We start from the raw sequence: 57671 nt of genomic DNA, 5'->3' as shown, positions 1-57671 counted from the left end.
CTACGGGCGTCTTCCAACGCGACCTCCGGCGCGCGGCCCGACTCAGAGGTGGTTGCCACCGCCCAGCGCCGACAATTTACCAGCAGCGACAAGCGCCGCATCCTGGAGGCCGCTGATCGCTGTACCCAGCTGGGTGAGATTGGTGCTTTATTGCGCAAAGAAGGGATTTACTCCTCCCATCTGTCCACTTGGCGTAGGCAGCGTGCTGCCGATGAGCGCGCCGCGTTGGCGCCGCAAAAACGTGGGCGCAAGGCCGACCCGGCTCAGGCCGAGGATCGTCGTGTGCATCAACTTACCCAGGAAAATGAGCGTCTGCGCCGCAGACTGGCTCAGGCCAATGCCATTATTGATGTCCAAAAAAAACTTTGCGTCTTGTTCGGTCTGCCGACGGACGAGACGCCGAGCGAGTCCTGCTGATGCAAGCCCTTAACCAGTTGGCCCCGGAGGTCGGTCTGGCGCCGGCTTGCGCGGCCCTGAATTTGAACCGCAGTTCGGTCTATCGCGAGGATGCCCGCCGGCGCCTCCTGGTGCCCGTGCCGGTAAAGCGGGTACCCCGTCCGTCCGTCCCGCTGGCTTTCTCGCCCCATGAGCGGCAGCAATTGCTGGCGGTGCTTAACAGTGAACGCTTTGCCGACTGCTCGCCGTATTTTGTCTATGCCACCCTGCTGGACGAGGGGCGCTACATCGGCTCGGTGCGCACCTTGTACCGCGCCCTGGAGGCGGATGGCCTGTCAGCGGAGCGCAGGCGCCAACGGATACACCCGGTCTATACCAAACCGGAACTCCTGGCCACCGCGCCCAATCAAGTCTGGAGCTGGGATATCACGAAACTCAAAGGCCCGGCCAAATGGACCTGTTTCCACCTGTATGTGATCCTGGATATTTTCAGCCGCTATGTGGTCGGCTGGATGGTCGCTCCGCGGGAAACCGCCGAACTGGCCGAGCAGCTGATCGCCGAAACAGTGGCCAAGCACAACATCCCGCCGCATACGCTGACGCTGCATGCCGACCGCGGTACCAGCATGCGCAGCAAGCCGGTGGCCGCCTTGCTGGTCGATCTGGAGGTCACCAAGACCCATAGCCGGCCTTATGTCTCAGATGACAATCCCTATTCCGAGGCCCAGTTCAAAACCCTGAAATATAGGCCTGATTTCCCCGCTCGCTTCGGATGCCTTGAAGATGCCCGCAGCCATTGCCAACGCTTCTTCCTGTGGTACAACCAGTCCCATTGCCACTCGGGCATCGGTTACATGACCCCGACCACCGTCCACTTCGACCAAGCAGCTACGGTATACCAAGCACGCGCAAAAACCCTGGAGATTGCCTTCCTCGCCAATCCAAAGCGATTCAAAGGACAGTGTCCCTTGCCGCCCAAGTTACCCCGCACCGTTTGGATCAATCCGCCTACCAACACCAAGGGAGAAACTTGACCCATAAATACACAACAGTTAGACACTAAATAAAACAACTTGGTGTCTCAATGTCATTGACACATTCCGAAGCAGGTCGGCTTGAGTGCCATGTTAGACCGCAATTCTGCGCAGGCAAACATTAAGTTCGTGCCCCACTTCAACAATGAGGGTCGCGAGCCTCAGGAACTCCGGCTCGAGTAGCGACTGGACGGAAATTGCTGGGAAATATCTGGCCTTCCTCTCGAAGCTTTGGAAATGCAATTCTCGGTGATTCGCACGCAGGCCTGTGAGATCTTCATTGAGGCTAGCGCGAACAACACTCCGGTGCTTGCTTAGATTAGTGAGTGCGGCAAGGTGCCGCCAATGCGAACCTGACTGCGCTTTCGTCAAGAGCGGAGCCAGTGAGCAGAAGTTTGTATCCGTCGTCAGTGCACTCACCACAGATGGCAACGCGATCTCGTGCTCAGCAAGGGAGTTGGGCAGAAGATTCCGCCCGCTTGCCAAGTAGATGGCATTTGCCAATATGTCAGGCAGTGCGTGAATGCTCTGTACGGATGCAACCGCATGGGCACTTGCCTTGATTATGTACTGTTCAAAGGCCAGTCGCTTGCGCTCCCCTTGCTGTGTGTAGATTTCGAGGAGGAAACCGTCTTTCAAATGCCTGCGCTCAAAGTCCTTTGTCAGTCGAGATGCTTCTCGAAAGTGATAGCTCGCATAGTGTTCGCGATCAACGAGCGAGCGAATGCTCTCGCGGGCGAGTTTCAACTGCGCAGCACCAAACGCGGTCTCTACCAGTGCGTGTGTTTCGGGAAGTTCCCAGCGAGTCATTGCGGTCTAACGCCGCGTTCACCGATTCGTCCGGTGCAACGCTTGGTTAGCAGCATGCTATCGGTTGGCAAGTAAATCTTGAAGCTTCGTGTTTACACGCTTATAGTCGTCGGTACCAAGTGGGTAAGATGGACTTCTTCGACCTGCTACGCTTCCATCGTAAACCATCTGAATTTTAAAGACTTCATGATTTCCACCATCCCAAATTTCAGTACCAATAGATATTTTGTATTGGGTGTTCTTAGGGTGGGGTGTACTAGCTTCAACAAATACAACTTTGTCTTCGTGTGGAAAGAAAGTTTTAGCCATGTTATTTTTCCGGTGCTTAGATTTAAGGAAAGTATAGCACAACAAAAAAACCAAAGGAAACCTTTAGAATTCCAAAGGAAGATTACAAAGCCACATTGGGTGAGTTTAAACAAACGACACTAAAGTTCCCACTTTCCAATTTTAGCTATCAAAAACTGGCATTTTTTTGGAAATTAAAAAGTGGCTCAAAGCAACGCCAGATGCGGCATTGCAAAAAATCCTATGAAAAAATTCTGACGTTTGTTTAAATTTACCCATATGTGGTTAATTTGTAGCTTCGCTCCCAATGGACCAATCGGGAAATATTCAGTGGAGTTAACTTGAATTTATTCGAGCCTATTATTGAAGAAGCGCGTCGCCACCCGCATTTTAGAGGAATGCTGCATTCTCTCCGAAAGCATGATCGTGAAGAATTCCTGCGTTGGGCTAAAGGATTTCCTGATCGGGATGGCAAGTTAATTGAAGAGTTTCAAATTTCGTTCAATACGGTTTTTTGGGAAATTTATTTATTCGCAGTTTTCAAAACCTATGACTTCAAACTTGATTGGTCAAATCGTTCACCGGATTTTTCTGTCACTTTTGGCAGTAGCCACTTCACCGTCGAAGCCGTAACTGCTAATGCGGCAGCAGAAAAATCAAACGAGTGGGATAAAATTTACAGCCCCTGTGATTTTGCGGATTTCAATATTGATAGGCTGAACAAAGAAGCAATGATACGGCTGTCAAATTCAATACATTCCAAGTATCGTAGATATAAGGCTCATTACGCAACCATGCCTCATGTTAGGCGGAGCCCGTTCGTGTTAGCGGTTGGACCATTCGAGCAGCCTTTTTTCAATCATCAATACAACCGAGGGATTCGGGCAGTGCTTTACGATCAATATGTCGATGAACCGGCTTTTACTGCGAATCCTGAAAAATATCCAAACGGTCCACCTCACGTCAAATTAAACTTTGTACGCAAAGATAATGGTTCGGATATAGAGCTTGGTGTATTCAATGACGATAGAATGCAAGAGATTAGCGCCATAATTTTTAGCTGCACCGCCACTTGGGGAAAAGTTAATGCTCTAGCTCCTGAGTCTCCAGATCAACTTACAACAATAATGTCAGCTTGGTACACTGAACCATTTGGTGATCTAATCTCAAAGAATGGAACTCAGTCTAAAGTTGGTGAGACGATTACAGATGGATTGCAGGTATACCATAATCCAAATGCGCTACATCCACTTCCGCCGAACATTTTCAGGAGAAAAGGTGTTGTTCAGGAATATTTCGACTTCGAATGTAATAAGTGGATTCATGAAGAGGCTAAAAGCCACCTAGTCTTCCGTATGGTTATGAATGGCAGGTGTTCTGACGAAGAAATATGATAAAATCAATCTGTTTGACCATAAGGTGCGTTAGGCTTATAGGGTGCTGCCGTCAGGCGCACCGTTTGCGATCGTTGCGCCTCGCATGGCTCGGCACAACCTATAAGCCTAACGCACATTTTGGGATTATGGCTGACGGCTGTAGGTCAATCAACAGACGTTCATCAGAAAAACCATCCGTCCGCAAATGGCCGATAGGGTGAGGTCGCCAATGACTGCTTTGGAGAAGTCCGACTGGCAAAAATGGGTCGCTTTTTTGCTCCCACTGTAAGATCTAGTAAAACTCTGTTTCCCTCATTGTGATATCGAATTTAGACTTTTACATATCAGCACTAACAATCCGTTATTTCTAAAGAAGGCCGAAGGAACAAATTAAATCAATGGTTTATACGTTGTCGTCATTTCATCTTAAGCGCTCCCTAGACTAGGAGCTACAAGCTCTATTGATTCTTGCAACTTCTGATTATTTTCGGCATCAGTGTCAGACAACTTAGGTGTCCATATCCGTTTTTCAACTAAGTTTGCGACATGTTCTATCGCACCCATTGGTTCGATACCCATCGCGGTTAGTCGCTCTATTAACTCCCCAACCACTTCATCTTTGCGAAGAGACCATGTTGAAGCAAAACAACGCCAAAAAATCCAGCCAGCACGCTCTAAGACACGTTGCCTGTTCATGTCATGTTGCCATCTATCAGGACCATGAAACTCATCACCATCCAATTCAATGGCTAAACGATTGTCTCCTGCACCTTCGACAACCATATCAATTCGATATGCTCCAGTCTTTACCTGAGGGATAACTCTATAACCTCGAGAAGTAAGAATTAAAAATACCTCACGCTCAAATCCAGATTCACATTGATCGATAAGTACGTTTGTTTCTTCCTTATCAGTAATCATGGGTTTATTAAAATGACTGAGTAAACTGACACGTAAATCTTTTTCTGAAAGATCGTTTTCTGTCACTGAGCGCACTAAATACATTCTATCCCGAGCCCTGCTGGTGGCAACATTGAATCGTTGATCAAAAGTATTTCCTGAAAGGGCTTTGCAATTATTACGGTCCACCACCATCGATAGGAACATAATATCGCGTTCGCTACCTTGAAATGTTCTTGCGTCGCCGCATTTAAACTCGCGATGTAATAATTCTGCTGAATCACAGCGTTCCCGAACGACAGCGTCTATATGCTTGGCTTGATCCATTCCTAGAAGCGAAACCACACCAATTTTGCGACCAATAAAAGCATTATTTTCTAAGATGGCTGCAATTTCTTCAGCGATAAATTCCGCTTCATATTTATTGTGATCATGCTTATCGCGATAACCATCAGGTACATAAACATCAACAAGAGGAGGGGCAATTCTCTCGCTGGCTTTGGGGATTCGTAATGGCTGAATACCGCCTTTGTAAAATATCCGGTTTGAATAGGCGATAATAGGAGGAACACAACGAAAGTGTTCACGCAACATAACTTGTTCAGCGGCAAAGACCCGAGCAGCTAAATCATAAAGTGATTTTTCTGGGGTCATTTCGACCCCAAATGGTTGAGCAGAAAGGAAGCGAACCTTCAACTCTAGAATGCGCTGACTGGCAATAAAGCCGCCATCGGGTGAAACTTGTTTATCATCACCTACCACCAGTATTTTTTTTCCGCGCAAAATAGCAGGAAGCGCCCAAAGATCAGATTGACTCGCTTCGTCAACGATTACAAGATCAAAAGTCCCAATGTCGGCAGGCATGGCTTCAGATATGCGTGTATGATTCATAATCCAGCAAGGAACTGCATTTGCTGCATCTAACATCGCTTCTCTAGCATCTCTTCGATAGCGTGTGGCATTTGGGCCTGTACCCTGACCAATGCGCCGAATTGCAGTTGCATAGCCTGCAAGTGCCTGGAGAATTTTAGGTGTGGCATTTTGCTTGGTAGCCAACCATGCTGCTTTCGACACCATGTCTTGATAAAGCCTAGATAATCCACTTTCTAAATCTCTACGTCTGGCCGCGAGGGAAAGTAATTCATTTCTGGCCTCGATACTTTCCAAATGGGTTCGCATCCGTGCCCAGTTCCATGCGTTTCGCCAAGTTACTGGCAAAACTAAATCTTCACCAAAACTATCAACCGGATTGGCTCGAATGCGAGAAGCGAATTTTGGAGCCCCTGCCTGTTCGATACGTTTTGATAGTTCATAGATACGCTCAAAATCAACCGAAAGTGATGCGATACGGCGGAGTTCAGCCAGTAATTCTGTATATTTAGCAGTTACACGTTCGGAAGGTATTTCAGGATTTCCTAATTGATATTCGACAAAATCTTTTAAGGCAATTGAGACAGGCCCAGTCTTACCAGCGAGTTTTTCATGAATGACCCCAAGCATGGCAGTCGCTTTCGCTAACTCTGCTTTTGTTAGATTGCGTTGAAGCTGACTTTTGATGAGCTTCAGTTCAGACGAACCACCCAATAATGACTCAATAGGCGCTGAGGAAAAGACAGAATCTGCTTTTTTGGGTAATTGATTATCTATCTCTGTAGCAAGTTGATGTGTTTTTTTCACCAACGTAGTTATGATCTCCATCTGGCGTAAAGCGGTGACGCCACCTTCCAAAAAAGGGAGTGAAAGATAGTTGCCAAAATGATTCCAACGACTTGTCAACGATAATAGTTGCTCATGAAGAATTAAATATCGATATACATGAGCCCAGTCATCTTTGGATACTGGAGATAATCCGGATATTTTGATAGTTGAAACGTGGGCTTTTGCCTCTGTATTTCTAAATGGTAATGCACCAAAAGGTTTACCAGTTTTAACAGCTCGGCAAATTGCTTCTTTAGTCTTTGAGTTTTCTAAGGCCGGATCAGAAATTTGGACTGGTCGCTTTAGGAATGCTGCTCTAGATTCAATAAGCGCATCAATTTCAGTGAAAAGAGATTCAAGGGCTTCTCTTTCTGAAAGAAATGCAGCTTGCCGGCATTTTGATCGTAATTCAAAAGGCCAATCTTCACCAACTGACTCTAGTTCTTCAACAATTAAATTTGCGGATTCAATTAAATCATATAGTTCTTTTGCAGCCTGGATTATGTTTGAGGTCGATGCCTTTAATTGGAAAATTTCACCACGCTCAACTTCCCTTTCAATAAGCCTCATACTCGATAAGGCTTCATGCACTTCTGCAATATCAAATATGGTAGGTAGAGAGTCAGCGGATGGGACATTGGCTTGTACGTACACCAAATCTGGGCCAATTTTTCGTCTTGATTCACGAAGGATCCCCGCTTCTATTTCCGTCAATGGTGGTGAGTGTTCGGGTGAAAGGGTAATCTGATCATCAAACCAACAGTAACTTTCCGCCCCTGAAATAACTAATTCTGCAAGGTTTTGGGCTCTCATGGGAATGCCGTCAACCTCAATTTCTAAGAGCTGTGTTAAGGCTATGTCGTCAATGCGATTATCAATAGACAAAAGTTCATGATGCGCCCGATCAATCCCACTTTCCAATGTTGCAATAGCATGACGTGTCTGTTCTGGGTTTAATTGAGTAACCTGATGTTGGATTGCTTCGATTGATGCTTGGAATTGGCGCACGCCTTCTCGATCACTAGACATTAAAGCTACTGTCAATGCCCGAACCGGTTCAGGAATCTTTGACTGAAGAACTTCAAGTGCTGTTTCCCCTCGGGATGTAACGAGAACACGTCTACCTGTAGCTAAATAATGACAAATCACATTAGCGATGGTGTGCGTTTTACCAGTGCCTGGTGGCCCTTGGACAGCAACCCCAGCCGCTTTTTCCAAACGCTGTATGATAGTGACTTGTTCGTCGTTATATGGTAAAGGGAAATAAAGCTCTTCTTGCTTTCCTTGACCAAGTCCTCTGCTGGATAAGCCTCGAAACTGAATGGCTTCAAATTCGATTGGCGATTCTGAGGGCGGTGTAACCAAAGCTAATGGCCCCATAGGTATCTCGCAACCTTCGGCTAATTTGGCTTTTAATCGCTTCAAATCTTCCGTTAAAAAATTATTTGAGCGTGGACGTGAGAGTAACACCCACAAGTCAGATACGATCAAATTTTTACCCATTGAAGGTAAAACTTCTCCAAGAGACAGTAACTCGTGGAAACTACCATTACTATCAAGGTTAGATGCGGCAAGTTTTAGAACATCAATATAACTTGATGAGTCAAATGGAGTAACCGGGCGATCCTTATGCCGTTGAAGCTGATCCTTGATTGCATGTTCTACATCTGCCGCACCTGGAATAGAGCAAGCTACAAATGCCTCCATTTCCACCCTGGTATCAGTAGCTCTTGGACGAACTTCTAATGCCATACTTTTTTCGTCAATAGAAAGCTCGACAGCCTGCGTAAGAATTGGATATTCAAAATTGACAGTACCTTCTCCAAATGGAATCTGCCAAGTAGATATGCCCACACCCCAAATAAACTCTTGCGGCTTAGCCGTTTCTTCAGCTTCGATTTGATGCTTTAACGCAAAAAGATCCCCATAGAGCGATATACTCTTTCGGCGTGGTCGCTCCGAATTCGCCCAAGCATTCCATTTATCTAGGTATTCAAGAAAAACTAGTTTTTCCTGATTTAGATCTTTTTGGTTGTCTAGAGACTCTTGAATATTTTCAGTTGGAAAGTAATCTTGTTCTTGCTCAATCCAATCTTCTTGACCTGGCTTGGCGACATCTTTGCCAATCGGCAAGACATCTGGGGCATCCGCACGCAGATTGAGGAGGTGAGCTAAATACTGCTCTAATGTTGGAGGTTGTTGGAAAGGGTCGTTTGTAACATTTAAAAATTCCTTCAACTGGTCGGGAATTTTAGGTTGAGGATAAGCTTCTAGTCTCTCAATTCGTAACCAAAGATGATCACCTTCAAGGCGAATGTCGAAATCAACACCCGGCAACCCCGCGAGCTGATGCGATTGCTTAGCGAACCCCGAATGACTGGAAATACGAAAAGCTTTTGGATTGATGTCCTTTGTTTGCTCCTCAATGTATTCGAGTAGGCCTTTAAGTAGGTCGTGAGGGGATTTCATCTTTCCTTGTTGAATTAGTCAACAGCACAAATCAAGGCCTCACATATAGTTCTTTGTTGCTGAGCAGTTGAGGCTGTTTAAATTAGACTAATTGTACTCTTAATTCTTAGTTTTAGTCTTTAAGGTTGAAGCAAATTATATGTAGTGCAATTTGCATCAGCGGACTATCAGGATGCGCAACTTTCAAAAGCTTAAACGCCGAGGTGCCCTTGTATGAGCGCATATTCGTCTACTGCGGAAATAGGCTGAATTGGGCAGCGTTAGAAAACGACGATGTGACAATCTGAAAATTCAAGACCGAACCTCCAAACTACCCGCTCGTTGATCTGCCTTTCAGCTTGGCAATAGATTCTGTGTTTTTACCATTAGCGATCAGTGCTGAAATTTTCCACTAATGCCAATTCCTAAAGCTCGTGATCATCGTAGGTCTCTCCCTTGGGGTTCCTAGAGACCTTGAGGTAATGGGCGTAAATCCCAAAAATCTTCGGAGTACACCATTCCGGCAAAAATCATGTTGGCCTTTGATTCGTAGTTATTTTCTCAGTGGATCAAGTATTGGCTTCAATCCATTGTGGTCAATCTCCTGCATCAATGCCAATAACCGGCCCAGTTCACCATTGGGAAAACCTTCGCGTGCAAACCAATTCAGATAGTGTCCAGGCAAATCGGCAATAACTCGACCTTTGTACTTGCCAAAAGGCATGGCCAACGTCACTAGCGTTTTTAAATCTTCAGGATTCATCAAGCCAGCTCTAAGCCGATGAAGTTTCCATCTGCATCCAAGTTCAAACGCAAGCGCCCGTAGCAAGACTTCTGGTCGCATTGACAGCCGGAACCCTCCATGATGCTTTCGAGAAACGTCACATAAATCAGCAAATGGTCGGAATGCCGTTCGAGGATTTCATAGGCAATCGAATCGCTGATGATCCAGCCATTTTGTGTGCAAAAAGCACTGAGCTGATTACTGGTTTCCAGTAGTTGGGTGATGACTAAGGCTTCAGACATAGATTGCGTCTACTTATTGTCTTTATCCGAAATCACGGTGTATTCAGCAGCGATGCTTTCACCTTTAGCTTGATTGACAGATTGCTGCTGCGCGGTTCTGATCAATCGCCATGCTCTAATTCCAATAATACCCAGTGGAATTAAAAGCAGTGCAAAAAATACAGAAAATACCAGAGTGCCAACGAATGCACCGGCAATTATGGCTGGAATCGTCACGAACTTGGAAATCTTTGAATGACCATTTTCTTCAAATTGATATTCAATCTGCTGCGGGTGCGATATAGAACCAATATGGATGGTTCGTTTGTAGACTTTGAACATGGAGCTCACCAAAAACTAAACGACTAAAAAGCGCTGTCAGAATGACGGCTTAAACACATGAAGCAAAAAAAATGTCGGTGCAACTGTTTGTTAACGCTACAGAAACACCGACATCTTACTATCTCCAAAAATAAGACTTTGATCGTCAGATGAAGTTCCTATTACAGAGTAAAAACATCAACTATTTTTTACCCGCTAAAGCGCATTCTCATCACATGGTATTTAGGCTTCCACTGTCGAAATGCCCCCTTCTGCATCGAATGTTGTTGATGGCCAGCCAATGCATATCGCCAGCATCAAACTGTTACTCGATTTTGTTCATGCCCGCTTCGCACAAAAAAAAGGAAACACCCCATCAGGGTATTTCCCTGATGGAGTGAAAATGACTGGCCCAACTCCGTGATTAGGGTCCCCTCACAACAAGCCGTGCTCGGCAAAGGAATACACGGTTTCACCGACGACGAAATGATCGAGTACGCGGATGTCGACCAAGGCCAAGGCGGCTTTGAGTTTGTCGGTAATCATTTTGTCTGCCTGACTGGGTTCGCTGATACCGGACGGGTGGTTGTGCGCCATGATCAAGGCCGCCGCGTTATGCTGAAGAGCGGCTTTGACCACTTCGCGCGAGTACACACTGGCCCCGTCAATGGTCCCTCTGAATAATTCTTCGCAGGCAATGAGTCGGTGCTGGTTGTCTAAAAACAGACACAGGAACACTTCGTGTTTGAACGGTGCCAGTTTCAATTGGATACAGTCCTTGGCTTTATCCGGACTGGTCAAGGGTTCGCCTTTGCTGAAACAGCGGTTGTATATCTGGATAGCTTCGAAGATCACATCATCTTCATCTGCCACTCGGTACCGATTATTGGCGCCTCGAAGGTATAACATGGATTTTCTCCCGTGATTATGAAAGCCCGAACATCGCCTTTTCCCGTCCGGGAAAAGGCGATGTTCCGGAAGGGTTGTTAAAAAATAATTGAAACATTTACCGCATTTCCCGTAAGAGACGGCTGTGATGGGATCGGGATTAAAAGTCGTCAATGACGATAAATGCAGGATGGCGGGTCTTAGTCAAAGCGGACGAGCGTTTCACGGATAGGCAGAACTCAAGCCACCGGGCCAGTAAAACAGCGTGGCGTTACCGCGCGTTAGGGATTGGTAAAGTTAGCGTGGGTAACTCAGGTGTTTGCAACTGCCGGGCTTTCGTCTCCAGTTGGGTGGCTAAAGAGGGCCTTGGCATTGACGGGACAGCGCTGACTTCAGTCGGCTCTTCCGGAAAAAACTCTTCCACGACGGTCGAACCGTCCTCTTCATTGTCCTCAAACGCACCATTACCCAACCCCACGCGTGCGGCTTGATCCAGAGCCATTTGATCGAAGCCTGAGGCGTGGCGTTGTTCTTCAATCTGTTTAGCGGCGTGGATCGCTTCTTCAATGCTTTGATCCCCGCGTAAGGTAATGTCAACATAATAGATCGCCGAGCCATGGCTTTGCCGGGTGGTTTTACCGCGCAGTTTCAATTCCAGCGGCAGGCACGACAGCCGGTTGCCGGAAAGGGCTTTGAAGTATTGCAAGCGAGCGGTCAAGGTGCGGATACTGTTGAATCCGGTAGTCCGAAAGATGAAACTGCCTAACGGATCGTCGTCGCCGATCAGCACATTTAAACGGCCATAGGGTTTACAGCCGCCGGCTTGTGCCAGGCCGCACCCTTCCGGTGCCGGACACGGCAGAGTGACAATACCCTCATCCGTTTTGCGCCGACAGGTTTCCCCGTTACCGACGCACAATGGCCGACCGGTTTTGCGGTCGAACAAACTGTATTCGGCCCGAAAGTTTAAATCCGGCTCGTTGAACAGCAAGCGAATCGGAATGCTGCGGATTTTTCCGCCTTGCTGGGTGCGCAAAGTGCTGTCAAAGGGGTGCGCTATCCAGCCGTCTCTGCCTTGTAACTGACTGGTGAGGGTAAATTGATCTTCTTTCATTGGCAAGCGCATACCGTCCTTTTCGACGATCTTACCGATGGAAATCCGGCCAAGGACAGGCGGGGAAATGACTAAACCTTTTAACATGATGAACTCCTGTGCGTTTTGACGCTAAAAAGCAAACATACCGCCCTGAACCGGGATCTCTCCCTGTCCAAGGCTGTTGTTGTGTGGTGAGATGGCTTTGGTTCTAATTTTTGTTTGGTTTGGTTTGGGTTGTTGCGTTGACGGCTAGTCGGCGGTTTGCACGAGGAAACGCCGGCTGCCGGTTTTGGTGGTGGCATACTGCTGTAACAGGGTCGGTTGCTCTTTGAGCAGACGGGAGGTATCCAAGACGACGCTGTCCTTGGCTTTCTTCCAGGTCACCGAGCCGGTTTCAAAGGTGGCTTTGCTGGCATCGCCAATGGCTTGCTGCAAGGTTTGCTTGAACAACGCTTCCTGCTGTTCCAATTCCGTCAGGCTTTGCCGGACATTGATTAAATGGGCAAAGGTCGCTGATAGCTGGAGGTCCTGACTGAAATTCAGGGTTGCGCCGCTGTCGTGCGGATACAAACAGCGCAACGCTAGATCTGCCGATTCCGAACCGTCTGCTGGCGGGGGTGTATCGGTTTCCACGTAATTCCAAAAGCGTTGTTCCAGTTGAATCAAGCGCCCGATCAAGGCCTCGTCTCGTTGGATGCGATGGATTTCCAGTGCTTGACCGCCGAGCAAGACCGCGACATCCGCCGTGGCTTTACCGGTGACGGCTAATTGATGCTGAACCTGTAACTGCACGTATTCCGGTACCCCGTCCCGCCATAACCGGGCTCCGTTAATACCGGCAGTTTTACATTCCAGGATGTGTACCTCGTCACAACCTACCACTTCGCGGTCGATATTAGCCAGCATCCAAAACAAGTGGGGATGCGGGTGCTGCAGTACGGCATTAATACGGCGGACCTTGTGTCCGGTTCGTTGCCGGTAATGCGCCGCCACAATCGGTTCTAACAGATTGCCCCAGTAGGTGGGACTGGTTTCATCGTGGGGATCGATTTTCGGTAGATTGTCGTCGCGGCCGGTTTTCTCCAGCCACAGTTCCAGCTGTGATTGGTAAGGATTTAAGCCGACGGCTGCAGCGGCATCGGAACTGCCAATACCGCGTTTTCTGATGGCCAGCCAGTCTTCGCGCGGCATATCTTTGGTTTTGACCAGACGCAAGGCGGGTTTGGCCTTCTGGGTAGGGGGGATTTGTAAAGCGGTTTCGGTCATGGTGACCTCCTCAGTGGTCAAGTAAAATAGCTTGAAAGACAAAATGCACGAACTAACAGACACAAAAACGCCCGGTCGGAAATCCGACCAGGCGTTTTGTCAGGGGTGGGTGTTAAGGCGTGAGCGTTATGTCGTGGTTAAAGCGTTAATCCATCTGGGTTAAGCGGCCAGCTTTAAGGCCGCCTCCAGGGCTTTGTGCTTGATAGTCGCGCCTTGTCCGAACCAGGCGGAATCCATGCGGCTCTCGGTACTGCGCGCCCGTTTTTCATGGTCGACGTATTCGGTGACTGCATTGAGCAAACCCCAGGCGGTGCCTTTGGCCGACTCCAGATCGGCACCGTGGCCCTGACCTTCGTACAGGCTTTGCACTTTTTTGAGTGCCCGTTCGTTACTCAAGGCCACCGGCTCGCCATTCACGGACGGCGATTCGCACAGTACCCGCAGGAAGTAATTCATCGCTTCATGCGATTTTACTTTACGCTCTGCCAGTGTGCGCATCCGGTACATGAAGGACTCCCATTGCGAGACCGCCACGCCCAGTTGCTGTTTAACGGCTTGGGCATCGAACTTGGTGCTGTGTGGCACTTTGATCGCTTGCGTTGCGCCATTGATCGCAATGGTCAGTGTGTTGTTACACACTACCCTAATGGTCGTGGGCGTCGCTGTGGTCGCTAACGTGCCGTCACAGGAGGTGGCCAACAGCAGATAGCCATAGACCTGATCGTTGCCTTTCAGACTGGCGGCTTGTCCGGTCTTGGCTAAAGCCCAAAACTTCTTGCCGCCCTTTAATACGCCGGCGGTTTCCAGTTCGTAACCGGCAATCTCGGTTAAGTCCCTATAAAACTCTAACACCTCGCGGGGTTGCACGACTTGATAGCGTTGGGAAACCACCGACAACGGTTGTTTGGTATCGGACCGGTACAACACCTTTTGGTCCGCAAAAGTGTGGATCGTGCCGAGGTGACCGACCTGATCGGCCATGAAGCGCACTTCGGATTCTTGAATTTGCCAGTCCATACCGGCTTGTTTGGCCCAGACTTCCAGGGGCTGTTTGGGGGCGAGTAGATTGCCCAGGCCATGCCAGGGCGTTTGGCCGACATAGGCCATTTGTTCCAGTAAATGTGCCATGACTCATCGCCTCCCTTCACGCCAACGGTTCATCGACATCGCCGAACTGCAATCCGCAATCCTGGCACACGTAGTTGTGTAACACCTTTTGGTCGATGACCTGGCCCAACTTGGCGCCGGTCACACCCGCCGCAGTGGCTCCGATCAAAGCCCCCATCAAAGCGCCGCCAACTGATCCGGCAGCGGCACCGACCGGACCGCCCAACAAACCCACTGTCGCGCCAAGCTCGGCACCCATAGCGGCACCGGAACTGGAGGCCACCCAACCGCTCATTGCGCCGCCGACGGCACCGACCGCGCCACCCATTCGCTTGGCGCGGTCTAACGTGATCACCTGATGTGATCGACAAATCGGACATTGCTTACCCATCGCTAATACTCCTAAACAAAAATGCCGGACAGCAGCCCAGGATAGCGGCACGCAACAGCGTACCGAACAACTCAAGACCACAAGACGGCAGAAAAAGACCAACGCCCGACGCTAGGCGTCCGGCGTTGAAGGAAGAATAAAATACAAGCCTGCTCCCCTACGATGCGACTTAATGTCGAGTACAGGGAAGTACACTCAGGATAGGTATATGTGATTGAGATTTTTTAAAAGCGGGATTGGGTGGTTCAAGAAATGATCATCTTTATCGTAGTAAAGCAGGCTAAACCAGTCAGAATCCGTCGAAAGTTTTAAGTAGTTCTAGGTATTACTTGCCTAAATGTATTATTAATTAAGCTTACGTGAGAGCCAAATTCATCTTACATTCATGTGCTTGGTATTTCTAAGATTAACGGTCTTCTTAGGTTAAAATAAAAATATGAATACGGTGACAATAAACCAGAAAAAAGACAAAGTGTTATATGATAAGAAACGACTTGTTAGAATTGTTATTAACAATAATTACAGTGAATTTCCTAATAATCCCTATGAGCCTTCTAATCTTGATTCTATTAAAGATGATTTATTAACAAAAAATAAGCTTACGGAATATTTATATGATAACTATTATATTGGTGAAAGAGCTAATTACCAAATAGATACTATCAAGTCAATTATTGAGTTTCCTGAGCTGTATGACGCCATTCAATTAGATAAAAGCGAGTTATTCAAGATATTAACGCATTTTGGTATTTTGTCCCAAATCAAGCGTGGCTGGTATAATTTACTTATAACAGGTGAAAATAAAACAACAACGCCTTCCTTGTCTGATTACCCTTTATATTCTCCTGCTAAAGAAAAGAAGGAGCCAAAAAAATTAAACGATGCGATCATTCGATGCTATTACTCGCGCCTTATTAGCGGTTTAAGTAATGAAGATAGAACTGATTATCCCTATCTATTGCCTAATAAATATCCTTTAACCGCTTTAGATGGACTGATTTCTCTTTTTGATGAAGCAATACAAAAATTGTTTTTCGAATTACATAGAAACACTGATGGTTATCTTGATGAAGCAAAACTGCCTGATACCGGCCTGGATGAGGTAATTTCTTATATTAGAGATACGCTGATAAAGGTTATAGGAATCTATGTTAAAAATAATACAATTACTATAACAGAAAGTCTTCGGGTGTTACTGATAAAAATGCCTTCTTATAATCTTGCTATTAATCAAGTAGACGCAACTTTACGCACTCAAGATCAGATATTGCGTAGTTTGCCGAATAATTTTCAGTATTGTCATCATATTATTTCAGAGGACGAAATCATACCGACCTTAGAGAATTTAAGAGCGGTTAATTCGAGAAAGCCACCTTCTGATTTGATAAAATGCGCTCAGGTTATTTGCAGAATTTACATTATCTCGAGTAATAGCCATTGTAAAACTGAAGAGGAGCTTGCAGCTTTCGAAAATAGGCATATGCAGCCTGACTGTGTCGCCGTGGCTGCTGCTTTGCTTTATAACGATTTTGATAATAAGACTAAGTTGAATCTATATATATCCGGCGATAATAATCCAGGCTGTTTAATCTATAAAGAAATTTCAGGTTTTTCGCGGCGGATTAATGATGTTGGCCATGTTACTAAAGAGGACGTATTGGGTGCGGCTCTTAATCAGGAGCTTATCAAATTTTTCGTTACTCGGCATTCGATAGCAGTCAATAGTTTATCTGGCAATTACACAAGCCAAGAAGGAGCAGTTGCACACATGCGAGTCAGGCGGGAGAAGCTGGAAATTCAAAAGGAAATGTACCAAGTTTTTAAAATGCTCAGTGTCAAAGATACGTATTCCTTAATAATAGACTTTTGTGCTCAAGTTGATGATTTTGTTAAAGCTGGCTAAGAAAAGTAACCGGCTTCATCAAAAGGCGCGTCATGCGCTATATAAAATGTGGCAGGTGAATGTAAGCACTCATTCTGCGCGCAGAGGGTTGGTGCTTACAAAATGAATCCAAGTGATATATTAGTCGCATCGACTGCTAATTGACGAGATTTTTGGTAAGTCGATCAAAATGCCTATAAAAAAATAATTAGAACATCAAGCTGCCAAGTTTGGCTGTTGCTACGTCGTTGTAGTTGGCGGTTACTTTTCACTTAATCTCACTCCCTTTTCGCGTGCACCTTTCACGGTGCATAGCAGCAAAAAATCCAGAAGGATAGTTCCTTTTTCTAGCCCCTAACATTGGATATCTTAGAGTTGAATTAATTCAAACGACTCAATGAAACAAGATCCTTGGTTAGGAGATTCAAGATGGTAATACCAAAGCTATTAAGGCAAAGAGACGCACCTGGTTATTTAGGAATGAGTGAACCGGTTTTCAATAAGCTGGTTAGGCCATACCTAACTGAAATTCGATTTGGACGATCTGTTTCTTATGACAGACTTGACTTAGACGCCTGGGCTGATAAAGTCAAAGCCGCAAACGGAAAGCCGGGCAAGCCACTGGAGAAAATATCATGGCAAAATCAACCCCCGGCCTTAGAAAAAAAGGCAATATCTGGCACATCGACAAAACCATCGCAGGCATCAAGCTTCGCGAAAGCACTGGCGAAACGGAACTCGAAGCCGCTGAATGTTACTTAGCTAAGCGTATTCAAGAAATCCGAAAAGAAGTGGTATACGGTGAACGTCGTGAGAGGACATTCGATGAGGCTGCTGGTCGCTTCATTGAAGAAAATGGGCATAAACGATCTTTGGATCGAGATATAGATACGCTGAAGGCAGTGATGCCGTATATCGGTCAAATCGCGTTGCAGAAAATTCATTCGGCTTCTCTGGATCAGTATATTCGAGATAGAAAGACCGCTAAAATTTCTGCAGGAACACTGAACCGGGACATGGCCATCATTCGTAGAGTTTTAAAGCTCTGTGTGGTTATGTGGCGTGATGAACAAGGCAGGCCTTGGTTGGATAGTGCGCCGCTTCTGCCTTCGGTAAAAGGCAAGAAGCGTAAGACACGTCCGATATCGATTGCGGAACAAGAAAAGCTAATGAAGGGTATGCCGCAATATTTGGCGGATATGGCTCTATTTGCACTGCATACTGGCTTGAGAGATCAGGAGTTATGTGGCCTCAAATGGGAGCATGAAGCCAAGATTTCCGGCACCCAGGAGTCAGTCTTTATCATCACGGAAGAGAGTGCAAAAAATGGTCATGAACGCATCGTGCCACTGAATGCTTTAGCGCGCTCGATTGTGGATCGTTATCGGGGTCAATCAGAGTTTGTATTTCATCTGAAAGGCAACCGATTAGAGAGGATGAACAACAGGGCGTGGCGAAAAGCACGTGAAGCGGCTAATCTAGCTGATGTTCGCGTGCATGATTTGAGACACACGTTTGGTATGCGTTTACGTGCAGCGGGCGTGAGCTTTGAAGATCGGCAGGACTTGTTGGGCCATCATGCAGGGCATATTACCACGCACTACAGCAAAGCTGAAATCGCTCGGTTGATTGAGTGTGTTGAATTGCTTTGTGGCGATAGGCACGGAACAGAACTTACACTGATCCGAGCAGCATAATCGTCAAAAAATCGGAAATGAAAAATGATAAGCACAAAAAAACCAGTTGCCATAACAAGCTAACTGGTTGATTTATATATTAAATGATGGTGGGTCGTGTGCGATTCGAACGCACGACCATCGCATTAAAAGTGCGGTGCTCTACCGGCTGAGCTAACGACCCAACAAAGATTGCCTATTATAATGATTTATTTTCAGCTTGCAACATTTTTTTACATCTATTGATATCGAGTCGGATCGAGCTCTCCTGCTTCTTCAAATCCTTTTTTCCGCAACCGGCAGGCATCGCATATTCCACACGCTAAACCTGATTTTGTTGCGGAATAGCACGACACGGTTTGATTGTAATCCACACCTAATTCAATTCCTTTTTTGATTATATCGGCTTTGCTCAGCCTGATAAGCGGAGTATGAATTTGAATGGGATGTCCCTCTACACCGGATTTAGTTGCCAGATTTGCCAGCTTTTGAAAAGCTTCTATAAACTCGGGCCGGCAATCCGGATACCCTGAATAATCAACCGCATTCACACCGATAAAAATATCCGAGCAACCGAGCACTTCTGCCCATCCCAGTGCAAAAGATAAAAACAGCGTATTGCGCGCAGGGACATAGGTTACCGGAATGCCTTCCTGAAGCGAAGTGGGCACAGCAATATGTTCATCGGTCAATGCCGAGCCACCGATGGCGCCCAGGTCAATATTAATTGTTTTATGATCTACGACACCGTATTCAACAGCGATGGTTCGTGCAGCATCGAGTTCGGCATTATGCCTTTGTCCGTATTCGAAACTCAGGGCATAACAGTGATACCCCTGTTTTTTAGCCATGGCTAAAACGGTGATTGAATCCAGTCCACCGGATAACAGAATGATTGCTTTACGTTGCATGATTTTTTTATTTTCCTTGCGCATCATTCCATAACAGCTTGTGAAGCTGTATTTGGAAGCGGACAGGCAATCGATCTTGTAGAATTTTTTCGGCGAGTTCAGTTGGATTTTGTTCACCCATGACCGGTGAAAAGAGCACGTCGCAGCGTTCGTTTAATCGATATTGCATCATGATGTTTTTGGACCACTCGTAATCGGAATGGTCGCCAATGACAAACTTAACCTGATCCGATGAACTCAAATAATCAATATTTTCATAGCGATTTTTTGAGATTTCGCCGGAACTGGGTGTTTTAAGATCCATCACTTTGACAACACGCGGATCCACACCGGAAACATCAAGCGCACCGCTTGTTTCAAGCGATACGACAAAGCCTTTATCGAGCAGTTTTGTCATCAATTCATTGCAATTCGTTTGAGCCAGCGGCTCCCCGCCGGTGACGGTGACAAAACGAGAGCTATAGCTTTCAACCTGACTGATGATGTCATCAATACTCAGTCTTTCGCCACCGGTAAAAGCATAAGCCGTATCACAATAAACACAACGCAGTGGACAGCCGGTCAGGCGAACAAACACGGTAGGCAAACCTACCGTATTTGACTCACCTTGCAGGGAATAAAAGATTTCAGTAATTTTTAATGAACTCACGCTTAGGGCGCACCGCTTTCAATTTGTTGCATTTTTTTGGCCGCTAAATGGGCGGCTGTGGTTCCTGGAAAACGCGTGGTAATTTGTGAAAAATACTCACCGGCTTTCGCTTTATTGTTTTGCTCAAACTCGATATAGCCTAATTTAAGCAGAGCATCACTGACTTTGGGACTGGCAGGATAGTTTGATACGACATTACTGAAAGCTTCGCGGGCCAGGCTGACTTCCTGATTGACCTTGTAAGCCTCTCCCAGCCAGTATTGCGCGTTATCTGAATACTCTCCGGCAGGATAGTCTTTAAGAAAGGCATTCAGAGCGGTAATAGCCTGACTGTAATGCCCGTCTTTCAGCGTATCGTAAGCTTCTTGATAGCGCTCTTTTCTGGATTTTCCGCTCACCGCTGCTGAAGCAGCAGGTGCCGCTTCCGTAGCTGATACTACCGGTTTAGCCGGTGCTTGGTTAGCAACAGCAGGCTGGGCGGGGATGACCGGAACAGCTGCAGAAGGCGTAGCACTGGCCGCGGGAGGCTGAGCTTCCTGGGCAGGTGGAGCAGGCTCCGCTTTTTCGCCCGCAGCCGCAGTGCCAGACGTTTCCAGCGACTGCATCCGTTGATCAAGATCGTTATAAATCGTATTTTGCCGTTTTTTCAGTTCAGTAATAGTGAACGCCTGTTCTTCAACAGTACCCCTTAATTGTTGCACTTCCGCCTGCAACTGCTCTACTCGGCCGAGCACTTCATAAAGCGTGCTGGCAGAAGAGGGTTTTGCAGTGCTTGCATTAGCCGCTGGATATGCAGAATTATCATAGACAGAGGGCAACGGACGCGATTGCGCCCATACAGACCCACTGCTAAAAAACAACAAAAAGAAGAACAGACGTAATTTCATTATTGCCCCTGATAAATCAGTTCGACTCTACGGTTAAGCTGCCATGCCGACTCATCGCTACCCATTGCAGAAGGTTTTTCTTCCCCATAGCTGACCACTTGAAGCTGACTTTCCGAAACGCCTTGAACTTTCAGCATACGGTCAACCGATTTACCACGTTGCTCTCCTAAAGCAATGTTGTATTCCGGAGAACCACGCTCATCTGCATGGCCTTCCAAAACCAGCCGCGCTCTAGGATGTGCGACCAAATATTTTGCATGGGCAGCGATGACGGGAATAAAATCCTGCTGAACGTCACTGCTGTCATACATAAAGTAAATGGTGCTTTTTGACAGCGGATTTGAAGGATCGCTAAATTCAGGCCCCATAAACGAATTAGGGTATTGACTATTGGAGCTGCCACTTCCATAGGCGCCATCGCTTCCGCTGCCATAGCCGCCGGTTTCAGAACCCGTTATTCCGGTACCAGCTCCATAACCGGAACTTGACGCATCCGGTGTTCCGCCTTGAGTTGCATCCAATAAATCAGTGCCTTCTTCGGCATCCGAGCTACACCCCGACAACATCACTATGGACACCGCTAAAGCAACAAGTAGTTTTGTAAATTTCATATCAATTGTTCTCCAAAAAAGTAAGTCATTAATTTTACTGCAAAATTTATTTTAATCCGGGCAAATTATTCAATGCACTGAATGCTATTGAGGCGACCAGGCAGGCTCTCTAACCGCTCCGCTTTCCAATGTCAGCTTTTGATGGGTACGACCGTCAACAGATACCGCTGACAATACACCTCGGCCACCCTGTCTGGAGGCATAGAGCACCATACCGCCGCTGGGTGAAAAACTGGGCGACTCATCCAATCGGCCGGCCGTCAAAACATTAATCGCTTTGCTGCCCATATCCATTACAGCAACCCGGTAATCTCCACGATTCCCATGAACCATGGCCAAGTTTCTGCCATCACTGGAAAAAGCCGCTCCGGCATTATAGTCACCTTGAAAAGTCAAGCGCTTAGCCCCCCCACCATGAGCGGGCATCATATAGAGTTGCGGCTTTCCACCTCTATCGGAGGTAAACACGATACTACTGCCGTCTGGCGACCAGACAGGCTCGGTATCAATCGAGTATTCGCTGGTCAATTTAGTCAGCGACCGCGTAGACAGATTCAACGTATAGATATCGGGGCTACCGTCTTTAGATAAGGTCAAAGCCAGTTTTGAACCATCAGGCGACCAACTGGGAGCGCCATTAATTCCGGGAAAATCAGCCACACGAGAACGATTACCCGTGGTCAGAACCTGTACATAAATCGCTGAAGATTTTCGTTCAAAAGAAACATAGGCGAGCATTTTGCCGTCAGGCGACCAAGCGGGCGACATCAGAGGCTCATAGGATGCAGCAACCGTTTTGGGACTACTGCCGTCGGCATCAGCAACCTGCAGCTTAAACTTTCTCCGACCATTGGGCTCTGTAACCGACGTAATGTAGGCGATACGGGTACCAAAATCGGATTTCTTACCGGTTAATTTTTCATAAATAAGATCACTGATTCGATGTGCGGACCGGCGCAGCTCGTTAGGAGGCACGGTCATCTTATAGCCCATCAAAGGCTCATTCTTATAAACGTTAAACAACTGAAAATCGATATTATAGCGTCCACTGTCCGGGGTGATCTGCCCAATCACCAGATATTCCTGGCCTAATACTTGCCAGCTTTTGAAGTCAACCTCTTCCGGACGAGTCGGTTTTGTCAGCATTTGCTCTCTGTCCAGCGTGCGAAAGTAACCGGTCCGATTTAAATCGGCATCAACAATTGAGGAGACGTCATCCGGTAAAGGGGTAGCGCCTTGCCAGCCAAACGGAACGATGGCAATAGGCACCGCTTTTTCCGAACCTTGGGTAATCCTGATGGTTAACTCTTCGCTTTGAGCTGCGACAGCATAAACAACCAGCAGCAGTCCCAATAAAATTTTTCTGATCAATTCAATCACGTTTTACCTCTGTAAAATATTCGCCACACATTAGGGCAGATTAATGGGGCTCAAATTCAAAAACGAAGTTCTTGAATTTACTGTTAAATAACTCTCTGTCGTTGGGCACTGGCAATGGCGAGGCCTTTTTTACGGCATTTTCAGCCGAACGGTCAAACATGTCATCCCCACTGCTTTTTACGATAGACACACTCATCACCTCGCCCGAGGAAAGTAGACTGACTCGCAAAGTACATTTCAAATTACCGTCGGATGAAGCAGGCCGGATCCAGACTCGCTCAACCTTTTGCTCGATCTCTTTTGCCGCTTTTGCCAGCATGTCTTCTCGTGCTTTCGCCAATTCCGCTAGACGGGCTTTTTCAGCGGCAGCTCTGGCAGCTTCAGCGGCTGCTTTTTCTGCTTCGGCTTTACGCATGGCTTCAGCTTGTTGCTTGGCCAGTTCGGCTAAACGTGCGCTTTCTGCTTCTGCAGCCTTTCGTTTAGCTTCTTCTTCCTGTTTACGTTTTTCTGAGGCTGCTTGTTCAGCTTTTTGCCGGGCTAATGCTTCCTGTTTTTTCTTTTCAGCTGCAGCGGCTTCTGCTGCTTTTCGTTTGCCCTCTTCTTCCTGCTTGCGCTTTTCTGCGGCTGCTTGTTCGGCTTTTTGCCGGGCTAATGCTTCCTGTTTTTTCTTTTCAGCTGCAGCGGCTTCTGCTGCTTTTCGTTTGCCCTCTTCTTCCTGCTTGCGCTTTTCTGCGGCCGCCTGTTCGGCTTTTTGCCGGGCTAATCCTTCCAGTTTTTTCTTTTCAGCTGCAGCGGCTTCTGCTGCTTTTCGTTTCGAATCGTCTTCCTGTTTACGTTTTTCCGCTGCGGCCTGTTCGGCTTTTTGTCTTTTTACTTCAGCTGCCGCTGCGGCTGCTTGCTCAGCCTTCAGCTTGGACTGTTCTTGCTGCTTGCGCTGTTCCGCCGCCTGTTGCTGAGCTTTTTGTTTTTCAGCTTCTGCTTTTTGTTGAGCTGCTTTTTCCTGTTTTTGTTTTTCTGCCGCAACTTGAGCCGCTTTTTGCTTAATATCCTGCTCTTGTTTACGTTTTTGTTCAGCCGATTGCTCGGCTTTTTCCTTAGCAGCTTCCTGTTGTTTGCGTTGTTCAGCTGCCAGTTGCTGAGCCTTTAATTTTTCAGCCTCTGCTTTTTGTTGAACCGCTTTTTCCTGTTTTTGTTTTTCTGCCGCAACTTGAGCCGCTTTTTGCTTAATATCCTGCTCTTGTTTACGTTTTTGTTCAGCCGCTTGCTCGGCTTTTTCCTTGGCAGCTTCCTGTTGTTTGCGTTGTTCAGCTGCCAATTGCTGAACCTTTAATTTTTCAGCCTCTGCTTTTTGTTGAACCGCTTTTTCCTGTTTTTGTTTTTCTGCCGCAACTTGAGCCGCTTTTTGCTTAATATCCTGCTCTTGTTTACGTTTTTGTTCAGCCGCTTGCTCGGCTTTTTCCTTGGCAGCTTCCTGTTGTTTGCGTTGTTCAGCTGCCAATTGCTGAACCTTTAATTTTTCAGCCTCTGCTTTTTGTTGAACCGCTTTTTCCTGTTTTTGTTTTTCTGCCGCAACTTGAGCCGCTTTTTGCTTAATATCCTGCTCTTGTTTACGCTTTTGTTCAGCCGCTTGCTCGGCTTTTTCCTTGGCAGCTTCTTGCTGTTTGCGTTGTTCAGCTTCTGCTTTTTGGGCGGCTTCTTCTTCCAATTTTCTTTTCTCAGCTGCCATTTTCTCGGCGCGCTTTTTTTCCTGTTCTGCCGCTTGCCGGGCTAATGCCTGTGCCTGCCTGAGATTTTCTTGCTCGATTTTTTTTAGCCGGTCCGCTTCTGCCTGAATAACTGCATCATCAATAACGACGGCATCAATAGCTTCTGGTAATGGATTTGACTCGGGCGTTACCTGGAAATCGAAACTGAACAAAAATACACTGAGCAGCAACAGATGCAGGGATAACGCCAGCGTAAACGGCCAACCGAATTTGCGTTTGTTATTCATGCACTCTATTGTTGATGCTGATAAGGCTGCGTCATTAAACCGACTTTGGGAACACCTGCATTTTTCAAGGCCGCCATAGCCGTGATGACTTTGCCATAATCGACATCCTTATCGCCTCGAATAAATACTTGTATTTTTGGCTTGCCCTGCAAAACGTCTGTCACTTTGCTCAACAACTCTTCCGATTCGACAGGAATACTGGTTTGGCCGCCCAAATCCACAAAATACTGACCGTCCTTATCAATCGAAACAATTATGGGCGGATCGTTTTTTTGTTCGGTGGCTTCGGATTCGGCTTGTGGTAAATCAACGTCTACCCCTGTTTGCAACATAGGTGCCGTGACCATAAAAATGATCAATAAAACCAGGGTCACGTCGATGTACGGAACGACGTTTATTTCTGCCTTTGGCTTTCTTCTTCCGTTTTGCCTGCTACTCATTGACTGTGTGCCTGCCTCTGTAACAAAACGACAAACTCGTCGATAAACAATTCATACCGACCGATCAAACGGTCCAGATTGGTCGCAAAACGGTTGTAGGCGACTACCGCCGGAATCGCGGCAAACAAACCGATTGCTGTCGCGATTAAGGCTTCGGCAATGCCTGGCGCTACTTGAGCCAGCGTAGCCTGCTGGACATTACCTAGAGAGCGGAATGAATTCATGATGCCCCAGACAGTACCGAATAAACCTATATACGGACTAATAGAACCGACCGTGGCCAAGAAAGGCAAATGCTCATCCAGCCGTTCCAGCTCACGATTTAACTCAATTTTCATCGCCCGTTGTGCATTTTCCACCTGAAACTGAGGATTAATGCCGCCCATTTGGCGCATTCTGGAAAATTCCTTATAGCCCGCCATAAATAATTTTTCTATCCCTTCAGGCTCAAAGTCATCGGATGCCAGACGCTTGTATAACTCGGTCAAATCAACGCCTGACCAGAACTCTTCTTCAAATTCGTCAGCAATAATCGCGGCGCGGTTGAATTCCTTGCGCTTGGTAAATATAAAAGTCCAGGAAATCAGCGATGCAACCACCAGGATCAGCATCACCATCTGAACCAAAAAGCTGGCTTCTTTTATTAAATGAAAAAGGGATAAATCAGCATTCATTCTTAAATTGCTCTATTAAAATTTTAGGTATGGCCTTAGGCCGCATAGTTTCCGGATCAACACAGGCGATGCGTACCAATCCCTTGCACAACACATCTTCACCTCGATAAATAAACTGTTCAAACAACAAACTGGCTTTCTTTTCCTCAATGATCCCGGCGGTGACCGAGATTAATTCGTTAAAACGAGCAGGCTTCAGGTAGTCGATTTGAACGGAACGCACAACGAAGATAATTCGTTCATTTCTAATGAGGCTATCTTGCTCGAACCCCGCAGCACGGAGCATTTCAGTTCTGCACCGTTCAAAAAACTTCAGATAGTTGGCATAAAACACCACACCGCCCGCATCCGTGTCTTCATAATAAATACGAATTGGCCACTCAAATTTTTGCAGGGTCATTGTATAGGAACAATACTTGATTTTTCAATGACATCGGCTAAAAACCGGAGAAATCTCTTCACCCTGATCTCAGGTAAACACATCATCGGTTTCACCCAGGTGTTTCGGCGGCTTTAAACCAAAATGCAGGTAAGCATTATGGGTGACAATCCGTCCACGCGGCGTTCGCATAATAAAACCTTGCTGCAGCAGATAAGGTTCCAAGACATCCTCTATGGTTCCCCGCTCCTCGCTGATCGCCGCAGCCAAGGTGTCCAGTCCTACCGGTCCGCCGTTGAAATTATCTATCATCATTAACAGCAATTTTCGGTCCAATGCATCAAATCCATTGGCATCCACTTTCAACATTAAAAGCGCGAGATCAGCGACGGACTGATTAATAATGCCGTCACCTTTAACTTGAGCATAATCGCGCACCCGGCGAAGCAAGCGGTTGGCAATACGCGGCGTTCCTCGGGCACGACGGGCGATTTCAGCAGCACCGGCATTATCGATGGCAATGCCCAATAATGAGGCGGAACGCACCACAATACTTGCCAGTTCCTCAACCGTATAAAACTCAAGCCTCTGCACAATCCCAAAACGGTCGCGTAACGGCGAAGTCAATAAGCCTGCCCGGGTAGTTGCGCCCACCAGGGTAAAAGGCGGCAAATCCAGTTTGATCGATCTGGCGGCGGGTCCTTCACCGATCATGATGTCAATCTGATAATCTTCCATCGCAGGGTACAGCACTTCTTCGACAACCGGGCTCAAGCGATGAATCTCATCGATAAACAGCACATCATGCGTCTGCAGATTGGTCAGCAAAGCCGCCAGGTCGCCTGCTTTATCAAGCACAGGGCCCGATGTGCAACGGATATTGACACCCATCTCTGTTGCGATAATCATCGCCAGGGTCGTTTTCCCCAAACCGGGCGGACCAAAAATCAGCACATGATCCAGTGCTTCCTGACGACGAGTCGCCGCTTGAATAAAAATATCCATTTGCGCGCGCAGTTCGGGCTGACCGATATATTCGCTGAGTTTTTTAGGCCGAATAGCCCTATCAACCCGTTCTTCGTCTCCTCGGCCCCGAGAGCTAATCAAACGGTCTTCCTCGATCATCGGCTTGCGCCTTGCAGAGCAAGCCGGATTATCGCTTCACAAGTTTTGCCCTCAACTGGAATGCTGCGCACCATTTTTGCCGCATCAACCGGCTTATAACCCAGCGCACACAATGCGCTGATCGCTTCTTGCTGGGGCTTTAATTCAGATTGTGAAACCGACACGTCCGAACCCTTGACTGCACCGACCTCATCGCCCAAGTCCGGCAGGCGGTCACGCATTTCGATGATCAGCCGTTCGGCTGTTTTTTTGCCTACACCGGGCAACCGCACCAATGCTTGCGTATCGTTATTATGAATGCAGCGATGAAAATCTTCAGCGCTCTGACCGGACAAAATCGTCAAAGCCAGTTTGGGTCCTACGCCGTTGACCTTGATCAAGGCCCTGAACATCAGGCGGTCGGTTTCGGTGGAAAAACCGAATAAGATATGTGCGTCTTCACGCACGACCAAATGGGTAAACAAAGTAACCGGGGCACCCAAAGCGGGGAGATTATAAAATGTAGTCATCGGCGCTTCGACTTCGTAACCGACGCCATTGACATCAATCACCAATTGAGGCGGGGCTTTGACGACCAGCTTGCCACTCAAAAAACCAATCATCGCCAAACTCCCGAGCTTAAACGGCGCTCAGTCTGCTGATAATGAGCATGACAAAGACAGATTCCTAACGCATCGCCAGCATCGATCTGAAGAGTGCCCTGAATATTTAACAAGATTTTTACCATGTGCTGGACTTGCGCTTTTTCAGCATTACCTTTTCCGACCAAAGCCTGTTTGACTTGCCGTGCCGCATATTCAAAAACCGGCAAACCTGCTGACTGTACCGCGCAAATCGCGGCACCTCGAGCTTGCCCAAGTTTTAGCGCTGAATCGGCATTTTTATGCATGAATACCGATTCAATTGCCATTTGATCAGGCTGATAATTTTCGACAACTTCAACCAGGCCTTTGAAAATCTGTTTCAATCGATCCGGAAAATAGTCCGCAGTGACTTTGATACTGCCACTGGCTATATACCTCGTTCCGTGCGGTAAATCTTCAATAACCCCATAGCCGGTTATCCGGGAACCGGGGTCTATACCTAAAATTTTTGTCACGTTCGATTTAAACAGCCGGATAGGAAAGGATTGATTATTTGTATCTGCTCACCCCCCTCCAATTTTAGTGGGTGTAGGTGGTTGATTGAAAAGGCTTCTGCAACAGGGATGTTGCAGAGAGCTACAGGGACGCATGGATGCGTCCTTTGAAATCAAGCACCTACACCCTTAATTCAAAGCGGGCGAGTAGTTACGATTTTTTTATAACTCGAATGAATAAGCGCTTAATCAACAGCCATGTTATTCATTATTTCCTCGCTGATTTCGGCATTCGAATAGACATTTTGCACATCATCCAAATCCTCTAAACGGTCAATCAGCCGCAACAACTTCTCGGCATCATTTTGATCCAAATCAGCTTGGGTGGAAGCCTGCATGGTCACCTCCGAATTCTCGGGAACGAAACCCGAGGCAATCAACGACTCTTTAACTTCAAGATAGTTTTCAGGCGCTGTCGTCACATCAATGGTCCCGTCTTCATTGGTAACCACATCATCGACACCCGCTTCCAGCGCCGCTTCGATAATGGCATCTTCATCCACCGTATCGGGAAAACTGATAATGCCCACTTTAGTGAACAAATAAGCAACAGAACCATCCGTCCCCAAATTTCCGCCCGCCTTCGTGAAAGCATGACGCACTTCGCCTACAGTTCGGTTACGGTTATCGGTTAAACAATCAACCATGATGGCCGCACCGCCGGGTCCATAGCCTTCATAGCGCACTTCCTCGTAATTGGCGCCATCTTGAACGCCCAACGCTTTTTTGATGGTGTTATCGATGGTGTCGCGCTTCATGTTAGCGCCCAACGCTTTATCGATTGCGGTGCGCAAGGTAGGATTGCTGGCAGGATCGCCTCCTCCCGATTTAGCTGCGACAGAAATTTCACGAATCATTTTTGTGAAAATCTTGCCGCGTTTGGCGTCTTGTCCGGCTTTTCTGTGTTTTATGTTAGCCCACTTACTATGTCCAGCCATACTTCTCTCTAAATCTGTAATAAAAAACTGCGGATTCTACCATTCTGCCTGCAGCTTATCGAATTTAAGTCAATGAAGATTCAATCGATCGAATCAGGGGATCGATCTTGTGAGTACTTGACGAGGACTCACAAGATCGAATGACAATTATCTCAAGTAATCCAAAACAGCCTGCAAAGAGGGCTCGCTGATGAAGTGATCCGCCTGCTCCTGGACAATCGGTCTGGCAACAACCCCGCCAAAACCAATAAAAAAAGCGCCCGCCTGCTTGGATTCAAGATCGGTTTTGCCGTCTCCAACCATCGCCAAGCGTTGTCCGGCTTGACTTAGCTGTTTGCAAACCTGAGCTTTTCCGCCGGCTCTGGCCAAGGTTGATGCGCGATCAAAGTCGCGATAACTGCCATCTTCGTTAAAAAAGATATCCACCGCAAACACATGGCTTTCGGGTAAATTGAGCAGTGACGCCATGGGCCAAATAGCCTGACGGATTCCGCCACTGACAATGTACACGGACTTACCCAGTGCCGTTAACTCAGTGAACAGCGCCTCAACACCGGCAACTTTTTCGCGGATATATTCATCTGCCAACCAATCAATAGCCTGTTTGTCGGGCTTTATCATTTCCAGGCGATGGCCGTAAACGGCCTCTAACGGCACCTCACCGTTCATTGCCTGGTCGGTCAAACGGGCCATTTCTTCACCCATGCCCGCTCTTTTTGCCAATTCATCTATCCCTTCGATTTTGCTCAGCGTACTGTCAAAATCAAAACAGATACGGTCAAAACTCATAGAATGACCTGAGCCGCGCGATGAACTGCTGGAATATCGCACAACTGAGCCAGTAAATCATCGTTCAACGGCTCGGAAATACTGATCACCGCCATAGCCATTTCATTATTGGCTCCGCCAACTTCCATCCGGCTTATATTGATGTTGGATTCTCCCAAAACGCTACTGATAGACGAAATCACGCCCGGCTTGTCATCGTGACGGGTAAAAATCAACGTGCCTTCAGGCACAACTTCAACTTCGAACTGATCTACCTGAACCAGACGAGGCCGGCGCTCACCCAATAACGTGCCAGACAGGCTGACAGACTCATTTCCAAAAAAGCCGGTTACTTTGACCAGTGATAAAAAGTCATGTGTTTCCTCGGTTTTTGATTCAACCAGCGAGATGCCTTGACGCTTGGCTATTTTTTCGGCGTTGACGCGGTTTACCGGCGTTGAAACCTTACCGGATAAAACACCCACCAATGCTTCTATGGATACCGGTCTCACATCAACTTCAGCCGCTTTACCGAATAATGCCACTTCGATACGTTCCAAAGGCTGAGTTGCAAGTCCGGCAAGCACTTTGCCCAGAATATTGGCCAAGCCCATGTACTGGCTTGCTTTTTTCAATTGTTCAGCGGACAAGCGCGGCAAGTTCAAGGCATTGACAGCCTCGCCGGTTTTAAGATAAATCACGGCTTGTCTGGCGATTTCGACACTGACGGCCACTTGGGCTTCTGCAGTCGACGCGCCCAAATGCGGCGTAAAAACAATATTGTCCAGCTCCAGCAGCGGTGAATTTACCGGCGGCTCGTGTTCAAACACATCCAGTGCGGCTCCGGCTATGCGATTGTTTTTCAGCGCATCGTATAACGCCGCTTCATCTATCAATCCGCCTCGGGCACAATTGATGATCATCGCTTCTTTTTTCATCATGGCCATTTGTGCACTGCCGATAATGCCTTTGGTTTTTTCGATCAACGGACAGTGCAATGTCAGATAATCTGCTCGTTTGACCAGTTCTTCCAAATCGACGGATTGAACACCGTAACGCTCAAAAATTTCAGGCGTCACAAACGGATCATAAGCAATTACTTCCATACCCAAACCCAGACCACGCTGAGAAGCAATACGGCCTATGGTACCAAAACCGAGAATAGCCAGCGTTTTGTGTGCGACTTCAGAACCCATCAACTTGGAACGTTCCCATTTTCCTGCACGGATAGAGCGATCGGCAGCGGGTAAATGACGGCTCAGCGATAACATGTGGGCAATGGCCAGTTCGGCTGTGGTCGTTGCATTGGCATCAGGCGTGTTCATGACAATAATGCCCTGCTCAGTCGCAGCGGCGATATCGACGTTATCGACACCGATCCCGGCACGGCCCACCACCTTGAGTTTCGTAGCCGCTTTCAGCACTTTTTCAGTCACTTTAGTATCGCTACGGATCAACAGCGCATCATACTCACCGATAATTTGACACAATTCGTCTTCTTTTAAACCCGTTTGAATATGAATATGAATTCCATCCTGATCATTCAGGTAATTGATGCCTGCTTCAGCTAATTTGTCGGATATGAGTATTTTGTACATGACCAGAAATTTGAAAGAAAGTGAAAGTTAAAACGCATAGCTTAACAGTTTTGACATCATTGCAGTAACTCGAAATTAATGGAAATGAGTAAAGCTCATCCAATAGACTATTTACTAAAAAAAATCAGTGCCGGAATGTTCAATAGAATTGCATTTAAAGTGCGAGTCATTCTAGCGACTGCAATGGCGACTTAATCTGTTGTAATTTCTTCAATATTTTCCTGATAAACTTTTATACTTTTGTTACTTCAAATTTTGGCACCCCCATACCCTTCTCATCTTGGAATATAGGGTTACAGGACAGATAAAACCGATTTCTCATGCGAACACTATAACTATAACAAGCAGGCCTTCGTGAAACAGGATGCCTGCATTTTCACCGCCAGGCTAAACCCAGAGCAGAGCCACAGCTCTCACCACCAGAAAAACGGTAGAGTTGGCATTGTTAAGCGCAAAGCTTCTTCAATAGTGGCGGATCAACTGAGCAAGGAGTAAGGCATGCAGACCAAAAGCAGATTTTTTCTAGATTTTATCCGGCTTGCCGGACCTTTTTGGCAATCCCAAAATAAAAACACCATTATCGGTTTTTCGGTGGCTTTAGTGGTTTTGACCATCCTGCAAATCACCATTTCAGTAGTCATTACAATGTGGAGCGCTGCGTTGTTCGACGCACTGGACCAGCAGTCGATGACCAAATTCTTCACACAGGTTGGCCTGATAGTGTTGATTTTCATCGCCAACATGGCGGTTACCGCATCCCACTTTATGGTTAAACGCCGCCTGCAGCTTGACTGGCGCGGCTGGCTGACTGATAAATTGATCGGCCAATGGATGCACAACGGCCGGCATTACCTGATTACCCATATTCCCGGCAAGCACGACAATCCGGACGGCAGGATCGCCGAAGATATTCGCATCGCTACCGAGTTAGCCATCGATCTGATTCACAGCTTGCTGTATTGCATCTTATTACTGATCAGTTTCACCGAAATTCTTTGGGATTTATCCGGAACCATTACGCTTGATCTGTTTTTGGTTGAAATACCTATATCCGGCCACTTGGTTTGGCTATCCATAATCTATGCCGCCTGCGCCTCAACACTGGGCTGGTGGATAGGCCGCCCGCTCACCAAGGCAACCGACGACAGACAAACGGTGGAAGCCAATTTCCGTTTTGGCCTGGTTAAAGCCAGGGAAAATTCCATGGCCATTGCTTTGATCCACGGTGAACGCCATGAAAATCCTCACTTTCATGCCTTGTTTGGTGACATCATCAGTGTCTGGCATCAACAAACCAACGCATGGGCAAAAATACTACTGTTCAGTTCAGGTTATTCGGTATTGTCCATGGCCTTTCCTATCCTGGTTTCAGCACCCCGTTATATCCTGGGCAGCATCAGTCTCGGCGCCTTGATGCAATCAGCGCAAGCCTTTCAGCACATGGTTTCCGCCTTGTCATGGCCGGTTGACAACATGGGGAGGGTCGCCGAATGGCGAGCCTCGGTGGAGCGTGTGTTGGGACTCAACGAAGTATTGGTTCAACTGGAGGAAGAAATAGCTAAATCCGATCCTCATCGCATCGTTGTGAAAAAGAATGAAGATTCCATTTTACGTTTCGACAAGCTTTGCCTGTCACGTCTGGATGGCATTGTTTGTATCGAAGGACTGGATGCGGAAATCAACGCGGGCGAACGTATTTTACTCGCCGGTAATCCCTACACCGGCAATAAGTTGTTTAAAGCCATGGCACGCCTATGGCCCTGGGGCGAGGGAACGATTGAATTACCCGACGACGACGCGATGTTTTTCATGCCGCCCCGCCCTTACCTGCCTACGGGCTCATTGCGTATGGCAATCTGTTATCCATCCGAAAGCGACGCCTTCAATCAAGAAGCGTTGGAATCTTCGATGGAACAGGTAGGGCTAAGAGATCTGATTGCGCAACTAGATGAAACGGGTGATTGGGAAAAGAACCTGGAACGTGAGCAACAACAACGGCTGGGCATGGTGCGATTACTGTTGCACCGACCCAAATGGATTATGATGCAGGAAGCCTTTAATTCGCTAAATCCTGAAGACGAGGTTGAAATGATACGAATGATCATGAGAGAGCTTCCAGACTCAACCTTACTGACCATTACAAAGCAACCGGCCGTCAGAGCATTACATAAACGGCAAATAATCCTGACTTGAAGGCGTGTTAAACCCGATTCTTTGAGATTCAAAACCCGCAGCTGTCTCCCCTTTAGATTTGAGTCAACTTCAATTCAACTCAGGGTAGGGGTAAAAAGCTTTGCGAGGATGTCGACAGCAGGGATGCTGCCGTCAAGCCCCCATGGAAAGGGATACGGCGTTCCGTGTGCAAGGCTTACCCCAATCCTCAAAACCGCATTATAAGTTCATACGGGGAATTGCTCACTATCGCCCGTCAAGACTTGATAGACTAATGATAATCCGCATTGACCCTTGGAGCTTCATCTCAATATGCCCTTTAACATCAGGATCATGGGACTTGTTCTGGCTTTACTCATCACTGCCGCCGTTTTTTGGACTAGCAAAAGCCAATCTTTGCAAGCACCCGATGCCTCATTGTTGACCATCACCGGCCAAACCCTTCAGTTAAGCTCGTTTAAAGGTAAACCTGTCATCGTTACGTTTTGGGCGACCGACTGCGCTGTCTGCGTTAAAGAAATTCCGGATCTGATTGACCTTTATCAGGCTTACCGCGATAAGGGGCTTGAAATTATCGCTATTGCCATGTATTACGACCCGCCAAATCATGTGGTTGAAATGTCCAAAGCAAAACAGATACCCTATTATGTAGCATTGGATTTACGTGCCGAACATGCGCGCGCTTTCGGGGAGGTGCGATTGACGCCAACCACTTTCGTAATCGACGCTGACGGAGTGATTGTCCAACAGATCACCGGCGCATTTGAACCCGCCGAATTATCCCGGCTGATTGAAACCTTATTAAAAGGATAAGCTTATGCTTTGGCTAAAAGCGTTACATTTAATTTTTATGGTGACCTGGTTTGCAGGGCTGTTTTATCTGCCGCGTCTGTATGTTTATCACGCCATGAGTTCCGATGAAATTAGCAATGAACGCTTTAAAGTCATGGAGCGGAAATTGTTTTTCGGCATCATGACACCGGGCATGATTGTCACTTTTATATTCGGCATCTGGATGCTGATTGATTATGCCTGGGTGATGTATTCGCAAAGCGGTTGGCTGCACGTCAAGCTGACGATGCTTGCGCTAATGGTGGTTTATCATGTTTATTGCGGCAAATGGCTGCTGGATTTTAAACATGACCGTAATACGCATTCCCATGTTTATTACCGCTGGATGAACGAAGTGCCCGTGCTGTTTTTGATCGGCATTATCATTTTGGCTGTCGTCAAACCGTTCTGAGCTTCTGATGACCGGCGACAGACCTTCTGTTCTTTGCTTTTCAGGCCACGATCCCAGCGGCGGTGCAGGCATTCAGGCCGATATCGAAACGCTGATCAGTTTCAGCTGTCATGCCGCCAGTGTCGTAACGGCACTTACTGAGCAAGACAGCCGGAATGTAAAAAAAATTATTCCACAAAGACCTGAAAACATTATCAGTCAGGCAAGGACCGTCCTCGCCGATTTTCCGGTAAAAGCGTTTAAAATCGGCTTAATAGGACATCATGAAACGGCTGAAGCCATTTGCAGCATTTTACAGGATTACCCACAGATACCTGTCGTTCTAGATCCGGTTTTAGCAGCAGGCGGCGGAACGGAACTGGCTACTGAACAACTTTTAATCTCGCTCAAAACCCGGCTGTTACCGCTAACCCATTTACTAACGCCCAACAGCATCGAAGCCCGGCGGCTAACCGACTCAGAAGATCTGACCGATGCCGCCATGAAACTGATGAAAATGGGTTGTAATGCCGTTTTGATTACCGGCACTCACGAAGACACCGAGGCGGTATCCAATCAGCTGTACCAAGACGGTCAGATGATAAAATCATTTGCCTGCGCCAGGCTGCCTTACAGCTATCACGGTTCGGGCTGCACATTGGCAGCCGCTATAGCCGGCTTGATAGCGCAGGGTTTGGAGCTTCCGGATGCCGTATCGCGGGCTCAAGACTATACCTGGAACGCGCTGCAAAACGCTTATCGCCCTGGCCAGGGCCAACACAACCCCGCCAGATTATTTTGGACACCTACTTCCCTATGAAACTGCCGTCTAAAGGGCTTTATGCCATTACACAAACTGAAAATAAAAGTGCGGAAACCGTTATTCAGGAAGTTGCGGCCGCCATTCGAGGGGGAGCCGTTATCGTTCAATACCGGGATAAACAGCCTGCCGATGCCCTGGCGCTGGGTCAAGCCTTACTGGCTTTATGCAGAAGCCATAAAGTCCCGCTGATTATCAATGACAGTATTGACTTGGCAGCTCAGCTCCATGCAGACGGTGTCCATTTGGGCAGAGAGGATGGACTGATTGCCAAAGCCCGAGAACGGCTGGGTGACACAGCGATTATCGGTGTCTCTTGTTATAACGACCTGGAACGCGCTAAAACCGCTGAACAAGAGGGTGCAGACTATGTCGCATTCGGGCGGTTTTTTCCTTCCAATTCGAAACCTTTAGCCGCTCCGGCGGAATTGACCACGCTTCTCCTAGCCAAACAACAACTGACCATTCCCCTCGTTGCAATTGGCGGCATTCTGCCGGAAAACGGGCATCAGTTAGTTCAAGCCGGTGCTGATTTTCTGGCCGTGATTGGAGGACTGTTTGACCATGAACCGGAACAGGCCGCACGGACCTATCAGGCCTTGTTTGAATAATTTACTGAACAGTAAAAGGGATCATCAGATGAACTTTTTAGCGAGTATTTTGCTGCTGTTTTTATCAGCTTGCGCCCCACTAAAAGAAGCAGCGCTCGCGCCAACGCAACAGGGCAAACAACTGGCATTCGATCGCAATAAAGGCAATTGCCTCGCCTGCCATGCTATTGAAGACGGAGAATCGCCCGGTAACATAGGTCCGGCATTGACTAAACTGCCCATCCGATTTAAAAACAAACAACAACTCAGGGAACAAATCCGGGATGCCACCGTTTTTAACCCTGAAACCAGCATGCCGCCATTCGGTCGAAACCGGATTTTAACGGACTCGGAAATCGACGCCATTGTTGAATACCTTTGGACCCTAAATTAAACTGTTTTGTACGCAAGACAGGCCATTGACCGACTCTTTGAGAGCCCCAACATTCTATTAGATTACCTTACACCCAACCATCATGACTAAAACACCGACACCGAACAAAACCCTGCTCATTGCACTCTTGACAGCCGCTGTTTTAGCAACCGTCGGGCTATCCTATTATTTTTCCAGCTCTCAAGAACCCGGTACGACGCCGGAAAATATACCGGTTGATACCGCGAAAAAATCAGTGGTAAAGCCAGATGTCGCAACAGCTTTAACAGATTTATTTGGTGTTTCAGGCCCTGGCGGATCGGTCAAAACAGCGCCTGACGCCTTAACCGGCCTCTGGTTCGAGCAAAGCTTTACCGTGGATAACCGGCAATATCATGTCGTATTTACCAAAACCCAGACAGTAGATCCTGAAAAAAATGAACCCTTCGACAGCCATGTTCAAGGGGTTATTGTCGGTGCAGCAACCTATGTGTTGAAAGATGAGGCATGGCAGCTGGTTGGCAAACAACAGGAAGTCGGCGAAATCGGCTCATGGGGCGATGCGCCGGAGGTAAAAAATGCAGCAATTTTGACATTATCGCCCTCACAAATCGCCTTTATGATCGACTTTGGTTACGGTATGGGCGGTTTTTTTGAGGAAGGAAAAGTGCTATTTGGTTTTAGCAATAACACTTGGCAGGATCTCGGATTTATCCAAACCGGTTCAAATAACTCCGGCTCTTGCGACGATACCGAACAAGAAGCAGAACCCGATTCGCCGCTTATGGGGCCTTGCTGGGGCTATACCGGCACTATCACTGCGTTACCGGAAACTCACAAGAACTTTCCTGATTTGTTAATCGTTAAACAGGGCACGGAAATAACCGAAGAGCAAAAGCTACCTGTTCCCGCTAAAAATTCGACTTATATTTTTGACGGCCAGAAGTATGCTGATGCAACAGGCGAAGAGTAAAAACAGGTGTTAAGCCGATAAGTTCGACATAAAAATTCCGATGCGGGTCAGTTGGCAACTCGCATAATGCTTTCTCGATACCTTTTTTTTACACAAAAAAATGCGGCCGTAAAAGCCGCATTTGGAGAAGGATATATGGGTTCCAGCACTCCTACTGGAACTGGTTTGAAGTTTATCGCCAAGTTACTATTTTCAAATGCGGCTAATTGTCGCAGGTTGTCGATTAACCGGCTTTTGCCGAATGAATCTGACTGAAACCGGCTTCAGGTAGCTTAACAACAAGCCCATCGGCTAGAATAGCGGCCACCCAACACGTCAGGATTGTCATTAAGGCGTCCATTTCACTGATAACAGGTTTGCCCATGCCCGGTAATCGCAGAAAATTTTTAAAACAGGCTTGCATCATCAGCATTTCCTCGCTGTCCGGAATCGGTAGCCTGTTAACTTCACATGACGCCTTTGCCGAATGGCTGGATGACCATTTTGCACCGGGTAAAATCGATAATACAATTGAACGTCTCTATTCCGGCGCCAAGTTGGTTGAATCCGATAAAATCGAGCTAAAAGTACCTCGTATCGCAGAAAATGGTGCTGTCGTTCCCGTTTCAGTAAACAGCAGTTTGGAAAATGTTCAAAGCATCACGCTGCTGGCCGATAAAAATCCGGTGCCTTTGGTCGCTACGTTCATCCTGACACCTGACATGACGGCCTTTGTATCGGCCCGGATTAAAATGGCTGAAACCAGTCACGTCATTGCGATAGTCAAAACCGGCGATACGCTTTATATGGCGCAGCAGCAAGTCAAGGTCACCATTGGCGGCTGCGGAGGTTAACCATGTCCAGTATCAAAATTCGCAGCAAACGCAAAGCCGGGAAAACCGAAATCAGAACCCTGATTGCTCACCCGATGGAACATGGCAGAAACCGCGATCCGGTCACCAAGGAATTGATTCCTGCTCATTTCATTAAAACCCTGATCGTTCGTCATAATGATAAAACGGTGGTTACCAGTCACATGGCAGGGAGTATTTCAAAAGACCCTTATTTTGCATTCCTGCTTAACAGCAGTGCCGCCGGCGATAAAATAGAGATCAATTGGGTGGACAATTTGGGACAAATGGACAGCGAGATTCATATTCTCAAATAGTCATGAGTTTCACGTTAAAAATCATCGGCGTCGTTTCCCTGTTGGTCATTCAGGCTGTTGCTGTTCAGGCTGACCCGGAACAGGATAGACGCGCATTTATTGACCATTACCAAACAATTTATCCCGGTTTACCGCTTGAAGCCTATGCCGACGGCGTTTATGCCATCGATCAGGATGCACGCGAATCATGGGAAGCGATTGAAGCATTTCCGCCTTACGAACTGGCGATAGAAAAAGGCAAAATCGCATTCGATCAACCGTTTAGGAATGGCAAAGCGTATGCCGATTGTTTTCCCCATCAAGGTCAAGCGATTGCGCAGTTATACCCGCAGTGGAATCCGACAAAAGGAAAAGTGATTACTTTAGCGCTGGCTCTCAACGAATGCCGCGAGGCTAACGATGAAGCCCCCCTGCCCTATAGCGACGGCCGTATTGCCGAGTTACTGGCGTATATGGCGCAGAGCAGCCGCGGCAAACCCACTTCGATTGTCGTCCCTGAACAGGATCCCCGTGCCCTGGCCGCTTATGAAGAAGGCAAGCACTATTATTACCAGCGGCGCGGCCAGCTTAATTTCGCATGTGCCACCTGTCATGTTCAAAATGTGGGTAAGCAGTTGCGTTCGGAAATACTCAGCCCTTCTCTGGGACACACCACCCACTGGCCGGTTTACCGCTTGAAATGGGGTGAAACCGGCAGTCTGCATCGTCGGTTTGCCGAATGTCACGAACAAATCAGAGCACCAAAACCAGCCGAACAAAGCACTGATTTGCGTCACCTTGAATATTTTTTAAGTTTTATGAGCAACGGCATTCCCGTTAATGGGCCCAGCACACGAAAATGATTGAAACACAACCCAGCTGTACCGATATCTTTGAATCCGGACTGATGCCTTGTAGCGATGCACTCCGGCGAATTATGGCACGTTTGCCTCACATTTCCGGCTACGAACGCATTTCCCTTCAAAATGCCTGCGGTCGAACACTGCATGAACCGGTCATTTCCCATATCAATGTGCCCCCCCATACCAATTCTGCTGTAGACGGTTATGCGTTTTATGCCGAGGACATTCCAAACAGCAATACGACTGAATTAAACGTTATCGGTCAGGCATTGGCCGGCAAACCTTTTAGGGGCAACATCCCAAAAGTGGCTTGTGTGCGTATCATGACCGGGGCAGAACTACCCGCGGGCCCGGATGTTGTAGCGATGCAGGAACATGTGCGGATATACGAAAACCGCATTGAAATAGATAACCGCCATAAACGCGGACAAAATATTCGCTTAGTCGGAGAAGATTTAAAATGCGGCGAAACCGTTCTACAACCGGGTAAATGGTTGACCCCGGCGGACATTGGTTTGATGGCCTCCCTGGGCATTACTGAAATCAATGTCAATCGCAAACTCAAAGTTGCTATTGCTTCAACCGGTGACGAGCTATGTGAACCAGGCGACCTGACTTCACCGGGCGGTATATATGACAGCAATCGCTACAGCCTGATTGCCGCCTTGACCAGGCCGGATATTGAAATCATCAATTTGGGCATTATCCCTGATAATGCTGAAAAATTATTAGAGGCCTTCAACCAGGCTGGCCGTTTCGCCGATATGATTCTGTCTACAGGCGGTGTTTCTGTGGGCGAAGCCGACTTTACCAAATCGGTATTACAACATTCAGGACAGGTTGAATTCTGGAAAGTCGCAATAAAACCGGGCCGTCCTCTGGCATTTGGTCAAATTGACAAAGCGGTCTTTTTTGGTTTACCGGGCAATCCGGTCGCTGTTCTGGTCACCTTTTATTACTTTGTCTTGCCGGCTATAGAACAGATGCTGAGCATTACCGGCAAGCCTGTAGCGCCTACATTGAAGGCCAGAGTAAGCGAAAACCTCCGCAAAAAACCAGGCCGGACAGAGATACAGCGAGGCATTTTAAGCCGGGACGAAAAGGGAGACTGGCTTGTAGCCACCACCGGCAAACAGGGATCGGGCATTTTACGCTCGATGAGTTTGGCCAATGCGTTTATTGTACTTGATCACGAGACCGGTAATGTTAAAGCCGGAGATTGGGTTACCGTTCAACCCTTTGCCGGCTTTTTATAATCAGCAGAAAAAATCAATAGCGAAAGGGGTTAAGAATTTAATGATGCGGTTGATCAAGAGTGCATGGCAAGTGAACGTTCCAAATGCAGGTGCTGTTGAAGTCTATCAGAACCAGATCATCCCATTAGACTGTTCGATAACTGGCTCGACCAAACTCAGGGATCAACGATTTTGACGAAGTCAAGATCCATAAATAACACTTCGCTTTTATCCAGCAGCATTTTGATGTGATTTTCGGCTCTTTCTTTTGCCAGGTCGTCATAAATGATTTGCCTGACGGCATCATATGAAGGCGGATCCTGAATTCTGGACGATTCACGGAAAAAAATCTGCCAACCAGCCAGTGTGTTTACCGGAGTTTGTGTAAAAGCCCCATCATTAAGATTCATCACGGCCTGAGCCATCGGCAAATCCATATCCACTAAGCTCAACCAGGATAAATCGCCTCCCTGTTTGGCGTCAGGGGCAATGGAACTCAACTTTGCCAAATCGACAAACCCTGCCCCCATCTGCAAACTTGCAATCAACTTTTTGGCATCCGCTTCGGTATTGACAAGAATACGACGCAGTTTATATTGCCGCCTATTTTCACCGGTATAACGTTTGGAATACTCCATCTCAATATCTTGCTCGGTCAGTGGATGAGCCGATAAATAATGATCGAGCGCCAAATCAGCCAGCAGTTGTTTCTCCCTGACCAGCCTTCGCGCAGCATACTCAGGCTCCTTTTGCAGCCCTATAGCCCTTGCTTCCTGAGCAAGAATATCCATCCGCACCAAAGCATCCAAGGCCTCTTGGTTAGTAATTTTTCCTACTTTATTTTGCAGAGACAACTCTTGTTTTAACGCGGTCAACTCAGATTTCTTCAGAGTTCTGCCATTGATACGAACAAGCGATTCCTTGTCCGGACTCAGCAGGGATTTATAGTCTCTGGCCGGATTCCAATCTTCCTGACACCCGGTTAATAACAAGAGACAAATGAGTGTTAATGTTTTATTTACTTTCATCCGCCATATTATGAATCAGTCCGGGCGCAACTAAAAGTAGAGCATTCAATTAACTTAAAAAGAGTTGCAGGAATGAGCTTCAGAACATTCGGAACCTCATAACATTAGGGGTCATACCATTTTTGATTAGCAGTGAAAGAGACGAAAATAGGAAAAACTCATGTCAACTGTAAAACCTGACTTCTTTTTCCCATTGCCTTCCATAGAGCATGCGCATACCATTTACGCATTAGACATACGGAGTAACAGCCATGATCCCCGCATACAATACTCAAGCCCCTAAAAAGGCAACTAATGTCAGTATAAACAGTGGCTACGACAGAACGCGAACGCCATTAAAGCTTACAATGAATTTGTTGAATCCAACGGCACATTCAGTGACAGCGTGAGAAAGTTCTAATAGGACAGTTTTTTGCTTTTAAGAATGCCAAACCAAAAACACGAAACCACTATCCTTTCTTGCTGGATATCCAAAGCGACTTACTGAACGAATTGAAAACGACTATTGCATACCACTCTCTCCCGCCAAAATATCCGCCCCGAGGACCCTGTCGCGACTAAATCCGTCTTCCGTTCTCGATGCCGAGACGTTCACTGCAATCACGCAAGACATTGCCGGAATTGATCGCCGCCAACTCGGCGCAAAGGCTTATGACCTTTCAGCTTATCGCTCTGAAATTATTTCTGCGGTCGATTTTGTTCTATCTGGCATATAACGACCGCCTTCACCACTGACAAACAGCAGGTCGATTGCACGTTTGGGTTGCTGGGTTTGGCTACGAGAAGGACCTGTAGCTGCCGTCTCGCTAGCGCCGACTTTGACAGGAACGCTGGACGTAGGTGTTTCAAGGAAACTTGATTCCGCAAACGGTGTTGTCTTCAGTGATCGCGTGCCCGAATGCAACGTTTAATTCGTTGATGTCTTTCAGTGTCTGACAGTCATCGTAGAGGTCGGAGATAGTTAAGTTGGTAATTGCTGCTACACCAACAACTGGAACGACTTCGGCAGCGTAAGAAGCAACGTTTTTTCCGGCGTTTGTTATCGCGCGCGTTGCAACTCTTTTTGAGATGTTTTTAACGACCTGTGAGCGAGCGGCAGATAACTTTTTTACCTCGACGAGCTTTGATTCAAGGGCTCGATGCGACTTTTCGAGAGCCCCATATTTTTCTGTTGGGCTGAGACTCAGTATACGTGACATGGTCGCTTCTGCGAGAGCTGGAGCAAGTACCGCTTTGAGAAAGCTGACACCAGCAGCATGGGCTTGATCGTTAATTAGCGTTAGAACGTTGAGTGATCCGAGACCGAGTATCAGCGCAATAAACAGCAGCACCTTCGATACCTGCCACAAAGTTAATGCCAAACTGGACTTCGATTGACTGGATTGCTGCTCCATGTGGAGAGACTCTCAATTGTTCAAGGTGGCTGCTAAGCGCAAAGTTGCCCACCGAAAAGGGTAATTTGACGTCAAAAGCAGACTGTAGAGGCGGGCATCGCCGTTTTTGGCGGTCAAGTTGACCCGCTTGCTAACCCTGATTTTCATTTTGACCTTCATATATTTTAGTCTTGTCTAATTTTCGATGAACGAAGGACATTATAGAAAATATATCCAAGGCATCTTGCTCTGTCATCGACCAAACCAGTTTTGGGGCATGTGCGGTAGGGTTCCGGATTGCTCCAAATAAACCAACCAACATATTACTACTGAAGCCTTTTTGTTCACTCAGCTCGGTATCGGTAGAAAGCTCATTCAATGCCAAAATCGGCGTTTTGACAGAAAAGGCGGCATTTACTAATTCCGCACCATCAGAAGTTAAACCTGATAATATTCTTATTCTTTCTCCAACACCTTTTATTGCTTCCAAAACAGCGTGAAAATAATTTTCATCAAGTAATTCCGCTTTACAATACTTAAAAACTTCGGGATGTGCATTTCTGTCTTCTAATCTTGACCTGAGTGCTCCAACCCTAGCTCTTGCTCCTTTGAGAGTAGTTTCTACTGGAGTGCTCATCACTTTGCCATCTTCTCGTACACTAAACCCTGAAAACGACAAAACAACATTCAGTTCACTTCTACGCCATTCAAATGCTTCTTTGTTTCTCGAATACTTCACTGGATCAAGCGCACGATTAATAAACATTATTAGGTGATTTCCTACTTGATGCTTATTTTGTACTTCGGCTAAAGCATTGAATAAGCGCTTCCATTTCGTCATGTTTGGCGAAACGTCAACAACTCGACAATCGCTCAATATATAACCTATTTCTGAATTGGTAAGTCCTCGTTCGGTATCAGCAAGGATTCTACAAGCCGCTTCTAGTTTCTGAGCATCAAATGGAGTAATTCTTACCATGTTCTTAAAGGGCTAACAAGTTGTTAAATCGTTTGTATATCTACCATGAAACTTGTGTCTCCACAATAAAGTTGTGAATAGCAAGGTTTTTTCCTTTCTGACTATCATCCTGACAGTTCATATGCTGTTTTGGAGCACTTCCTTTTTAACCACTACTTCATCCCTCACTCAGGTGTTTAAAGCGCGGCTCATTCAATATGATATGCCGTATCAGCAACGCTTCGGTTTTCATCATAGGTTTTATCTCAAACTTTAACTTTTAAAAATCCCCTTTACGAATACCCGACAATTTTGCTTCTTTATAAGTGGCATTAAGTTCTTCATCCGGTTTTATCAACTCAGCAACCAGTTCAAAATCCATCGCAATTTGCTTAGCGGCCTGCCTGGCTTCTGCCTTGGATTTGAAGGGTCCGGCAACGACCGGGTAACTCTGTTCAGAATAGACCGCACTTGAAGGAATGGGTGGGCCTTGATGATTTAGCATTGATGCCAAGCGGCGCGCTTGTTCAGGTTCATTAAACCTTGCAACCAGCAAGCGCCAAGCACCAGGACTTGAAGGCTCTTGTACCGGCTTGACACTGAAGGCCGAGATTCGTTTGGCTTTAATTGAAGCAGAAAAACCTTTATCCGGTGGCGTATCCGCCAAAATGGCTACCGGCACACCGTCCAAGCGTTGCAAAGCCTTGTCCACCGTATCCCAATTGATGGCGCGTCCGGATTGAGATTCTATCCCTTGCAACCGTGTCATTAATGCTTTTAACAGCTTCTTGGTAGCCGACAGACTCTTATGTACCGGTTGATAGGCTTGTAAAAACAAGTCATTGTTATCCCAAGCTGTTAAAAACGGTTGGTCAACCACGCGCACCGGCGTCCCAACCGATGTTTGATTAAACAATTGCTCAACATCTTCTGGATACAACCTGACGCAGCCATGGCTGACCTCCATGCCGACACCGTAGGGTTTATTCGTGCCATGAATCAAATAGCCCTCAAAACCCAGCCTTAATGCATACAAGCCTAAAGGATTGTTTTCACCTGCGGGAACCACTTTAGGTAATTTGTCGCCTTTTTTAGCATGTTCTTTTAAAACCGACTCCGGCACCGTCCAGCTGGGCCGGGCTTTTTTAGAGACTATTTTAGTTTTCCCGGTCGGAGTTTCCCATCCTTCACGGCCTATACCGACTGGATAGGTCAACACTTTGGCAGTAGCTTTACCTGGAAAATAAAACAGGCGTTTTGCGGCAATATTGAGCACAAGTCCCTGTTTCGGAGCATTAGGCAGAATAAAGCGCAGAGGCAAATTTACCGCCGCAGCCGGTTCAGGAATCCAAGGGTCAACATCAGGATTGGCACGGGTTATTTCATCAAAACCCAAACCGAATTCACGCGCGATGATGGGTAAACTCTCATCGGGTAAAACCTCCGACTGAGCCAGCAGGCCAATCATCGCTTGCTCCCCGGCAATAGTAAACTCATGCCGGGGTATAAATTGCCATTCCTCTTCTTCTTGAGGAAGAGGCGCAATAGTCTGACAACCGCTAAGCACAATGCTGCAGAAAATCAAAAATAAAGGTACCGATCTAGCCGATATAAAATGTTTAAATTTATTGATATGCATACCATTTTTGCCTAAAACAATTTCTCAACCCCTATTATTACAGTCTTATATTGTTGCAATCTTAATAAGGTTTTGATCTGGTCAGCCGTTGCGGGAAGAATCATATAATCCGCAAAAAATTAAAAATACTCAAGCATTCAACAAGATACTCCGTTTTAGAGCATCATCCTGAGGATGAATGGGGGCTTCTAAAAACAGAATCTTTTGAGCCTTTCTTGAATTTTGTAAACTCACATCGGTTTTAGGTTGATTTGATTATTTTATTTGTCAAAAAACCATACTATACCTTTCGCACTTCAAATTTCGGCAGTGCCTAAGGAGGCAACGGGTTGTTCGGCAAAGGCTTTGCCAGCATGGATGTTGGCATAGAGTCTACATGGATGGTTTTACGGCGTCCTTTGACGGGCACCCCGGTGCCGATTTTCGATCTACGATGGGTATAACTTGACATATTGACTTTCTACTGATAAGAAGGGCGTCAAAATTAGAATAATAACAATAATCTTCAAAGAGGAAAGACAATGGAAACAGGGGCCGATTTTGATACACATCAGGTATTGCTGAATAAACTTAGCAAACTTGAAGAGCAAATTAACTCATTGACCGATGAGCTACAAAACAAACAATTAAGCAACTTCGATCTTCAAAGAAAAATTGAGGATCAGCATCAGCAGATCGCCGCGCTTGAAGCTCAACTCAATTCCAGCCTACCCCCACTTTTTCTTAGATCTTACCGTCAAATAAATGGTCAGTTGGCACTCATTCCCAAACATATCGACTGGCACAAAATGAGCGAAATCCTGGTGCCGCTTGAAAGGTTACTGACCGCTGCCAAATTACAACTCATCCACCTCAAAGGAGTATTCAATTCGTCTGTAATGATGCCGATGATTTATGAATTGAAGCGTTTTCTGTTCAGCGTAAGCCGGTATCTTGATGAAATAAAGCGTTATGTGCCAAATTGGATCAAAGATCCTCTGGAACAAATGGTGGACAAGTACGCTGAACAAGTGAAGACAGCTTATGAAAAATCGCTTCAGTTTATAGAGGCCCGACTGATTAGACCTCTGATGGAATTGATAGATATTGCCCTTTTTCATTGCCAGGAATTTTATGCACTGGCTAAAGAAACGGCCATCGAAACTCAAAAAAATCTGCTTGAAAAAACTCGGGCGTTGACCCGTGATCGCGATGATAGCTCTAAAGAGGGCGGCACTATTTCCAGACAACCGCTTACCCATTTACATGCCTGATTGGACTGCCGTTTAATCATAATGCGGCTTTAAGAGTACCTGACGTACTATTAGCAACCAGTATTGGATCCACAAAAATCAAAGTTGATGCTTCTTGTAGGTTGTGGTTGGCGATAGCCAACTCAACATTTCAAGGCCAAGATGTTAATTGTTGGGTTGCGAAAAGCAGGCAACCCAACCTGGGTGCTTAGTGGTCTTGATGCTTACTTTTTGATGCTTTTGTAACCTTCTTCGGTTTCACGCATGATTTTTTGTCCTTCTTCAATCAAACGACGGCCTTCTTCCATTTTCGCCTGTGCCTCTGCCTGTATTTGCTGACCTTGATCAACCATTTGCTTGCCTTGTTGCCAGCGGCTGCCCAATTGAGCTATGCCCTGACTTTCCCGCAACATCAGATCCCCTGACACAAGCTGGCCATTTACAGGCGGCGGCTGATCGGACGCGCAACCGGTCATTAACAAGGCCAAGCCCAGAATATATTTAGGTTGTATAAATTGAACCTGTTTGAACATACTTACTTCCTCTTACTAAAAATATCTTTAAAAATACGAACATTAGTTTATTGATTGCTGATTCTAAATAAATTCACTTGAATGAATTCTTAACGGCTGAATGAGGGATTCGATTTTCCTAAGATAGTTGCCAAATATTGCAAAATGAATCAACGCTTGCAACCGATTTTTTTAATACGGACCCACTTTAAGCAGCGCTGAATCAGCAACGGAATAACGTTTCAAGGCCGCTAAAATTGTGTCCAAAGACAAGTCATTTTCGGTGTTTACCGTGAGCGTATGCGCCAGCTCTTCTTCAGTCAAAGGTTCAAATGTCTGCATCTGCAGACGCATCACCTCAGCTGTCGCCTCCGAAGGATCGCTATGCTGGCGGCTTCGATGATCAATTCTTTGACTCATCACGGGCTCTGAAGCTTCACACTGTAAAATCAGAAAATCCGCATTCATAGCGTGGGCTAATTGATAAAAAAGCGTGCGTTGCTGTATTTTAAGAAAGGTGGCATCAACCATTAACGGGAAGCCTTCCCTCAGTGTCAGGATAGTTGTCGCCTCTAAAATTTTATAGAGGTACAAAATGCAAACCCGTTATAGTGAAGAATTTAAACAGCAAGCCCTGAGTAAAGTATTGCAACGCGGTGATAAAAGTATTCAATCGATTGCCGATGAATTGACTATCAGTGTGTTTACTCTGAAAGGCTGGCTTAAACAGACACGATCCAAATCAACAACAAACACTATGAATCAACAACGTCCTAAAGACTGGACTCGGGAACAACGGTTTGAAGCCTTGCTAGCCAGCGCGGGCTTGGAAGGCGAAGCACTCAATGCCTTTTGCCGTGAACGAGGCTTGTTTACCCATCACCTGCAAACGTGGCAACAAGACTTTATTAAACCTCTTGAGGCCACCGAACCCAGCCAAGTCTCAAGGAAAGCCTTGAAACCCTTGGAGAACGAGATTGCACAACTGAAGAAAGACCTGCAACGCAAGGAGAAAGCCTTGGCAGAAGCCGCCGCTTTGTTGATTCTTCAAAAAAAGTGCCACGCGTTCTGGGAGGAAAAGGCGCCATGATCCCTCTTGCAGAACGCACCCATTTACTCACCTTATTTAACGAAGCGTTTGATCACGGAGCCCGTAAAGCCAAAGCTGCCGAGGTGATGGGGCTACCGCTACGCACATTACAACGTTGGCAACGTCCCGAAGCCGTGCCGGTTGACGGTCGCACGCGCCGTCAACACGTGCCTTGTAATCGTTTGAGTGACGAAGAACGCGCTCAGGTATTAGCCCTAGCCAACAGCGATGAGTTCAAAGACAAAACACCGCATCAGATCGTGCCGATGTTGGCCGAACGCGGCGAGTATTATGCCTCGGAGTCGACGATTTACCGCATTTTTCGCGAGGCGAAACAAGTCAAACACCGTCATGCCTGCCGTCCATCGGTCGAGCGTAGTAAGCCGAAAGCCCTCATCGCGACGGCACCGAAACAACTGGTGAGTTGGGATATCACCTATTTGACCAGCCTCATCAAAGGCCAGTTTTTCTATCTGTATCTGTTCATGGATATCTTCAGTCGCAAGATTGTCGGCTGGCAAGTTTATGAACAAGAAAACAGCGAACTGGCGGCCGATCTGATCACGGATCTCTGCCAACGAGAAGGGATTCCACCGCACCAGTTGGTGTTACATTCCGACAACGGCAGCCCGATGAAAGGGGCAACGCTGCTGGCAACCTTGCAGCAGCTTGGCGTCACACCCTCACGGAGTCGCCCGGCGGTGAGTAACGACAACCCGTATTCCGAGTCGTTGTTTAAAACGCTGAAATACGACGCCCAGTATCCGACCCAACCGTTTGCCTCGGTCACCGCCGCCAGGGACTGGGTAACCGACTTTGTCGCCTGGTACAACCATGAGCATCGGCATAGTGGCATTCAATTTGTAACGCCTGAGCAACGCCACAGGGGTGAAGATCGGGCGATCCTGAAGCAACGCAAGGCCGTTTACGAGGCCGCTAAAGCCAAAAAACCGGAGCGCTGGAGTCGTAATACCCGAAACTGGGAATGGCAGGCAGAAGTCTGTTTAAATCCCGATAAACCGAGCGATAGTGCGGTAAAAAATACCGACACTACCGTTCATTAATTTTCAACTCATGCGACAACTACGTTGACATTTACCGCCTTCGGCAAGCACGTCTCCTGCAATAGTAAGAAGATGCCGATAAACCTGATCTCTGGATTGATCGGAATAAAGTCCCTCTCCGGGGGGGTCTTGATGGGGCTGATTAGAAAAAGTCTGTAATCGTTTTCGCTCAATATCGGATCTCACCCACAATGACCCCAGCTGCTCAGCTAAGGCTTTGCAAAGTGTTGACTTGCCGCTTCCTGAAAAACCGCAGGTGATTATTAATACGGGCTTCTTTTTTTGACTGAATTGCCCGGCCAGCTTTAAATAACTATGAAACGCAGCCAATGCCTTCTCTTTTTCCAGCACTGACTGAGCCTGTTGCCGTTTGAACAAGGCCACCTTGGCCAGTACCATGGCCCGATAGACCAGATAAAAACGAAAGAGCCTGATGCCTTGATAATCTCCGGTCAGCTGTAAATAATGATTAACCAGTCTGATGCTCTGCCTCATCAATCCGGAATGAGCGAGATCCATGACAATGAAAGCCAGCTCGCTGATAACGTCAATCCAACGCAGTAAGGGGTTAAACTCAAGGCAATCAAAAACAATCAGCTGTCCTTTGTGCAAGGTCATGTTGCCTAAATGCCAATCGCCGTGACATTCACGAACAAATCCTTCTGCTTTGCGGGCTTCAAACCAACTGCGTTTAACGGCCAATTCATTAGCAGACCAGGCAGACAGCTCGTCCAGATCTGTCAAATCCGGCCCGGAACCGAGCAACAAGCGGACTTGCTGAAAGTTCTCATCACTGCGATAAGCTATCTCTTCGATTTCGCCGTAAGGTGAGGCACTATCTGCAATCGCACCGGCCAGATGAAAACGCCCCATTTGTGAGGCCATTTCATCGATTTCCTCATGACTTAAACACCCGCTTTCAACCCGTTGGGTCAATACATCGCCGCCGTTAAACTGAAGCATCTTGACAGCATATTCGATAGGCTCTCCGTCACCTTCCATTTCAGGCTTTTCGAAAGACCCGGTAATGGCAACTACGCCAAGATACACTTGCGGCGACAGGCGCTGATTGAGTCGGAGTTCTTCCTGACAATAAAAAGCCCGTTTTTCGAGGCTTGAAAAATCCAGGAAGCCAAAATTGACCGGTTTCTTGATTTTGTAAGCAAAAGCGCCGGTCAGAAAAACCCACGAAATATGCGTTTCTATCAGTTTTACCGAATCCACTTTATGCCGATACGCTTGTGCCTGGGTCAAGCCATCGATCATCAGCATTAATGACGCATCAAATTCGGGTAAAGTCATAACGGCTTCATTCAACTGACCGGCTTTTATTTTTGCGTTTCACGCCGGATCAGTAAAACACTCTGAACGAACGTTGAATCTGCTCAAACTCATAAAGGTAAGGCTGAGCTACGTCACGGTTATTGGCAATGACCAGTAAATCATGCGAAAACACCGACGTGTTATACCAATTGAAACTGCCTTCCAGTACGATGGAATCGTCAATAATGCAGTATTTGGAATGAATCGGCGAATAAGGGACGGCTAGATCATCCTGTCCGTAAACCAGACCCACGGCAATCCCGACTGACTTTAGACGCTGCACGGCAGGTAATAAAGGACGGTTCAACTCATCGGCCATTGACCTTTCCACACCCACACGCCCCTGTCTGGCCAGGTGTCCATTGAACAAAACATGCACATAAACGCCACGGTCATAAGCATGAATCAGTGCATCAACCACACTATCGCCATGATCGCCCAATAGATCACCCATCAAAAACAGGCTGAGCTTGATGGAGTGTCTGGCGCGATGTATTTCGGCCAGAATAGCGTGGTGCGGCCGGTAATTTTTGCCGTTCAGCATCGTGTGTCTGCCGAATGTATAAAGCAAATTGAAATGGCTCAACGGATCAATCCCGTACCGCTGTATCACGCCGCCGCGCTGGCTTTGGAAAATATTATCCAGCAAACGGCATACGCCCCTGGAATGGAACGTCATGCCCGATTCCCAGTTAGCCCACCAGCGATCAAAGGTAATATTGAACGAACCCAGTATCGCGTCTTCATCATTAAAAATAACAAATTTGGTGTGCATATCCGGCTCCACTTCGATCAAGTGGTGCTTAGGCGTACAGAAAACGCCAACCAACTCGATGCGGGAGCGCTTTAATCGCGCATAATTATCGCTATGGGTTAAGGTCATTTTGCGCCAGTCAACGATAACCTGCACCCATACCCCTTGCTCACGAGCATGAATCAAATGATTGATAAAATCGTAATCATCAATACAGTCAACGCTTACCTTGATCGTACAAAAACGATCCGGTTGATTACGTTTGGCCTGTATGACTTTATCGATATGATCGTGAATAAAGCGCTTGGGATGATAAGGGTGGTAAAGCTGCCCTTTCGTAAATTTAGGCGTGAGATTAAGAGATTCGAAATGGTGGTTGTACCAATCGACATCCGTTTGTAACTCCGCGGCATTCAGTTCGTAGGTACGAAAATGATTTGGGGTCGCCCATTCGTCGGAGAGCGCGCGGTATTGAGGCTGATCATTCCGTAACTGTTGCCAGTCCATGAAAATATATTCATTTTGCGATGCAATGGAATGCTCATCGACATGCACGACAAACGAGAATTTGACACAGCTGATATAGCCGAAATGAGAAGAAAATGGCAGAACTACAAAATCCCGAGTCGCACGTCTATGGAAATTCCATTGAATATCATAAGGGTCCGTATCGACAATATAGGTCTCGCAGACATTGTCTCGCTCACGGTAAACTTTGATGATGACTTTAATATTGGCTTGAACACCTTGGTACACATCAAAATCAATTTTCCCCCAACGAACGAAAAACTCGTCTTTAAAGTCATTGACGCGTGAGAAATACCCACCCAAATTGCCGTGAACAGGAATGGCGAAATGTTCGGCCAATTGCATATTTACCTCTTGAAATAACTGATCGATGGTTAATCGAAAGCGGGCTGTAGACCCTTGAACTAAAAAAAATATCTTGCTTAAACGTTTACTTGGGTTCGAACGTCATGTAATAACCGCAATGATCCGAGACAAAGCCATAATCTTTATCGGTAAATACGGTCCGTCCCGAGGTCACCTTAAGTTCACTGGCTTTGTTCATAAAGATATAGTCTATACGGTAATCATCCGCCATGTAATCATGCCAATAGGGGTCATTGACCCTGAATACTTTTTCGAACACTCCATGAGCTGTAGCTTCCAGGTATTGATCTTCATACGCATTCGAGTTTACGACAAGATCGTAACCGCTTGATCCGGCCACAATATTAAAATCCCCGCATAACAAAGTCGCTTTGATACGGGAATTGTGATTGTGCTGAGCCCAGTCGTTCAAACGATTGAACTGAGTTTCAAAACCATCCTCCAGCCAACTCAAATGGGCAGAATAAACGTTCACCAAGCCGATCAAGGGTATATTGAACTGACCCATGACCACTTTTCTGGAATGAATACTGTAAGCATCATGACTGTCCGAAACATAACGTGCATCCTGTTTGATAAACGGAAAACGGCTTAAGATTGCAACCCCTTCCCGGTATTTATCAAAGCCCAAATGCGCCCAGTCAGTATAAATATGAAACGGCTCGGGAAGCCGTTCATTAATAATTTTCGCCGAGTTGTTCTCCCAATCGCCCATGCCGTCATTCCAGGGTTCGGCCACTTCCTGTAGGCAGACGATATCGGCTTTGACGTCATCAATCGCTCTGGCGATTTGTGACAACTTGTAATCCTGATTATCTTCCTGGTAGCAATGCAAATTAAGAATCAGAATTTTTAACGGATCATGGCTGAGAACATAATTGCGGCCGTGATTATTATCCCAAATAATCTGGTGCTCGGTTTCGAAGCTGACCGCATATTCAAGCCGGAAACACTGCCCCGCCCTGATCCAGCCTTTCCAGATCGCAATGTCGTATTGATTTGGATTTCTGGCATTACTTTGCGTCGTTTTATCCCAAAACATTGATTTAAAATGACACGCAGTTTTCTGCGAATGTTTCCATCGGTCGGTAGACCAGTGAATATAGACTTGACCCTGACCCAAAGACTGCCTGACCGCTACCGTGACCGGAATAAATTTCTGCCCTTCCTGAAAACCGCCGGCAAACTCAATATTTAAAACCGGCGCATCCGTCAGTAATTGAACACCGGAATCGGCCTGACTCGAATAATTGAAGCCGTGATTATTGTCCCAGAATTCCTGGCCTGCGACGCGATAGCGCACTGCAAATTCAATATTTCCGGGCAAAGGGCGCTTGATAGTTCTTTTGAAATGAGCCTGAACGTACCAATATTCCTGATTTTCACCAGCCGAACTATGGAACAAAACGGGCAATGTCTGCCACACACCGTCTTCACCGGCCCAAATGATTTCAACGGCTTTATCGTAACCGACATTTTCAATGGTCATAAAAAACGCCAGCGTTTGCTGAACCGTTTTTTTGCTTCGGCCGAAAACATTACTTACATAAATCAGCTTGATTTTGTCCATTGACTCGTCACTCATTTTTAAATGCTTAGCTAAATTAGCGCTGAAACCATGATACAACAACACAGTAAGAGAAAAACTAAAAAAATGAGCTTAAATAATCAATGCAAAATTTCTATTAGCACTAACAAACGCTAAACTAACAGGCAACCCAGACCCGCTGGATTATTCATTCCTTATAACAAACGACTGAAAGCTATTGTGACAACCTTATTCCCCCTGCCCCAAAATCATCCGCAACGCTTTGTCCTGCATAACGAAGTGCATGCCCGTGCTTCTCTGACCCTCGACTTACCGATCAGAGCCAGCCATCTCGCCTTGTTATTGACGAGTGATGAAAAACAGCGTGAGCGCGAGCACTTGAGCAAACTTTGCCAGCGCTACGGCAAACCCAGCCCGGAAAAAGACGCCGATCACCTCAGTGCAACCTTTGATAATTTTCAAATCCGCTGGGAACAACATGGAGAATTCAGCACCTATACTTTTTATGTACAAAACATCCCCAGCGATCCGTTTTCAGAACCCGCGCTTAAACAAGTCCCTGTGGATTGGCTATCCGGATTACCTGGTCAGATGATGGTTGCCGCTCATGCGGCGATTAAATCGGCACCGGCTCCCGATGAGCAAGAGGAAACTGATTTATCCCCGATTGCCGCTCATTTTTCCAATAATCCGGTTGTAGGTTCCAAAGTGACAGGCGGCGCAGCACAGGTTTTCACTGACTTTAAAATTCATGTAGACGGCTTTAGCCGCTTTCTGATTATCAATCACAGCTTAAGAACCGAACAGGCAGGACGCTTATTACACCGCTTGTTTGAGATTGAAGTTTACCGGGTCATGGCCTTACTGGCTTTCCCGATTGCCAGAAAGCTGGCTCCGGATTTAAAACAAGCGGACCGCAAACTCTACACCATCACCAATGCGATGGCGCAATCAGACAACAGCAACGATGCCCAACTTCTGGATGAGCTTACAGCACTGGCTGCAGAAATTGAAAATCATATCTCCAGCAATCATTTTCGCTTTGCCGCCGCCGGTGCTTATTATCAGCTGGTCGGGCAGCGCCTTGAGGATTTACGAGAAGTCAGAATACAAGGCATCCAGACCTTGGGTGAATTTATCAAACGGCGGATGGAACCCGCGATCAATACCTGCCAGTCGACCTCCAAGCGGTTCAAATCGCTTTCGGAAAGAGTCGGCAATACCAGCCAACTGCTCCGGACCCGCGTTGATATTGTCATCGAACGGCAAAATCAGGGCCTGCTGACTTCTATGGCGTTAAGGGCAAAAATGCAATTTCGAATGCAACAAACCGTTGAAGGAATTTCCATCGTAGCGATTACTTATTACGCCGCCGGCCTGATCGGTTCAATCGCCAAAGCCCTGCACGCGGCAGGCTGGCATGTCGGTCCGGAAATAGCGGTGGGGGTATCGATACCGGTTATCATGATAGCCGTTGCTCTGGGTCTTAAACGGATTCATAAAATTATTGAGAGCACGACGGAGGAGTAAACTCTCTTCTTAATTATAAATCAAACCGCGCAGATCAAATGATGAACGACTCGCCGAATAATTCACCGTTACGCTATTTGATTCCCGCTACGTTATTGACCGGGCTTTTAATGCTGGGCTATTGGGTATTAAGCGATTTTTTGCAATCATTGACGTGGGCGTTTATCTTGGTTTACTCGACTTGGCCGATTTATCGCCGAGTGCGGACTTTTCTTAAGGGTAACGCAACGGTGAGCGCACTGTTGATGACCAGCGTCACCGCCGCCTTAATCTTTGTTGTTGTGTTCTGGATGGCTGCAGTGTTACAGGAGGAACTAAAAATAGCGTATCAGGCGATAGTCGTCGATTTATTGCAAGACCCTTACGAATTGCCGGAATTCATCCGACATATTCCCTGGGTGGGTGATTATTTGCAGGAACGGCTGGACTATGTGGTCAGCGACCGAGCCGGTGTGAAGGCTCAACTCGCGGATTGGGCCAAGCAATGGCTGGGTTATCTGGGCAAGATTTTAGGGGGTATCGGTCATTACATAATGAAACTGGCGGTTGTGACCGTTACCGTCTTTTTCTGCTTCCGCGATGGCGAAAAAGTAATCGAACAACTCCGCAAAGGTTTGGTCCGTTTTCTGGGCAAGCATCGAAATATTTATCTGCCGGCTATTGCCAATACCACCAGCGCAGTGGTTTACGGACTGGTTCTTACCGCTCTAAGCCAGGGTGTTTTGGCAGGTCTGGGGTTTTATTTCGCCGATGTTAATGCCCCTGTATTGTTCGCGGCACTTACCGCACTACTCGCCATGGTGCCCATGGTCGGCGCAGCCTTGATCTGGCTACCTATCGGCATCGCACTTATCATAATGGATCGGGTTACGGATGGCATAGGCGTGCTTCTTTGGGGCGGATTGGTCGTCAGTACCGTGGACAATGTCATCCGGCCGCTAATCATCAGCGGAGCGGGAAAGGTGCCTTTTTTAGTCGTCTTCTTCGGCGTGTTGGGCGGCTTATCCGCTTTCGGAGCCCTTGGTCTTTTCCTAGGCCCGATCATATTGGCGGTTTTGTTGGCGGTATGGCGAGCATGGCTGGAGCAACAAAACGAAGAGCAATAACATGGCGATAAGGACCCATCAAAAAAGTACCGCCAGATCGAAGTAGGCGCTACATCTCAAATCGTTGGCACAGCCGAACGTGATTACTATATTCCTAAAAAAAGCCAGGGATGAGAAAGGGTAGCGACTCCCCTATAACAATTACCGCTTTATCACTATTCTAACAGCAAGA

The 57671-nt window shown here is 46.9% G+C and carries 58 protein-coding genes, 1 tRNA gene and 1 pseudogene (2 of these 60 running past the window's edge); 22 read left to right on the top strand and 38 right to left on the bottom strand.

The genetic code is table 11. The annotated features are described in order from the left end of the window. Positions 1–1430 (top strand): IS3 family transposase gene (locus GO003_RS11765; protein ID WP_407942118.1). Its coding sequence is split into 2 segments (ribosomal slippage): positions 1–364 and positions 364–1430, totalling 1479 coding nucleotides; it begins 48 nt to the left of the window's first position; the frame shifts between segments, so codons are not numbered across the junction. A gap of 93 nt (positions 1431–1523) precedes the next feature. On the opposite strand, the gene GO003_RS11760 is transcribed toward GO003_RS11765, so the two are convergent. Together GO003_RS11760 and GO003_RS11755 are read right to left on the bottom strand one after the other, a co-directional pair. Continuing rightward, a complete protein-coding gene (locus tag GO003_RS11760) occupies positions 1524–2240 on the bottom strand; it encodes a hypothetical protein (protein WP_159659529.1) in 717 nt (238 codons plus the stop codon). Between the two features lie 57 nt (positions 2241–2297). Beyond that, positions 2298–2549, bottom strand: a complete 252-nt coding sequence (locus tag GO003_RS11755; RefSeq protein ID WP_159659530.1) for a hypothetical protein — start codon at positions 2547–2549, stop codon at positions 2298–2300. A 320-nt stretch (positions 2550–2869) separates the two neighbouring features. Here GO003_RS11755 and GO003_RS11750 point away from each other — a divergent pair, with 320 nt between their 5' ends. After that, on the top strand, positions 2870–3922 hold the full coding sequence (locus GO003_RS11750) for a hypothetical protein (protein WP_159659531.1): 1053 nt from the start codon (positions 2870–2872) through the stop codon (positions 3920–3922). Between the two features lie 408 nt (positions 3923–4330). Here the strand turns inward: GO003_RS11750 and GO003_RS11745 are convergent, their stop codons facing one another. Next, positions 4331–8971 carry an AAA domain-containing protein gene (locus tag GO003_RS11745; protein WP_159659532.1) on the bottom strand — a complete coding sequence of 1547 codons (4641 nt, stop codon included), beginning with the start codon at positions 8969–8971 and terminating at the stop codon, positions 4331–4333. Positions 8972–9279: 308 nt separating this feature from the next. Here GO003_RS11745 and GO003_RS26590 point away from each other — a divergent pair. Continuing rightward, a pseudogene (locus tag GO003_RS26590) lies at positions 9280–9366 on the top strand (YceK/YidQ family lipoprotein); the annotation flags it as partial. 137 nt (positions 9367–9503) lie between these two features. Here GO003_RS26590 and GO003_RS11740 read toward each other — a convergent pair. From GO003_RS11740 to GO003_RS11705, 8 genes are all read right to left on the bottom strand, one after another. After that, positions 9504–9713: a DUF3820 family protein gene (locus tag GO003_RS11740; protein ID WP_159659533.1), complete on the bottom strand. Its 210-nt coding sequence runs from the start codon at positions 9711–9713 to the stop codon at positions 9504–9506. Next, positions 9713–9976 carry a hypothetical protein gene (locus tag GO003_RS11735; protein WP_159659534.1) on the bottom strand — a complete coding sequence of 88 codons (264 nt, stop codon included), beginning with the start codon at positions 9974–9976 and terminating at the stop codon, positions 9713–9715. The genes GO003_RS11740 and GO003_RS11735 overlap by 1 nt, the downstream gene beginning before the upstream one ends. A 9-nt stretch (positions 9977–9985) precedes the next feature. Then, complete coding sequence (locus GO003_RS11730; protein WP_159659535.1) at positions 9986–10297, bottom strand: hypothetical protein; 312 nt, start codon at positions 10295–10297, stop codon at positions 9986–9988. Between the two features lie 414 nt (positions 10298–10711). Next, positions 10712–11185 (bottom strand): RadC family protein, encoded by a 474-nt coding sequence (gene radC, locus GO003_RS11725; protein WP_159659536.1) that lies wholly within the window; start codon positions 11183–11185, stop codon positions 10712–10714. Between the two features lie 250 nt (positions 11186–11435). Next, complete coding sequence (locus GO003_RS11720; protein ID WP_159659537.1) at positions 11436–12365, bottom strand: recombination directionality factor; 930 nt, start codon at positions 12363–12365, stop codon at positions 11436–11438. A 144-nt stretch (positions 12366–12509) separates the two neighbouring features. Next, positions 12510–13526 (bottom strand): YqaJ viral recombinase family nuclease, encoded by a 1017-nt coding sequence (locus tag GO003_RS11715; RefSeq protein WP_231088956.1) that lies wholly within the window; start codon positions 13524–13526, stop codon positions 12510–12512. A 159-nt stretch (positions 13527–13685) separates the two neighbouring features. Then, a complete protein-coding gene (locus tag GO003_RS11710) occupies positions 13686–14654 on the bottom strand; it encodes a DUF932 domain-containing protein (RefSeq protein WP_159654914.1) in 969 nt (322 codons plus the stop codon). A gap of 16 nt (positions 14655–14670) precedes the next feature. Further along, complete coding sequence (locus GO003_RS11705) at positions 14671–15024, bottom strand: hypothetical protein (RefSeq protein ID WP_159654916.1); 354 nt, start codon at positions 15022–15024, stop codon at positions 14671–14673. Positions 15025–15460: 436 nt separating this feature from the next. Here GO003_RS11705 and GO003_RS11700 point away from each other — a divergent pair, with 436 nt between their 5' ends. Both GO003_RS11700 and GO003_RS11695 read left to right on the top strand, forming a co-directional pair. After that, positions 15461–16927 carry a hypothetical protein gene (locus tag GO003_RS11700; protein WP_159654918.1) on the top strand — a complete coding sequence of 489 codons (1467 nt, stop codon included), beginning with the start codon at positions 15461–15463 and terminating at the stop codon, positions 16925–16927. Positions 16928–17541: 614 nt separating this feature from the next. Beyond that, a complete protein-coding gene (locus tag GO003_RS11695; RefSeq protein ID WP_159654920.1) occupies positions 17542–18603 on the top strand; it encodes a tyrosine-type recombinase/integrase in 1062 nt (353 codons plus the stop codon). An 87-nt stretch (positions 18604–18690) separates the two neighbouring features. Here GO003_RS11695 and GO003_RS11690 read toward each other — a convergent pair. The 16 genes from GO003_RS11690 to serA all read right to left on the bottom strand — a co-directional run bounded on the left by GO003_RS11690 (position 18691) and on the right by serA (position 32073). Beyond that, a tRNA-Lys gene (locus GO003_RS11690) sits at positions 18691–18766 on the bottom strand. Positions 18767–18821: 55 nt separating this feature from the next. Beyond that, complete coding sequence (gene queC, locus GO003_RS11685; RefSeq protein WP_159654922.1) at positions 18822–19493, bottom strand: 7-cyano-7-deazaguanine synthase QueC; 672 nt, start codon at positions 19491–19493, stop codon at positions 18822–18824. A 7-nt stretch (positions 19494–19500) separates the two neighbouring features. Then, positions 19501–20142, bottom strand: coding sequence for a 7-carboxy-7-deazaguanine synthase QueE (gene queE / locus GO003_RS11680; RefSeq protein WP_159654924.1), 642 nt, complete (start codon positions 20140–20142; stop codon positions 19501–19503). Positions 20143–20144: 2 nt separating this feature from the next. Beyond that, a complete protein-coding gene (ybgF, locus tag GO003_RS11675; protein ID WP_159654926.1) occupies positions 20145–21029 on the bottom strand; it encodes a tol-pal system protein YbgF in 885 nt (294 codons plus the stop codon). Further along, positions 21029–21640, bottom strand: coding sequence for a peptidoglycan-associated lipoprotein Pal (pal, locus tag GO003_RS11670; protein WP_159654927.1), 612 nt, complete (start codon positions 21638–21640; stop codon positions 21029–21031). The genes ybgF and pal overlap by 1 nt, the downstream gene beginning before the upstream one ends. Positions 21641–21724: 84 nt before the next feature. Then, positions 21725–23017 carry a Tol-Pal system beta propeller repeat protein TolB gene (gene tolB, locus GO003_RS11665; protein ID WP_159654933.1) on the bottom strand — a complete coding sequence of 431 codons (1293 nt, stop codon included), beginning with the start codon at positions 23015–23017 and terminating at the stop codon, positions 21725–21727. A gap of 43 nt (positions 23018–23060) precedes the next feature. Then, positions 23061–25013 carry a cell envelope integrity protein TolA gene (tolA, locus tag GO003_RS11660; protein WP_231088955.1) on the bottom strand — a complete coding sequence of 651 codons (1953 nt, stop codon included), beginning with the start codon at positions 25011–25013 and terminating at the stop codon, positions 23061–23063. 5 nt (positions 25014–25018) lie between these two features. Continuing rightward, positions 25019–25453, bottom strand: a complete 435-nt coding sequence (tolR, locus tag GO003_RS11655) for a protein TolR (RefSeq protein WP_159655227.1) — start codon at positions 25451–25453, stop codon at positions 25019–25021. Next, on the bottom strand, positions 25450–26127 hold the full coding sequence (gene tolQ, locus GO003_RS11650) for a protein TolQ (RefSeq protein ID WP_159655225.1): 678 nt from the start codon (positions 26125–26127) through the stop codon (positions 25450–25452). The genes tolR and tolQ overlap by 4 nt, the downstream gene beginning before the upstream one ends. Continuing rightward, positions 26117–26521: a tol-pal system-associated acyl-CoA thioesterase gene (gene ybgC / locus GO003_RS11645; RefSeq protein ID WP_164505714.1), complete on the bottom strand. Its 405-nt coding sequence runs from the start codon at positions 26519–26521 to the stop codon at positions 26117–26119. The genes tolQ and ybgC overlap by 11 nt, the downstream gene beginning before the upstream one ends. 75 nt (positions 26522–26596) lie before the next feature. After that, positions 26597–27628, bottom strand: coding sequence for a Holliday junction branch migration DNA helicase RuvB (gene ruvB / locus GO003_RS11640; protein WP_231089191.1), 1032 nt, complete (start codon positions 27626–27628; stop codon positions 26597–26599). Beyond that, positions 27628–28233: a Holliday junction branch migration protein RuvA gene (ruvA, locus tag GO003_RS11635; protein WP_159655219.1), complete on the bottom strand. Its 606-nt coding sequence runs from the start codon at positions 28231–28233 to the stop codon at positions 27628–27630. Before ruvA ends, ruvB begins: the two co-directional genes overlap by 1 nt. Then, positions 28230–28730, bottom strand: coding sequence for a crossover junction endodeoxyribonuclease RuvC (gene ruvC / locus GO003_RS11630; protein WP_159655217.1), 501 nt, complete (start codon positions 28728–28730; stop codon positions 28230–28232). Before ruvC ends, ruvA begins: the two co-directional genes overlap by 4 nt. Before the next feature lie 224 nt (positions 28731–28954). Further along, positions 28955–29707 carry a YebC/PmpR family DNA-binding transcriptional regulator gene (locus tag GO003_RS11625; protein WP_159655215.1) on the bottom strand — a complete coding sequence of 251 codons (753 nt, stop codon included), beginning with the start codon at positions 29705–29707 and terminating at the stop codon, positions 28955–28957. Positions 29708–29854: 147 nt separating this feature from the next. Then, positions 29855–30496, bottom strand: coding sequence for an HAD-IB family phosphatase (locus GO003_RS11620; RefSeq protein WP_159655213.1), 642 nt, complete (start codon positions 30494–30496; stop codon positions 29855–29857). Further along, positions 30493–32073, bottom strand: coding sequence for a phosphoglycerate dehydrogenase (gene serA / locus GO003_RS11615; RefSeq protein ID WP_159655211.1), 1581 nt, complete (start codon positions 32071–32073; stop codon positions 30493–30495). Before serA ends, GO003_RS11620 begins: the two co-directional genes overlap by 4 nt. Before the next feature lie 498 nt (positions 32074–32571). Between serA and GO003_RS11610 the strand changes: the two genes are divergently transcribed. The 7 genes from GO003_RS11610 (at position 32572) to GO003_RS11580 (ending at position 38223) form a co-directional block, all read left to right on the top strand. Further along, on the top strand, positions 32572–34266 hold the full coding sequence (locus tag GO003_RS11610) for an ABC transporter ATP-binding protein/permease (protein ID WP_159655209.1): 1695 nt from the start codon (positions 32572–32574) through the stop codon (positions 34264–34266). Positions 34267–34557: 291 nt separating this feature from the next. Further along, the gene (locus tag GO003_RS11605; protein ID WP_159655207.1) at positions 34558–35058 is read left to right on the top strand and encodes a peroxiredoxin family protein; all 501 of its coding nucleotides are present in this window, start codon (positions 34558–34560) and stop codon (positions 35056–35058) included. A 4-nt stretch (positions 35059–35062) separates the two neighbouring features. Then, the gene (hemJ, locus tag GO003_RS11600; protein ID WP_159655205.1) at positions 35063–35488 is read left to right on the top strand and encodes a protoporphyrinogen oxidase HemJ; all 426 of its coding nucleotides are present in this window, start codon (positions 35063–35065) and stop codon (positions 35486–35488) included. Positions 35489–35495: 7 nt separating this feature from the next. After that, positions 35496–36287 (top strand): bifunctional hydroxymethylpyrimidine kinase/phosphomethylpyrimidine kinase, encoded by a 792-nt coding sequence (gene thiD / locus GO003_RS11595; RefSeq protein WP_159655203.1) that lies wholly within the window; start codon positions 35496–35498, stop codon positions 36285–36287. Further along, a complete protein-coding gene (thiE, locus tag GO003_RS11590; protein WP_159655201.1) occupies positions 36284–36898 on the top strand; it encodes a thiamine phosphate synthase in 615 nt (204 codons plus the stop codon). Before thiD ends, thiE begins: the two co-directional genes overlap by 4 nt. 28 nt (positions 36899–36926) lie before the next feature. Further along, complete coding sequence (gene soxX / locus GO003_RS11585) at positions 36927–37271, top strand: sulfur oxidation c-type cytochrome SoxX (protein WP_159655199.1); 345 nt, start codon at positions 36927–36929, stop codon at positions 37269–37271. Between the two features lie 82 nt (positions 37272–37353). Further along, positions 37354–38223, top strand: a complete 870-nt coding sequence (locus GO003_RS11580; RefSeq protein WP_159655197.1) for a hypothetical protein — start codon at positions 37354–37356, stop codon at positions 38221–38223. Between the two features lie 223 nt (positions 38224–38446). On the opposite strand, the gene GO003_RS11575 is transcribed toward GO003_RS11580, so the two are convergent. Then, positions 38447–38587, bottom strand: coding sequence for a hypothetical protein (locus tag GO003_RS11575; RefSeq protein ID WP_159655195.1), 141 nt, complete (start codon positions 38585–38587; stop codon positions 38447–38449). Between GO003_RS11575 and soxY the strand changes: the two genes are divergently transcribed. Genes soxY through moeA form a run of 4 tightly spaced genes read left to right on the top strand, consistent with a single transcriptional unit; the run spans position 38586 to position 41468 of the window. Next, positions 38586–39056: a thiosulfate oxidation carrier protein SoxY gene (soxY, locus tag GO003_RS11570; protein WP_159655193.1), complete on the top strand. Its 471-nt coding sequence runs from the start codon at positions 38586–38588 to the stop codon at positions 39054–39056. The genes GO003_RS11575 and soxY overlap by 2 nt on opposite strands. Positions 39057–39058: 2 nt before the next feature. Continuing rightward, positions 39059–39370 carry a thiosulfate oxidation carrier complex protein SoxZ gene (soxZ, locus tag GO003_RS11565; protein WP_159655191.1) on the top strand — a complete coding sequence of 104 codons (312 nt, stop codon included), beginning with the start codon at positions 39059–39061 and terminating at the stop codon, positions 39368–39370. Positions 39371–39372: 2 nt separating this feature from the next. Further along, entirely contained in the window at positions 39373–40212 is an 840-nt protein-coding gene (gene soxA, locus GO003_RS11560) for a sulfur oxidation c-type cytochrome SoxA (RefSeq protein ID WP_159655189.1), read from the top strand. After that, a complete protein-coding gene (gene moeA / locus GO003_RS11555; RefSeq protein ID WP_159655187.1) occupies positions 40209–41468 on the top strand; it encodes a molybdopterin molybdotransferase MoeA in 1260 nt (419 codons plus the stop codon). Before soxA ends, moeA begins: the two co-directional genes overlap by 4 nt. 155 nt (positions 41469–41623) lie before the next feature. Here moeA and GO003_RS11550 read toward each other — a convergent pair whose 3' ends face one another. Continuing rightward, on the bottom strand, positions 41624–42475 hold the full coding sequence (locus GO003_RS11550; RefSeq protein WP_159655185.1) for a peptidylprolyl isomerase: 852 nt from the start codon (positions 42473–42475) through the stop codon (positions 41624–41626). Positions 42476–42809: 334 nt separating this feature from the next. Between GO003_RS11550 and GO003_RS26585 the strand changes: the two genes are divergently transcribed. Further along, positions 42810–42875: a type II toxin-antitoxin system CcdA family antitoxin gene (locus tag GO003_RS26585; protein ID WP_231089190.1), complete on the top strand. Its 66-nt coding sequence runs from the start codon at positions 42810–42812 to the stop codon at positions 42873–42875. 91 nt (positions 42876–42966) lie between these two features. Beyond that, on the top strand, positions 42967–43191 hold the full coding sequence (locus GO003_RS26580; protein ID WP_206444642.1) for a CcdB family protein: 225 nt from the start codon (positions 42967–42969) through the stop codon (positions 43189–43191). Positions 43192–43320: 129 nt separating this feature from the next. Here GO003_RS26580 and GO003_RS11540 read toward each other — a convergent pair whose 3' ends face one another. The 3 genes from GO003_RS11540 to GO003_RS11530 form a co-directional block, all read right to left on the bottom strand. Further along, positions 43321–43869, bottom strand: coding sequence for a hypothetical protein (locus GO003_RS11540; RefSeq protein WP_159655183.1), 549 nt, complete (start codon positions 43867–43869; stop codon positions 43321–43323). A 130-nt stretch (positions 43870–43999) separates the two neighbouring features. Beyond that, positions 44000–44827 carry a TIGR02391 family protein gene (locus tag GO003_RS11535; protein ID WP_159655181.1) on the bottom strand — a complete coding sequence of 276 codons (828 nt, stop codon included), beginning with the start codon at positions 44825–44827 and terminating at the stop codon, positions 44000–44002. 259 nt (positions 44828–45086) lie between these two features. Continuing rightward, the gene (locus tag GO003_RS11530) at positions 45087–46445 is read right to left on the bottom strand and encodes a L,D-transpeptidase family protein (RefSeq protein ID WP_159655179.1); all 1359 of its coding nucleotides are present in this window, start codon (positions 46443–46445) and stop codon (positions 45087–45089) included. A gap of 521 nt (positions 46446–46966) precedes the next feature. On the opposite strand from GO003_RS11530, the gene GO003_RS11525 reads away from it, so the two are divergent. After that, a complete protein-coding gene (locus GO003_RS11525) occupies positions 46967–47698 on the top strand; it encodes a hypothetical protein (RefSeq protein WP_159655177.1) in 732 nt (243 codons plus the stop codon). A gap of 203 nt (positions 47699–47901) precedes the next feature. Here the strand turns inward: GO003_RS11525 and GO003_RS11520 are convergent, their stop codons facing one another. Together GO003_RS11520 and GO003_RS11515 are read right to left on the bottom strand one after the other, a co-directional pair. Further along, complete coding sequence (locus tag GO003_RS11520; protein WP_159655175.1) at positions 47902–48210, bottom strand: hypothetical protein; 309 nt, start codon at positions 48208–48210, stop codon at positions 47902–47904. A 171-nt stretch (positions 48211–48381) separates the two neighbouring features. After that, positions 48382–48783 (bottom strand): AAA family ATPase, encoded by a 402-nt coding sequence (locus GO003_RS11515; RefSeq protein WP_269144377.1) that lies wholly within the window; start codon positions 48781–48783, stop codon positions 48382–48384. 1 nt (position 48784) lies between these two features. On the opposite strand from GO003_RS11515, the gene GO003_RS11510 reads away from it, so the two are divergent. After that, positions 48785–50343, top strand: a protein-coding gene (locus GO003_RS11510) for an IS3 family transposase (RefSeq protein WP_231088858.1) whose coding sequence is annotated in 2 segments (ribosomal slippage) — positions 48785–49247 and positions 49247–50343 — 1560 coding nt in all. Because the reading frame shifts where the segments join, the coding sequence is not laid out codon by codon here. Between the two features lie 3 nt (positions 50344–50346). Here the strand turns inward: GO003_RS11510 and GO003_RS11505 are convergent. The 3 genes from GO003_RS11505 to GO003_RS11495 all read right to left on the bottom strand — a co-directional run bounded on the left by GO003_RS11505 (position 50347) and on the right by GO003_RS11495 (position 54899). After that, positions 50347–51645: a bifunctional aminoglycoside phosphotransferase/ATP-binding protein gene (locus GO003_RS11505; RefSeq protein ID WP_231088953.1), complete on the bottom strand. Its 1299-nt coding sequence runs from the start codon at positions 51643–51645 to the stop codon at positions 50347–50349. Positions 51646–51694: 49 nt separating this feature from the next. After that, positions 51695–53293: a phospholipase D-like domain-containing protein gene (locus tag GO003_RS11500; RefSeq protein WP_159655171.1), complete on the bottom strand. Its 1599-nt coding sequence runs from the start codon at positions 53291–53293 to the stop codon at positions 51695–51697. An 85-nt stretch (positions 53294–53378) separates the two neighbouring features. After that, complete coding sequence (locus tag GO003_RS11495; protein WP_231088952.1) at positions 53379–54899, bottom strand: endonuclease/exonuclease/phosphatase family protein; 1521 nt, start codon at positions 54897–54899, stop codon at positions 53379–53381. Positions 54900–55082: 183 nt separating this feature from the next. Between GO003_RS11495 and GO003_RS11490 the strand changes: the two genes are divergently transcribed. Beyond that, positions 55083–56393 carry a DUF3422 family protein gene (locus GO003_RS11490; RefSeq protein ID WP_159655169.1) on the top strand — a complete coding sequence of 437 codons (1311 nt, stop codon included), beginning with the start codon at positions 55083–55085 and terminating at the stop codon, positions 56391–56393. A gap of 38 nt (positions 56394–56431) precedes the next feature. Continuing rightward, positions 56432–57499, top strand: a complete 1068-nt coding sequence (locus GO003_RS11485) for an AI-2E family transporter (protein ID WP_231088951.1) — start codon at positions 56432–56434, stop codon at positions 57497–57499. Positions 57500–57654: 155 nt separating this feature from the next. On the opposite strand, the gene GO003_RS11480 is transcribed toward GO003_RS11485, so the two are convergent. Beyond that, positions 57655–57671, bottom strand: the 3' portion of a protein-coding gene (locus tag GO003_RS11480; RefSeq protein ID WP_159655167.1) for an aldo/keto reductase family protein. The gene runs 835 nt beyond the window's last position; only the last 17 of its 852 coding nucleotides appear in the window; the start codon falls outside the window, past its right edge; it ends in the stop codon at positions 57655–57657.

It is taken from the genome of Methylicorpusculum oleiharenae (assembly GCF_009828925.2).
GTDB classification, from domain to species: Bacteria; Pseudomonadota; Gammaproteobacteria; order Methylococcales; family Methylomonadaceae; genus Methylicorpusculum; species Methylicorpusculum oleiharenae.
The sequence above is the reverse complement of the archived record's forward strand: the minus strand, read 5'-3'. Positions and strand labels throughout refer to the sequence as shown.

Excerpts from the sequence above, each read along its gene's own strand:
- GO003_RS11730 (WP_159659535.1), bottom strand. The coding sequence starts at position 10,297 with ATGTTCAAAGTCTACAAACGAACCATCCATATTGGTTCTATATCGCAC.
- GO003_RS11605 (WP_159655207.1), top strand. The coding sequence starts at position 34,558 with ATGCCCTTTAACATCAGGATCATGGGACTTGTTCTGGCTTTACTCATC.
- GO003_RS11550 (WP_159655185.1), bottom strand. The coding sequence starts at position 42,475 with ATGAAAGTAAATAAAACATTAACACTCATTTGTCTCTTGTTATTAACC.
- tolQ (WP_159655225.1), bottom strand. The coding sequence starts at position 26,127 with ATGAATGCTGATTTATCCCTTTTTCATTTAATAAAAGAAGCCAGCTTT.
- hemJ (WP_159655205.1), top strand. The coding sequence starts at position 35,063 with ATGCTTTGGCTAAAAGCGTTACATTTAATTTTTATGGTGACCTGGTTT.
- GO003_RS11505 (WP_231088953.1), bottom strand. The coding sequence starts at position 51,645 with ATGACTTTACCCGAATTTGATGCGTCATTAATGCTGATGATCGATGGC.
- moeA (WP_159655187.1), top strand. The coding sequence starts at position 40,209 with ATGATTGAAACACAACCCAGCTGTACCGATATCTTTGAATCCGGACTG.
- GO003_RS11500 (WP_159655171.1), bottom strand. The coding sequence starts at position 53,293 with ATGCAATTGGCCGAACATTTCGCCATTCCTGTTCACGGCAATTTGGGT.
- soxY (WP_159655193.1), top strand. The coding sequence starts at position 38,586 with ATGCCCGGTAATCGCAGAAAATTTTTAAAACAGGCTTGCATCATCAGC.
- GO003_RS11620 (WP_159655213.1), bottom strand. The coding sequence starts at position 30,496 with ATGAGTTTTGACCGTATCTGTTTTGATTTTGACAGTACGCTGAGCAAA.
- GO003_RS11720 (WP_159659537.1), bottom strand. The coding sequence starts at position 12,365 with ATGTTAAAAGGTTTAGTCATTTCCCCGCCTGTCCTTGGCCGGATTTCC.
- GO003_RS11530 (WP_159655179.1), bottom strand. The coding sequence starts at position 46,445 with ATGCATATCAATAAATTTAAACATTTTATATCGGCTAGATCGGTACCT.
- GO003_RS11695 (WP_159654920.1), top strand. The coding sequence starts at position 17,542 with ATGGCAAAATCAACCCCCGGCCTTAGAAAAAAAGGCAATATCTGGCAC.
- GO003_RS11520 (WP_159655175.1), bottom strand. The coding sequence starts at position 48,210 with ATGTTCAAACAGGTTCAATTTATACAACCTAAATATATTCTGGGCTTG.
- GO003_RS11760 (WP_159659529.1), bottom strand. The coding sequence starts at position 2,240 with ATGACTCGCTGGGAACTTCCCGAAACACACGCACTGGTAGAGACCGCG.
- GO003_RS11700 (WP_159654918.1), top strand. The coding sequence starts at position 15,461 with ATGAATACGGTGACAATAAACCAGAAAAAAGACAAAGTGTTATATGAT.
- GO003_RS11525 (WP_159655177.1), top strand. The coding sequence starts at position 46,967 with ATGGAAACAGGGGCCGATTTTGATACACATCAGGTATTGCTGAATAAA.
- GO003_RS11540 (WP_159655183.1), bottom strand. The coding sequence starts at position 43,869 with ATGGAGCAGCAATCCAGTCAATCGAAGTCCAGTTTGGCATTAACTTTG.
- tolR (WP_159655227.1), bottom strand. The coding sequence starts at position 25,453 with ATGAGTAGCAGGCAAAACGGAAGAAGAAAGCCAAAGGCAGAAATAAAC.
- GO003_RS11745 (WP_159659532.1), bottom strand. The coding sequence starts at position 8,971 with ATGAAATCCCCTCACGACCTACTTAAAGGCCTACTCGAATACATTGAG.
- thiE (WP_159655201.1), top strand. The coding sequence starts at position 36,284 with ATGAAACTGCCGTCTAAAGGGCTTTATGCCATTACACAAACTGAAAAT.
- tolA (WP_231088955.1), bottom strand. The coding sequence starts at position 25,013 with ATGAATAACAAACGCAAATTCGGTTGGCCGTTTACGCTGGCGTTATCC.
- GO003_RS11580 (WP_159655197.1), top strand. The coding sequence starts at position 37,354 with ATGACTAAAACACCGACACCGAACAAAACCCTGCTCATTGCACTCTTG.
- GO003_RS11485 (WP_231088951.1), top strand. The coding sequence starts at position 56,432 with ATGATGAACGACTCGCCGAATAATTCACCGTTACGCTATTTGATTCCC.
- ruvA (WP_159655219.1), bottom strand. The coding sequence starts at position 28,233 with ATGATTGGTTTTTTGAGTGGCAAGCTGGTCGTCAAAGCCCCGCCTCAA.
- GO003_RS11575 (WP_159655195.1), bottom strand. The coding sequence starts at position 38,587 with ATGGGCAAACCTGTTATCAGTGAAATGGACGCCTTAATGACAATCCTG.
- radC (WP_159659536.1), bottom strand. The coding sequence starts at position 11,185 with ATGTTATACCTTCGAGGCGCCAATAATCGGTACCGAGTGGCAGATGAA.
- GO003_RS11495 (WP_231088952.1), bottom strand. The coding sequence starts at position 54,899 with ATGAGTGACGAGTCAATGGACAAAATCAAGCTGATTTATGTAAGTAAT.
- GO003_RS11710 (WP_159654914.1), bottom strand. The coding sequence starts at position 14,654 with ATGGCACATTTACTGGAACAAATGGCCTATGTCGGCCAAACGCCCTGG.
- GO003_RS11535 (WP_159655181.1), bottom strand. The coding sequence starts at position 44,827 with ATGGTAAGAATTACTCCATTTGATGCTCAGAAACTAGAAGCGGCTTGT.
- GO003_RS11755 (WP_159659530.1), bottom strand. The coding sequence starts at position 2,549 with ATGGCTAAAACTTTCTTTCCACACGAAGACAAAGTTGTATTTGTTGAA.
- soxX (WP_159655199.1), top strand. The coding sequence starts at position 36,927 with ATGAACTTTTTAGCGAGTATTTTGCTGCTGTTTTTATCAGCTTGCGCC.
- GO003_RS11705 (WP_159654916.1), bottom strand. The coding sequence starts at position 15,024 with ATGGGTAAGCAATGTCCGATTTGTCGATCACATCAGGTGATCACGTTA.
- GO003_RS11740 (WP_159659533.1), bottom strand. The coding sequence starts at position 9,713 with ATGAATCCTGAAGATTTAAAAACGCTAGTGACGTTGGCCATGCCTTTT.
- ybgF (WP_159654926.1), bottom strand. The coding sequence starts at position 21,029 with ATGAAATTACGTCTGTTCTTCTTTTTGTTGTTTTTTAGCAGTGGGTCT.
- GO003_RS11735 (WP_159659534.1), bottom strand. The coding sequence starts at position 9,976 with ATGTCTGAAGCCTTAGTCATCACCCAACTACTGGAAACCAGTAATCAG.
- pal (WP_159654927.1), bottom strand. The coding sequence starts at position 21,640 with ATGAAATTTACAAAACTACTTGTTGCTTTAGCGGTGTCCATAGTGATG.
- queC (WP_159654922.1), bottom strand. The coding sequence starts at position 19,493 with ATGCAACGTAAAGCAATCATTCTGTTATCCGGTGGACTGGATTCAATC.
- serA (WP_159655211.1), bottom strand. The coding sequence starts at position 32,073 with ATGTACAAAATACTCATATCCGACAAATTAGCTGAAGCAGGCATCAAT.
- soxA (WP_159655189.1), top strand. The coding sequence starts at position 39,373 with ATGAGTTTCACGTTAAAAATCATCGGCGTCGTTTCCCTGTTGGTCATT.
- GO003_RS11625 (WP_159655215.1), bottom strand. The coding sequence starts at position 29,707 with ATGGCTGGACATAGTAAGTGGGCTAACATAAAACACAGAAAAGCCGGA.
- thiD (WP_159655203.1), top strand. The coding sequence starts at position 35,496 with ATGACCGGCGACAGACCTTCTGTTCTTTGCTTTTCAGGCCACGATCCC.
- GO003_RS11715 (WP_231088956.1), bottom strand. The coding sequence starts at position 13,526 with ATGACCGAAACCGCTTTACAAATCCCCCCTACCCAGAAGGCCAAACCC.
- soxZ (WP_159655191.1), top strand. The coding sequence starts at position 39,059 with ATGTCCAGTATCAAAATTCGCAGCAAACGCAAAGCCGGGAAAACCGAA.
- GO003_RS11610 (WP_159655209.1), top strand. The coding sequence starts at position 32,572 with ATGCAGACCAAAAGCAGATTTTTTCTAGATTTTATCCGGCTTGCCGGA.